Source organism: Fontibacter flavus (assembly GCF_042432905.1).
In the GTDB taxonomy this organism is placed as follows: Bacteria; Bacteroidota; Bacteroidia; order Cytophagales; family Cyclobacteriaceae; genus Fontibacter; species Fontibacter flavus.
In genome coordinates, this window is sequence record NZ_JBHLWI010000038.1 from 1 (window position 1) to 57,671 (window position 57,671).

Below are 57,671 nucleotides of genomic sequence, written 5' to 3' on the forward strand. Positions count from 1 at the left end.
ACAATTGCCAGTCTGATTTTTAAAAACTACCTTAGACATTGTTGTATTTTGTTCAACTCTAAAATAATAATTTTAGAGAAGATCAACAATAAAAAAAGGGTGTCTCGACTTTTCGGACACCCCCAAACTAATCTTGAACCAAATGAGATTATCTATCCTTAGCAGTTTTATCCTTAAAAAAAGTCAACCTCTTATCTCTCCACTTTTCAATCAGCTACAGCCCCAATTTATCACAGGCTTTAGTATGGAAAAATCCAGTTTATAGATCGCAATAATTATAATCCAAGACTTAGTCTTGGATTAGGGGATATAGGATTATTAACTTCATAAAAACTTAAATTGAATCATAATTACTTAATCAAATCTATAGAGAAGCCTATAACATCTTTTATCGTATTTAAAATGTTTTTTTTATATTTGGTAAATATAATATTTGAAAGGGTGAACAATGGAAAAAATATGCTAGAACAGGAAATTTACAACTCATTAGAAAACAAAAAAGGAGTTATATGGGAATTTACTTTAGCGATCAGGGTATACTATTACAAGTTATTTTCAGAACTTGAACCTAACTATTTTAATTTTTATAGTTTCACGACTCATAACATCGAATTGGAAGACATCCGATTACAAAATTTGGGAAATAGTACAGTCGATTTTGTCATAAATGGGACTATATATGATTCTTGTTCAGGTGAGACTATTTTCTCTAATAAATCTTTCCTTTTTAGTGCAAAGATAGGTTATGATATTCCAAGAAATGAAAAATTCGACTTTATAAGCTATAATGTATTGAAACTAGAAAAATAAGCCAGCTAGAAATGTCCACGCTCAGAGAAGATTTTATCAAAGATTTAGAAAAATTCAGAAATAAATTTCCATTTCCCTTTACATCGGAAAAGGAGAATGATGATTTTTTACTAACATATAAATATACCATTGAGCAGATTCAATTTTTTTGTGAGCAAGAACTTGATTATTTCCGGTTAAATACATTGAATGTAAAATCCATATTTGAAAACATTTATAGAAAGGTATCAAAAGTCATTGAAAATAAACTAAAGGATGATGATGAAACTGCAATCCATCATTTCAACGAACTCATGAAAAAATACAAAAAGAAAGATGAAGATCTATCCTCTAATGCTAATGAATATAATGGCAAGATGTCTTTTGATGAATTTCAATGTTTGGATTTGAAGGATTTTTTTCGAATTAGACCGGCTATTTGGGAAAATGAGAAAATAAAGCTTTTAACAAAGGAAGACCTTTTCCACATTAAATTTAATGAAAGGCGCAAATGCAAAAATTACAGATTCAGTATTTCTGGAATTCCAGCTTTGTACCTTGGGGACTCAATTGAACTTTGCGAAAAAGAGATTTTTTACGATAAGGATATTTCTCAATATTACGTCTCGCAATTTAGAAATCGTGATAATTTTAAAGTTATTACCATCGATTTTCCCGAATTGGCAATTTGGGGGTTAAAGAATGGTCATCCAGGTACAGTGGCTTTAAGGTTTTTTGCATATTTGCCATTTTAGGCAGCCTGTTTATTTAGAACAGCACCTCCTCATAATCATCTTTATAACCCTGAATACATAGTGCCTCAAATGTTAATGAGTTTTTTAAAGAAACATACCTATTTTGATGGCGTCAGATTTCCATCAACAAAATTCACTTACAATGAAAAAATCAAACCTGGATTTAATTATGCTTTTCCCGTGAAAGAACCAGATGGGGATGGTTTCTGTAAAAATTTAAAAAGAATATTTGATTGGACAGACCCAATACTTTCAGAGATTGGCTATGATAAAATGAAAAATACTTTGAGTGTTTCAGCAAGTAAAATTGGTAAGTCTCATAACTTTAGGAGAACAAGAGAAGAGTTTAGGTGTTCGGCAAAATGATTATCTATTATCTCGGAGAGAAGGCATATTTTAAAACACCCGAAGCTATTTTCCCCTTATTTTTCTTAGTTCTTTTTCCAGTGACAAGGTGGATATCCTTTTTTTGAGGATCAGATTTTCTTCTTTAATCCGTTTTACTTCAGTTTCTAGTTTGGAAAAATCTCCTTTTAAAAATTCTCTAATTATATAGACATATAATATAATAATAGAAATAATTCCGAGCACAGGATAAAAGTTTGATGCTGTGTATGAATTTTGATTTTTAAGTTCATTAATAAAAAAAACAACAATCAGGATGATGGCTAAATATAAGGTTGTAACAATTATTTGTGCAATGTTTTTCATAAGTTTTCTATTTCATTTAATGACTTTTTCAATCTTTCATTTTCAATTGTAAGCTCCAAAATTCTTTCTCGCTTTTCAAGAAGTCTAAACTCATCTATATTTTGGCTTTTATTGAAAAAAAATATAAAAAACATTATGCTATGTATAAAACCTATCAATCTAATCAGGATCACAATTGTTTCGTAGAAATGAAAGCGAAAACTTATTAGGTGATTTAAAAAGTACCCTATATTTTCCAACGATAATACCAAAAGACACAGTATTATCACATTAAATGAAAAAGCTAAAATTCTAATTGTTTTGGTTTTCATATTTATAAATTTATTGAAATTTATAGATTCGACAGGGAAAAAAATTAATCATTCCAAACTTATTTCTATAATCATCGAAATATTTTTAATATATGATTTTTTGATTTGATTCATGGTAAAAAAGTACGCTGATTGATTACTCCCCCAAATAACTCTTCAAATCCTTCTGCCGGAACAATAAATAACTCTTTCCTACCCTTCGTTATCCTGTCAAAACTTTTACAAACCCTTTCCCAATAAAGGGATTGACTTTATCTAGATAAACTTTCTGGATATTTAATTTTTAAGGCAGTTGAATCATTTTTGTAAGTATGATTATAATGATGTTGAAATATACAATTTATTGTAGTTATACATACAATACTGGCTTTCCGATTTAAACAATGATTCTGTATGACCCATTTTAAATAATGAATCCATGTGAAAGAAAGACTGACTTCTAGCTTTTCTACACCCGAAGCCTTGGATAATTCTTCCAACCATAACCATTTTAATCTATCCTCTCCGCATGAATAACAAAAACAGCCGGATGCCTTATACCCAGCGTTGTGCAAGCAATTGCTTCACTATCCAGTTTTTTTCTAATTCGGATCCGAAGTTTCATATTAGGTTCACCAAATTTATTCCTATCCAAGTTGAACCCTTCCCGTAAACTTTGATCCATAACATACTGGTTGCCAACTAAACTTTCAAGTCTAGCGATATCCTTTTCTTCAAATCTCAAAACATTTAACCTGCAATCCACACTCAAGCCTAATGTGGTCACCTCAAATTGCCCAGTAGGAAGATTGTGCTCTTCATCTTCCGGATCTGTGCAATTGGTGAAAAAAGCTAATATGCACAAAATTAGATAGTGCTTTTTCATGGATGTAAAGGTTTTTATTTGAGACGATGCAAACAGTCCTTTCGTTTCAAATAAGATATTGATTCTAAAATAAAAAAATCACTTCTTCCTTAATTCATTTTTGGACATTTTTCGTTATATTAGTGGACAAATTTCCATAGAAGACCATGTCTAAAAAAGCATCAAAAGTTAGCGAGCCCGAAGTGGCATCATACGGTAAAGCTACTTTCTCAGTAGATTCCATTCTTAATATGGAAATGGGCCACTTTGACGAGCCATTGAGCAGGGTAAAGACGTTCCGTGAGGGGCTTGGAAAAGATGCCTTCGAAAGCCTAAAAGCGATTGCTGGTTTAGATTACAACACCCTCGCTACAGCCTTGGGCATTTCATCCAAGACCATTCAGCGAAAGGAAGTATTTGACACTATCCAATCCGAAAAGATGTTTGAGCTGGCCGAGCTTTATGCCATGGGCATCTCCTATTTTGGACTGGAAGGCTTCAGGAATTGGATGGAGCGCCCCCTTTTTTCAATAGGTAACCGGAAGCCCTTAGACTTAATAGATGTGTCTGAGGGATTGGATATTCTAAAGTCAGAGATTATGCGTCTACAGCACGGGATAGCCATCTGAACTGCATGAAGGTCTATAGGATTGCCCTGACCCAATACTGCGACGACAGCGGTGAAGGAGCCAAACGCTTTGGAGGCAGATGGAACTTGCCTGGACACCCCGCACTCTATGCTGGAACAAGTATAGCCTCTTCCCTGCTTGAAAGATTGACCATAGATCCGGAGTTGTTTGCTTCTGACAGGTATGTCAAATATTCGGTAATGGAAATCAATTTGCCTGCAGAGCATATTTTCACCCCTTCCTTAGGCGAACTTCCTGCTGGCTGGAATTTGATACCTGCTACAAAATCATCGATGAATTATGGCACCGGACTATTGCGGTCCGGCCTACTGTCCTTTGCTGTGCCTTCAGTTGTGGATCCAAGTTCTTTTAACTATGTCATCAATCCTCTCTCTCCAAAATTCAACTTGATCAAATACAGGGTTTACCCTTTGCCTCTGGACAAAAGACTGATCAGAAGTGTATAAAATAATGCGAACTCAGTATAATTAGCCTATTTCTTATTTTTTCCTGCTTTCAAAAAAAATCACTCCACCAAATTCTTATACACCTTCCCATCCTTCATGATCAACACAAACTTTTCTGCGGGATTCGCAATCAGAGAAAGGTCGTTCAAAGGGTCACCGTCCACCAAAATCAAATCTGCCAAAGCCCCTTCTTCCACCACGCCCAATTTTCCGGGATAGGGACTTCTTAGACCCGAAAGCTGCAGCAATTCGGCATTGTCATGGGTGACCATTTTCAGGATTTCGGCATTGGTAAACCATTGCTGCAATCGGAGGATATAGGCATTCTGCTGTTCGTTCAATTCCGGTTCGAAAAGGAAATCCGTTCCCCAGGCAATCTTCAGTTTCATCTTTTTGGCTATTGGCCATAGTTTGGCCTGCCCTTCGATTACCGGTTTGCGCTTTTCTATCCTTTGCGGATCCATATCGGGAGTGCTCTCTACCAGGTTTTGGGTACTTAGCCAGATATTCTTTCTTTTCATCAACCGTAGTGTCTTTTCATCCAGCATCTGTCCGTGTTCCACACATTTGACACCTGCTTTGATGGCCCTTTGCACCGCTCTAGGGGTGTAAGCATGGACCATGACATAGGTCCCCCAATCTTCGGCAGCTTCCACTGCTGCGCGCATCTCATCAAAAGTATATTGGGTGACATCCACGGGATCATAGGCAGAAGAGGTTCCACCTCCGGCCATCAACTTGATCTGACTGGCCCCAAAACGCAGGTTTTCCCGCACCGCAGTCAAAACTTCATCCCTGCCATCCGCAATAATAGTGGCATTGAATCTTTCTGCCCTTGAGGGCTCTCCGAAAAATCTTCTGGACTGCTCTTCAGGCGTACGGAAATCCCCATGGCCTGCTGTCTGTGAAATGGTAGCTCCGGAAGGCCAAATCCTGGGGCCCTTTAGCTTACCTTGGTCAACCCCCATTTTAAGAGGAAAAATTGGCCCGCCTGCATCTCTAACCGATGTGAATCCACGCATCAACATACGTTCTGCATTGCCTCCTACTTTTTCCATGATTACACCCTCGGAAAGCATAGGTGACATCATCTCCCGCATGGTCAAGGCTCCAAAAGCCATATGCACGTGCACATCGATCAGGCCTGGCATAAGGGTCTTGCCATTTCCCTTAATTTTGATTACCTCTTCTATTGTCTGAATTGGTGCACTACTAATTGCTTTTATTTTATTTCCCTCTATCCAAACATTCATGGGGCTTGTCAAGGTGTTCGATTTCCCATCAAACACCTTCACATTCTCAAAAATAACAGAGCTTGTACTTTGACACTGAGCATCTAAATGATTAAATAAAATGCTGATAAATAATAGGATTGTAAAATAAAACTTTGACATATTACTTATAGGTAAAATAATTTATTTTACAAAACTAATGATTTGATCTAAATCCTCCACCCTTAAATAAGTTTTTTGTATACTTTGAAATGAGTGCTTAACTTGGATATTCATTCGATAATAAGATCCATGAAAAGAATTTTACTTTTACTCCTAAACACGCTCACTTTTTTCGTGACACTCTACTTAAATCACCTATATGGTTCTGGAGCAGGAGATCGGAAATCAGTAGGTGAAATCAGCAATCAATTCGATGTCTTGATCACGCCTGCAGGATACGCTTTTTCAATTTGGGGTCTGATCTATTTTTTACTGATAGGCTTTATTGTTTATCAATGGGTTCAGTTTTTTAAACATAAAAAGGAAGATTCTTTGGAAAAGACTTCTGTTTGGTTGGCTTTATCCAATATGCTGAATGCCCTATGGATTGTTGTCTGGACAGACGGACAACTTTTGTTATCTGTCTTTATCATTTTTTTACTATTGCTATCACTACTGAAACTTGGCAATAATCTGAATTTGGGTAAAGAACCTCAAATGCCTAGGATATTTGTTCAGTGGCCTCTAGGCGTTTATGTCGGCTGGATAATAGTCGCTTCGGTAGTCAACTTATCGGTGTGGCTATACACTACTGAAATTTTCTATCAGGCACAAGTAATATGGGCTTGCTTAGTTCTGTGCGTGGCGGCTGTGATCTATGCTACCTTTGCCTTAAAGGCTGGGATTTTAAGTGCAGTTTGGGTAGGGATTTGGGCTTTTGCAGCTATTGCTTTCAAACAATGGGGTAATGAAAGGGCTGTATCTATTGTAGCACTTGCGCTGATATTAATGCTGGTTTTTGTGATTTTTTTCAAGATGAAAAGCAATAAAAAGTATGCAAAATAGTGTGGTAAATAAAATTTGTTTGTATTAAGTATTTTGTTTAATTTCCAACGTTTATTCTGAGATAACTGCTTTAGACAACCAAATCGCCCCTAGTAATTGAGCAGTATTTCTATTTCTCTTTATACTTATGATTGGAATTTTAGGTGGTACCCGTTTAGCCCTTACTTTAGGACAGGCCCTTTCAGCCCGTGCTATAGATATTGCATATGGTGTAAGAAGTGGTTTTGTTCCGAACGAAATCGAGTGGAAAATCCTTAACATGTCTTCAAATAAGGTAAAGAGCTTTAAAGAGGTTATTGATATTTCCAGTGTTTTATTAATATGTTGTGAAAATGATTACCTAGAACAGGTGTTTGATGAGCTTTCAAATGCCGACATCAAAGAGAAAACGGTAATCGACTGTACCAATAGTGATGATCCTAAAATTTTTTCCTGCAATACAGATTTTATCAGAAGCATAGTGGATACCCCTAAAATCTTTAAGGCATTTAATAATCTAGGATTAGATTATCCAACATCTGATCCAATGGGTGTGGTAAAGGAGACTTATTACTGTGGTCCGGATATACCTGAAAAGCAAGTGGTCAAGCATTTGATTTCCATGATGGGCTTTAATGCTGTGGATGCTGGGGAAATTGAAAATGCCCCTCTTTTGGAGGCTATGTATCACTTGAGAAAAGAAATCAGTAGTAGAAGAAGTGCTAAAAGTGATTACCATTTTAAGTTGATTTCTGTCTAAAATTTTTGGCTCCGCATTTATTTAATAATCCCTTTTCTTTGTTATAGGATTTTTTAAGCTTGTATAAGCTATTTCTTTACCAGTATTATTTACTTTTACTCGATTGATTGACATTCCATGATTAAATTTTATGATCTCCAAAAAATCAACCAACAATATGCCGATGAGCTCAAACAAGCAGCCCAAGAGGTTATAGATTCTGGTTGGTACCTGTTTGGAGAAAAAGTCAAAAATTTTGAAAAATCTCTTCAAACCTACTTGTCGGCATCAAATGTCGTCACGGTTGGAAATGGTTTGGATGCGCTTAAGTTAATTTTTCAAGGATACATTGAGCAGGGGCAAATGCAAAGAGGGGACGAGGTTATCGTCCCAGCTAATACCTATATCGCTACTATTTTAAGTATCCTTGGGGCAGGTTTGATGCCGGTTTTCGCTGAACCATCGATTAATACTTACAATTTGGACTTGGATAATCTAGAATCCAAGATTTCCAAAAGAACCAAAGCAATCATCATTGTTCATTTATACGGCAGGGCATGTTGGTCCTCTGAAATGATGTCGTTAGCCGAAAAGTATGGACTGAAAGTTATTGAAGATAATGCCCAAGCAATTGGTGCAAGCTGGGGAGGAATTAAAACAGGAACGCTAGGTCATGCCTCAGCTTGTAGTTTTTACCCCAGTAAAAATTTAGGAGCATTAGGTGATGCCGGGGCAGTGCTCACTTCTGATTATCAGCTGGCAGCTATCATTCGGAAATTGGCTAATTATGGCAGTGATGAGAAGTATGTACATGATCTTAAAGGCAGCAATAGCAGAATGGATGAAATCCAGGCGGCTTTTCTGGATGTAAAACTGAAATATTTGGACAGCGAGAACCAAAAAAGAAGGGAGTTTGCAACACTTTATTTTGAAAACATTTCGCATCCATTAGTGGTTCTTCCCAGGATTTCTGATCCATTACAAAACCAGGAGCATGTTTGGCATTTATTCGTCATTCGGACAGCAAAAAGAGACGCCTTGAAAGAACATTTGCTGAAGAATGGTATCGAGAGTTTGATCCATTATCCTACACCTCCCTATAAGCAAAAAGCATTGAAAGAATACTCTTATCTACATTTTCCCATAACTGATAAAATTCACCAAGAAATACTGAGTCTTCCCCTTTCTCAGGTATCTACTTCAGAGGAAATTCATGAGATTTCTGAAGTAATCAATAAATTTGAGCAATAAATGGTTGAATTTTGCTTTAAATATTGTTAATTAGTGATAGATCAAGTGTTAAATCTTACTTTTAATTCGGTATTTATACCATTCGATTAATGGCAAAAAGGGTTTTTGATATTCTAATTTCTTCAATTGCTTTAATTGGGCTTTCTCCGGTCCTTTTTGTTACCGGTGTACTGGTTGCTATCAAATTGGGTCGTCCGGTTTTTTTCTTACAGACCAGGCCAGGGAAGGATGGAAAGCCATTTTACATCATCAAGTTCAGAAGTATGACAGAGGAGAAAGATGGGGAGGGCGTACTGCTTTCAGAAGAAATCAGGTTAAATGCTTTCGGTAAGTTGTTGCGTTCCACCAGCCTTGATGAATTACCTGAGTTGATCAATGTGTTGAAAGGAGACATGTCTCTTGTTGGTCCAAGACCCTTGTTGATGGAATATTTACCACTTTACAATGAAGAACAAAAACGTAGGATGAATGTCAAGCCAGGGATTACAGGATGGGCTCAGGTCAATGGCAGAAATGCCATTTCTTGGCCTGAAAAATTTGACCTGGATTTATGGTATGTAGAGAATCAATCTTTTTGGCTGGATCTTAAAATCCTGTTTTTGACCATTTATAAAGTGCTAAAAAGAGATGGTATTAGCCATGAGAATGATGTGGCCATGCCTAAATTTACCGGTAATAAACTTGTAGGCTAATATTACTGTCGGCCTTCCATAATCCTGAAAAACAGGATATGGGCCATTTTTCTGGCATGTTCCTTTGCATAATCAGCATGTTCACCTACAAAAAGTGTGTCAATAGTAGAAAACCATAGTTCTAACCAATTGCCAAAGTGAGCCTGTTCAATGCTGTGGTTAACTTTTCTGTCAACTTCTTTGTGAACCGGTACCGGACTAAACTTTCCTGCTCCAGGGCCGGTATTCAATAGAACCATTTCCCAGAAATCTGTCAATCTCTCAAGATGATGTTCCCAGTCATCGATTATTCCATTGAATATAGGTCCGAGATCTTCATGTTCCCTTACACGTGCATAAAAACTCCTGACGAGTAGGGAGACTTCCATTCTGCTTTGAATAGGGACTTTTGCTGAGATCATTTTTGTAAAATTGGTTCAAGTACATCAAGTTTTCCATCTATTTCTTCCGGAACAGGAAGATCAAGGATTTTGGCGATCAGAGGATAGATATGGATGTTTTGAAAAGGAGCAATTTTCAGTCCCTTTTTGATCATCGGTCCTTGTGCATAGAAAATCCCATGCATATCCCTATACCCTGGACTATAACCATGTTCACCATAAACATTGGTTTTGAACATAGCTGAGCGGTTTTGATATCCAACCATCCCCACAGATGTAGCCAGATAAAAACCCAGATCCGGCATGATCAAAATGTCCCCCAACCTGTTTTGGTATGTTTCGGTATTTCTGTAATAACCTTTATCCTGAACCCTTACGGCTTTGAAAGGACCTTCCAGAGCGTTCAGTTTGAGAAAAACTTCTTCAATCTCTAAGGGATTATCGAGATAGAGGTGAGCTAGAGCCCCATTGTTGATTACTTTGGCTGCAATACCTTCTGTAATATGGTCCAAGTTGAGAAGATTTTCTCTGGGAACATTGGTCATGCCATGGTCAGATACGATAAACAGGTTGATGTCAAGGTCAATACTCTTTAGGCCTTCAAACAAGGCCCCAAGTTCCTTGTCAAGTTTGTGGAGTTTTTTGGCCAATTCATCATCATTTTCCGGACCAAATCGATGGCCTATATCATCCATGTCAGAAAAGTACAAGGTAATCAGCCTTGGTCTTTCGTCTTCTGGAAGTTCCAACCATTCAAATACTTTCGATATTCTGGTTAGGTTGGATACGTTTGCGTCATAATTATGAAAATAACGTGGCTGAATACCCTGTACCAGTGCTTCTGTTCCCACAAAAAAATAGCTGGCAGCGATAAGTCCATGTTGTTGGGCCAATACCCAAATAGGAGTGCCCCCATACCAATAACCATCCTGAACGATTTCCCTGTTGTTGATCACATACACTTGATCCTTTTCCGGTTCATAGAAAGCATTGTCTACCAAGCCGTGATTTTCAGGCTTCATGCCGGTAGCAATGGTATAGTGGTTTGGGAATGTTTTGGTGGGAAAAGAAGGAATTAAGGCTTCGGCCGCAGTTCCTGAGGCAATCAGTTTGGATAAATTTTCGGGTTGAAATCTTTCAGTATAATCATACCGGTAACCGTCCAATGAAATTAAGATGACGTACTGCTCTTTTTCCTGTGCCATGCCAATTGTGCTCCATAGAGACAAGGCAAGGATTAGTAAATAGTTGGAAATCTTCATTGATAAATGATTTAGCCTTGGGCAAAGGTATTGTTGCTCTATGAAGGCTACAATTTTTTTTAAATTAAAGTTCTGGCATTATTAGTCTTGCAAATAAATCCAACTTAATCCAGGACAATGACAACCTAAAAACTACGACGACCTTTTAACCATTTTCTCTCTTTTAGCTTCAATTCTTTACTCTTCTCTTTATTTTCACCACAAACCTTATATTTGTATTCAAACCCAAATAAAAGTTTTATGAAAAAATCACTAATGAGCTTAGCCATTGCAGGTGCAGTGATGTATTCCTGTGGTTCAAGCGACCAACAATCAGAATCTATGAACCCATTCTTTGAGGCATACAATACGCCATTTGAAGTTCCACCATTTGACAAAATCAAAAATGAACACTTTGCACCTGCCTTGAGAGAAGGGATGAGGATTCAGCAGGAGGAAATTGATGTCATTGTCAACAATGCTGAAGCGCCTACTTTCCAGAATACCATTGAGGCAATGGAAAACTCAGGAGAATTGCTGAGCAAAGTAAGTACTGTATTCGGTAACCTCAACTCAGCTAATACCTCAGATGAACTGCAGGCAATCGCTAGAGATATGGCACCTGAATTATCCAAGCACAGCGACAACATTAGTTTGAATGAAAAGCTATTTGAAAAGGTGAAAGTCGTTTGGGACAACAAAGAGAATCTTGGACTGAGCCCTGAACAGCATAAATTATTGGAAAAAAGATACAAGGCTTTCGTGAGAAATGGTGCCAATTTGAATGAATCAGACAAAGAGAAATTGCGTGAGATCAACAGCAAACTATCTGTGTTGAGCATTCAGTTTGGACAAAATGTACTGGCTGAGACTAATGCTTATAAACTCTTCATCGATACAGAAGGTGATTTGGCAGGTTTACCACAGGAGCTCAGGGATGCAGCTTTTCAAGATGCAGAAATGGCAGGAGAAGAGGATAAATGGCTTTTTACTTTGCAAAATCCTTCTGTGATGCCTTTCCTTCAATATGCGGACAATAGGGAGCTGAGAAGACAAATCTGGGAGGCTTATCAGAGCAGGGGAAACAAAGGAGATGATAAGGACAACAAATCCATCCTCATCGAGATGGCCAACCTCAGAAGAGAGAAAGCCCAATTGCTCGGATACAAAACGCATGCCGACTATGTGCTGGAAGAATCCATGGCCAAAAATGCAGAGGGTGTTTATAATCTCTTGAATCAACTTTGGTCGCCTGCACTGGCAAAAGCGAAGGTGGAACTGGAAGAAATGCAGGAAATAGTAAAAGCGGAAGGCCATGACTTTAAAATTGAACCATGGGATTGGAGGTATTACGAGGAAAAACTGCGTAAGAAAAAATTTGACCTGGATGAGCAGGAAGTGAAACCTTACTTTTCTTTGGAAAAGGTGCAGGATGGCGTCTTTATGGTCGTGAACAAACTTTGGGGGCTAACTTTCTCTGAAATCAAAGATATCCCAACTTACCACCCGGAAGCCAGGGCTTATGAGGTGAAAGAAGCTGATGGTACCCATGTGGGTGTGCTTTACATGGATTTTCATCCAAGAGCTTCCAAAAGGGGAGGCGCATGGATGACTTCTTACAGGCCTCAACAAACTGTTGACGGACAAAGAAAAGCACCGGTGATTTCCATTGTATGTAATTTTTCTAAGCCAACCGGTGACAATCCAGCATTATTGACCTTCGATGAAGTGACTACTTTCTTCCATGAGTTTGGACATGCATTGCATGGATTACTCTCTAATGTTCAGTACAAGAGTTTGGCAGGTACATCCGTTCCTAGAGATTTCGTTGAGTTGCCATCTCAGATTATGGAAAACTGGGCCACTGATCCAGCGGTATTGAAGCAATATGCGATCCATTACAAGACAGGTGAAGTGATTCCTGATGCATTGATTGAAAAATTGAATAATAGCGGAACTTTCGGACAGGGTTTCGGTACAACTGAGTATCTGGCTTCTTCCTTATTGGATTTGGATTACCATACCCAACAAGCTCCCATTACCGTCAATGCTGATGAATTTGAAAAAGCTTCTATGGATAAAATCGGTTTGATAGGAGAGATTATCCCTCGTTATAGAAGTACTTACTTCTCTCACATTTTCTCTGGAGGATATTCCTCTGGGTATTACAGCTACATCTGGTCTGGCGTTTTAGATACTGATGCCTTTCAGGCCTTTAAAGAAACTGAGCTTTTCAATCAGGAGAAAGCACAGGCCTTCAGAAAGGAAATCTTGGAAAGAGGAGGCACAGATGAGCCAATGACCATGTATGTGAATTTCCGTGGAGCTGAACCGAAGATCGATGCCCTGTTGAAAAAGAGAGGCTTGGATCAGGTCAAAGTGGATAGGACGAAGTAAGAAACTCAATATTTAATGTAAAATGCCCCAATGCTAAAATTCCTTAGAGTTGGGGCATTTTAAATTTCAGGACACATCAAAATTCAAAAATTGATTTTTCTTCGATCAATTCCTCATGATTCATGGCGTGAAGAAGCATACCAATTAAAGTTGAGGCGTGATTAAGCTCCTCTATTTTGTAATCACCTTTTTTATCTTTGAATCCTATAACAACTAAAGCAGTTTCTGTTCTACTTTTGACGACAGGGCAGATAATGGCTGTCTTTAGTTTAGCTTGTTGCATGATTTGTTTGAAATCCTTCTTTTTGGGGTTATCAATATGTATGACCTGAAGTTTGAATTTTGCCATTTCTTCGTTTTTATCATCCGTATTATTCCAAACCACCAATTGATTCCAGGCAGACATGTTTATTTGTTGATTATTCAGGGGAAACTCAAATGAGGGAATAAGACTACTACCGGTTCTATGGAATATTTTTATCCCATCAGCTCCAAGAGCATTAATAATAAAAACCATCCCTTTTTCAAGTAATTCCAAATCATCTTGAGATTGTTCGATGAGATTGAGTAGTAAATTGGTAGATTCTAGAAGTATACTTTTGTGTGTGATTTTATTTTCCAATAAAACAGCATGTGAAATGTTTTCAAAATTGATATGATATTTTCCCATTCCCTGACCAGTTTTGGCAGGCAATAAGGTGATGTTGAAAATCATTGGTTCTGATTTCTGACCAGAATACACAAGTTTTATTTTTTCTGGAGAGTTTGAAATAGTACTTTCTATAGACTTCTTAATGAATTGGTGGTAGCTTTTATCCCATAGTTGGAAAAAGTTTAATGATTTTTTATCAAAACCGTTTCTATTGAAAATTTCATTAAAAGCACTGTTTGATTCAATAATTTTACCATCCTTTTGAATGGTCAATTTTGGTTCGGATGCATTTGTGAAAAATGATTCTTTGATTTCAAACAACTCCCTGGATTTATCTCTTAGAAGCTCATACTTGTTTTCATATTCCTTTTGGTTCAATTCTTCAAGGACAATTTTATGTAAAATATAAATTACCTTGTTGTCTTCATCAAGAATAGGTTCATTGATTATTTTGATTTTGGAATTCTGATCCTTTTGAATCAGAAAATCCCACCTCTTATAGTTATTGATCGACTCATCTTCTAAGATGTCCTTTTCAACCCGGGAAATTACCCTTTCTATGGATTTTAAAAGAGCGGTTTTACTGATATAGAGAATTTTTTTCTGCTTGAATAATTGATTGATTGAATATCTCAATTGTTTTTTAGGTTCAATATCGAAGTCCGCTAAACTCTTAAGGTAACTATTGGAAGCAAACACCAGTCTGAATCCTTTTTTCTTGATTTTGAATATAGAATATGTTCCGAAGTTATTTTGGAAAATTATATTTTCCACTCTTCTTGTGAGCATGAATTTTTTGTGGTTTGGAAAGATGAAGTATAGATTTCATCGTAAAAATATGTGGGGGAAATTCAAGCTTAAGTAGATTGTAACAAGAAGTAAATGAACTGGTTATTTGTCTCTTGAGATATAAAAATTTTTTGATATACAGATTTTTAAAGGGTTTTTCTTTAATGTCCAAATTTAAGTTGATGCAATGCTGAATTTTGTTTTTCAGCTTAAATATCAAAGCTCTTATACCATTTCTTGCATTACATGGTAAATTAATATATGTAATTTATGTTAGCAGTGGATTAAATTATTTTAAGCTTTTCTTGGACCTAATTGCCTTAATTTTTATTTGATTAGGTATGGGAATTTTATGTTAAAGACAGACCCTTTTCCCTCCTTACTTTTAAAGGTGAGTTCTCCTCCAAGTTTATTGACAAAGTCTCTTACGATATTTAGGCCTAAACCGGTACCTTTAATGTTTGAGACATTTTGAGCCCTAAAAAAGGAGTCAAAGATATGTTTTTGATCATCAAGAGGAATGCCGATGCCATAGTCAGTTACTTTGATATTATAATGTGCTTTTAAGTGTTGTATTTGCAATTTTGGTTTCTTTTGCCTTTCCGGAGAGTATTTAATGGAATTTTCCAGGATATTTTTGACTATATGGGTTAACCAAGTTGGATCAGTCATGATTTTAATATCCACTTCTGGAATTTGAACATCAATCTCTTTTTCATTGTCTTTAGTGAAATAATCATCTACAAGTCCTAATATAAATTTATTTAGGTATGCCATTTCAAGCTTGGCAGGTATGGGTTCCAGTGCATTTTTTTCCAGCAATAATATATCTGAAATGATACTCGTCAATCTTTTTACCTGAGTATTGATTCTGGTCAAATAGGTGTTTGTCTTTTCCGTAATGCCGGTTTCTCTTAAGCTAGAAAGCGTTAAGCCGATCAATTCAGTACTACTGTTAATAGTGGCAAGAGGAGTTCGGAATTCATGTGAGATCATGGAAATGAACCTTGATTTCAAGCGGTTAAGATCTTTTTCCTTTTCCAAAGCCACTTTTAATTCCGCCAATATCATTTCCCGTTCTGTTACATCCCTGGATGCTGCCACTATACCGAACGGTTTGCCATTTTCATCCAATAAATCCCGACTAAGAATTTCAAGAAATATGTCTTTACCTTCTGTTTTATGTTGATGGTGGATCACTCTTTTTTGTACACCACCTATATTTTCGGTATCAATACTTATTTCTTTGAATATTTCATGAGGTTTTTTACCAATTACTTCCTCTGGTTTATAGCCAAGGACTTTTTCAATAGATGGAGAGACATATCTGAATCTGAGGTCAAAATCATGAATAGCGATAATATCTCCTGAGTTCTCGGAGATCAGACGATACATTGCATCGGACTCTTTTCTACGCCTATTGATGCGAATTGCTTTTATGAAATTTGCATACCCAGAGATTATTGGCTCAAGGAATTTGACGTCCTCCATGGTATAATAAGTTTCCTTATTGGCAAACCCCATTAAACCCAGAAATTCAGTTCCCTTGAATATTGGAATGCCCATGTAGCGATACAAAGGAGGGTGCCCATGAGGGGTTCCGCCACTTCTTGGATCATTTTTGCAATCATTGGAAATTACAATTTCTCCTGTTTTTAAACTTGCCCCGAATAGGGTGTTGAGATTTCTGAATTCAATTCCTACTTTGAAATTTGACTCAAAATATGCCTGAGTTTCATCTGACCAAGCTATATTGGTTATGGTGTGTGATTTAAGATAAGGGCTGCCTTTTTCATCGTAAAGGACTTCTCCGGTAAAACCGAATTTCGATCCGGTAATTTTGAGGAGATTTTCTAAAAGTGTGTTCATTGGTGAGGTGAAATCCTCTTGCTCAAAAAAGCTCAGTTGGGTTTCGTTGACAGCTTGTAATAGTTTGTTCAGCTTGCTGGCCTTATCTTCAGCGGATTTTCTGGAATGTATATTCGACAAAGTGCCAAAAAAACTTTCAGGATTACCTGCTTTGTCAGGGTTGATACTTCCCTGTAATTTGACCCAAATGCTAGTTCCATCTTTTACGGAAAGCATCAGGTCTTTTTCAAATTTTCCTCCAGGATTTTCAAAATCATTTATGGAAATATTCCCCTGGTTTGATAGGTGATCATGATCAAAGTAATTAAATAACTTGGTGCCAAGAGATTCCTGAATACTGTACTTGGAAAGGTTTTCCCATGTTTTATTCAAAAAGGTAAAATTCCCATCTCTATCAGTTCTAAATACAACATCGTTAATATTATTCAAAAGGAAGCTATAATTCTGATGTGTTCTGATAAGTTTTTGTTTTCTTTTATTCGCCAGGAGTTTGGTCCCCAATGTGGATGCAAAAGCATGAAGTGCTGTAGCTTGATCTTCACTGAAAAACACCTCTGATTGACAATTATCAAAGCCGATATATCCCCAAAAAATTCTGCCTGAAAAAATTGGTACAAAAAGGTAAGAGAGTATTCCCTGTTCAGCCATGCTTTCATAAAAAACATGGTTTTTTGTGTTGGACACCAAGTCGTTGATGAAATGGTTTTTACGTAATGCTTCTTCGATTTCAGGAAATATGGACCATGGGAGTGATTGTAGGAATTCGAATTCAATCTGTGGGCTTACATTTTCAGCGCACCATTCAAACTTATATGACATACAAAACTCACCTTCTTCGTTGAAGTGGTTTTTGAAAATGTAAATTCTATCTACTTTTGAAGCCTCACCTAGATACTTAAGTATTTTGGGGATTGATTTACTTAATTTTTCTCCCGCTTCTAACTCAAAGTAAGACCGTCCCAAGGCATACAGAATTTTTTCACTTCTATTCATAGTATGTTATATTAGGTTGTAAAATAAGGTCTTTCGTTTCTAACAAGAGTTGACTTCATTTACAAAATACTACATATTATTTTGAAATCGAATCCATGAATGGGATTCAAAAGTATATTTCGCCCATGAAAAATATTCTGATAGTTGAAGATGAGATTGAACTGGCTCAAAATATCCAGGATTTATTGGAACATCTTGGTTTTAGGGTGATTGGCATCTTTGATAATGCTAAAGAAGTACTGGGTTATTTGAAAACTCAAAAGCCAGACCTCATTTTAATGGATATCCAGATAAAAGGGGATATGGATGGGATAGAACTTTGCCAGCAAGTTAAATTGAAGTATGATGTACCCGTAGTTTATCTTACTGCATTCTCAGATATTTCTTATCTTGACCGCATAGCAGCCAATAAATACGAAGGATATTTATTGAAACCCTTTACTGTGGACGAGTTAAGATCAGCCGTGCATTTGGCGTTGAGTGGAAAAAGCAAACTCAAATCAAAATCTGAAAAAAGTATCATTTCAATAAAAGATAAGGGCTTCACTGTTCCTTTATCCATCAATGATATTTTGTTTTTTCAGGCAGATGGCTTGTACACCAAGATTCAGACAAAGACTAAGTCCTATGTGGTCAGAGATATTCTCAAGGATCTGATAGAGCCTCTGCCTGCTGCAAAATTTGTCAGGGTCCATAAGTCCTATGTGGTCAACTACTCCGAAATAGGCTCTTTCAATTCAAAGGAATTACATATACAGGACTATGTTATCCCAATTCGTAGAGGAATGTATAAGGATATCAAAAAGTTGCTGGGAGGCTAATTTCAATCTATTGGACATTAAACCCGGGATAAAACAGGAAGAATATTCAGTGAAATAATTAGTAATGAAACTTTCTTCATACTGTTATTCACCCTCTTCAAACATCAACCCGTAAAGCCTCTCAATTTTTGATTGAAGTTCTCCTATGGTGACAAGTCCATTTGCCCTGAAAAACTCGCGTCCATCGAAATACACCATGATGCCTGGCACTGCCAACATCCGGAGTTGGGCAGCAAGTGCTATATTTTGCTCAGCTTCCAATACCAGCATTTCCATCTTTGGAAAAGAAGTTTCAATTAAGGCTTTCACCTTAGGGTACAGCATCTTGCAGACCCCGCACTTATCTTGGTAGAAATAGACCATCAAGGCTGGTTTTTCTTGAAGGATTTCTTCAAATTCCCTCAATGTGATCTGTTTATTTAATTCCATTGGATAGTATAGTTGAGGATAAAGTTGACATGAATCATATTGACTTTATTGTAAATCCATTGCGGCCTCATTTCTCCTGATTTGAGGTTGGTTTTGCTCATGAGGATCAGGTGAAAATCCAGGCCTTTGCCCCAGTTTTGAGGCGTATATTTACCAGCAAGATTCATTTGGGCATACGAAGGGAAACCGTATTTGTTTACTTCAATATTGCTGCCCGGATCAGGTAATAAGTGTATGCCTGCATAACCATAGAACTGAAGTCCACTTTCTTTCCAGTCTCTTTGGTAATAGGTGGAAAATGCATCTACAAAGTTGTATCCCTCGTTCCTTTCTCTTGGAATGAAGGTGAAAAAGGGATCCCTTCCCCATTCTCTTGGATTCAGGAATCTCCCCCTTCCATCCATTCTTGTGTAATTAAAGTAGAGAAGAGACCTTTCATTTTTGATGCCAATTCTCCCTCCGACCACATAGTTCAGGTCATTTGGATTTTTAAATCTCTTTTCCGGATCAGGATTTCCGCCCTCACCGATGCCGTTTTGGACAATAAACTGTAATCCCGTAACAAGCTTATTATTGCTGTCTTTTAATTCCCAATCTTTATTTAATTGTGAGAGAATGGTATTGGAAATATTATCGACGTACGTGTTGTTAAGCTGTAACTGTAGGCCGGAATTAAAGCGGTGCCTCCAATCCAATACGCCAAAGAAGTCACTAGATGTGTTGCCTAAATATTTGGAAGGTTGCCCAAATTCACTTTGCCCTACCGGGTAAATTCCAATGCTTTCTCCAATATCAAACCATTCCGAAGTAGAGCGGGGACTAATCCGTCCTATGATGTCCGCGGAAAACTGATTTTTGGAATCAGGTTGGAACTGTAATCTCAATCCTTCTACATAAGTAGGGGACAGTCTGCCATCCTGTGGGTTGATAAAGGGGGTATTGATGTCCATTTTGCCAAGAACAGCCTGGAATTTATTCGACCTATAGCGGATTTGTAATTCTTCAATTTTACCGAATAGGTCATCTGAAGGATTGCGGACATCAAAAAGCCCTACTTCATACCTGTTAAAGTTACCGGTAATGGGATCTCTTTCCAGTAGATTTGAGCTCATTACTCTGCCGAAGACAGTGTATTTTCCAACGATGGAGAATCCTTTGAATTCTTTGGTTTGCAGTTGTAAATAGGCACTTTGGCCTAATGCGTAATCATTTTTGAAGTCTTCCCAGTAATTAGTTGACATCCAAAAAGACCTCAGGCCAATTTTCCCTTTGATGGGAGAATCGGCCTGGGTGTTTTCGGGTTCAGTTTTGTCTTGTGAGTTACTGGTATTGAAGATTACTAAAAATGCTCCGATAATGGTCAGTAATCTCATTTTGTTGTGTTATTTCTGGCTTCCCTGATAGGCTTGAAAGGACCAAATTTGTGCTGCTCCTCTGTAAACTCATCAGAGAAAGGACCAAATGGGTGGTCGATTGGTTTTTTACTGATATCCGGCCAGTCTTTGGTAATATCTTTTTTAGGTCTTGGTATGGAGTTGATGTATGCAGCTACATCCCATGCTTCTTCATCACTTAGCAGTGGTCTCTCAAATGTTGCCCCCAATGGCATGTTGGTTTTGACGTATCCTGCAAATCTTGACATTCTAAACAGACCGGCTCCATCATTGTAGCTGTGATCTCCCCAAAGTGGAGGGTAGATATAACCGGTGTTATCTTGCTTTTTCATGCCCTGTCCATCTTCCATATGGCAGCTTTGACATTGTTGGGCATAGACAGTTTTTCCTTTGATTGGATCAGCTGCTCTGTCCAGGAAAGGCACTTCATAGATACCGGCTCCTTTTGGCGTTTCTCCTTTTGGAACATCTTTTCCAAGCCATTCCATGTAGGCTACCATAGCGATCATTTCTTTGCTGTTATTGGCAAGCGCCTGACCGTTCAAACTTCTTTCAAAGCAGTCATTGATTCTTTTGGGAATGTCCTCAGATTGTCCTGATCTGGCCCGCACTTTTGGATAAGTGGAAGCTACTGCGCCGTAGTTATTGCCCAAAGGTGCTGTTCCGGCGTTCAAGTGACAGTTCTGACAATTCATGCCGTTGGAAATTTTCTTTACTTTTCCATTTGGTCCCAAATATTCCGAAGTATTGGCGATCAATTCCCTGCCATATTTGATATCTTCTGCATTAGGTTCCTGATCGACCGTATTCCATGCAGGTGCTACCCACATACCTTCTTTTGGAACTACCCCTCTATAAACCTCAGCTACAACAGTACTGACTGCGGGGACTGAAGAGGCGGATTGATCTACCCCGGGGAGTGATCCACCACTGAACACCACAATGACTATACCGATCAAAAGGGCTGTCAATAAGGTGATTGAAAGTAATAGGCCGACCATCAAAGTCAGCAGTTTCACAAATGGTTGAAATATATCTTTCATATGGATATTGTAGGACAAAACAAATATCTATAAAACCACATATGCGAAGATGTGATTTAAATCACATTCGGTATGAAAATCTATTTCTTATAGATTTGTGTTCTATAATTTTATCAAATTGACAATTTAAACCAAACTTTCAACTTTATTTAACTCTTATTTTGTGGAGATCAGGGGAGGAATGATGGCGAACCGGGCCGACTGTGGCTTTGTGGGTTGATAGGATTTTGCCATCTTGATTTTTGGCTACTTATTCATCAATGCCTGCCCCGAAAATCGGTGGGAAAAGTAGCTTTTTGAATTAAATTAATTTAAAGCCAAGCATTTAAAACTAGACTGAATGATTGTTAACTGCTTAGAAAAAAAAGGTTGTATGCTTAATCTTTATTTAAAAGCTTAACAGAAAATACCTGTCTGCCCTTACAAATTCCTACAATATAAGTATTTTCATTTGAGCGATTAAACATCAATTCTATTTCCTCTCCCAAAGTCGCCTCCGAAACATAATTGATCAATAGGTCTGAAAAAGGAAGTTCCTTTTCAAAACAAAAATCTTCTACCCAACGAATATAGCTGACATTATTTACATGGTTATTCATGTCCAAATCGGAATAACGGACCCTTATAAAAGTGCCAGTTTCGTTCAATTCCCCAACAACAATTTTTTCAGGATTCAATGTCTCATCAGGGTTGGGATTAAATAATTCAGAGGGTAATGCCTGAGCAGGACGAAGTGGCCTCTTGCTTTTAATATCCAACAAAAGCCATGCAGACATTGCTTCTGCCAGGATATTGCCATGAACATCTTCTACCAGGAATTCCCTCAAGGCAAAGAGTTTATGAATCCCTCTTCCGGCAGTTTTGATGATGATTTTATCTCCCCAAGAAGGCATTTGGTGAACTTTGATCTCGAATCTAGACAATACCCACATCAGCCCCAGTTCGAAAAGTTTTTGACCGAAATCCCTGCTGTCCGCGTGCTTCCAGGCCACTTCCTGCATCATGTCAGCCAAGGCTGACCAGCGTAGTTTTCCGGATGGATCTATTTGGAAAGAAAAAACTTCTATGGTTTTTTCAAATTGAAATGGCAGTCTGTCTGTTTTGGTCATGGTTTGATTTTCATGTCAGCTGTTTGAAAGACATCCGTTCTGAAGGATGTCAAGGCAGCGATACCTAATCCAGAAATGGCGATCAGTGTGAAAGATACTTTCAAATTTAAGATTTCTGCGATATATCCAATCAATGGAGGGCCAATAAGAAAACCAAAAAAGGATATTGTGGAAACCATGGCCAAGGAAACTCCCGGAGAATAAAGTTTGGATCGACCAGCTACACTGTAAGAAATCGGAATGATGGAAGCTACACCCAGCCCGACCAATAAAAACCCAAAAGTTGCTGAAGTAGGAGTGGGGAAAGATACTGCCAGGATCAAGCCTAAAAAAATTAGAATGCCACTGATCCTGAGGATAACGATTCTTCCAAAGCGGTTATTCAATCTATCAGATATAAATCTTGCCGAAGCCATTGCGCCCATAAACGTCACATAACCTAATGCAACCAATTCGGGACTGATTTCCACTACTTTTTTGAAATATACCCCGCTCCAGTCAAACATACAGCCCTCACACAACATGCCCAGAAAGGCAATCAAACCTATCCTTAACAATAAGTCATCAGGTTTTCTGAGGACGAGCCCATTTCCACCCTCCGTGCGTTCCTCATTGACCAGAAATCTCTGGGAAAGCAAGATTACCATCAAAACAATGATGGCAATAAACAAATAATGAAATTTAGGCAAAATGTCCAGATAAATCATGGCTGCACCAATTCCTGCACCTGTAAATCCTGCCAAACTCCATAATCCATGAAAAGAGGCCAATATACTTCTTCCGTAACTATCCTCCAGTGCAAGTGCTTGGGTGTTGAGAGAAATATTCATCAAATTTCCAATCATGCCATAGGTCACAATTACCGGAATAAGCATCCATAAAGAATTGCTAAATCCGATCAGGGGCAGAAATATCATATATCCCAAACCACCTAAGATGATCACTTTCCTGCTTCCAAATTTATGCACTGCCCAGCCTGCAAGGGGAAGCGCCGTCAGTGAACCAATTGGCAGACCCAATAAAAGTGTGCCCAATTGAGCTTCAGAAAGAGAAAATTTCATCTGAATGTCCGGAATCCTGGAAGCCCATGAGGCAAAACATAGACCAGCAAGGAAAAACAAACTTCCCAAGGCTAACCTTCTCTTTTGCAGTAAATTCATAAAAATGAAGCGGTTTTAGGTTTGATGCTACAAATCTAACAGCTTAATACCTAACTTTTGGATCTAATCGGGTTGATTTTAGATTTTCTTAAAAAAATGCTCATAAATAGATACGACATGAACATATTTCAACCATTCATGTTTGTATTAAAAAAGATAGACTATGGAATTTGTCATTGCCGGGTCTGTGGTTCTTGTTGCCATATTATTGATCCGAACTGTCATCAGAAAAGTATTCGGAAACTAAAAAGCCACTTCTTTCGAGGTGGCTTTTTAAGATCATGGTTTTAATATTGATTAATTCGGAAGTTTGTCTGAAAACTTACCATAAACCCATGTGCCTGCTACTGCAGAAATAAAGGTTACGATAATTACAGTGAAACCACTACCGATCTGAGCGAATAGTGGTCCCGGGCATGCACCTGTCAAAGCCCAGCCCAAACCAAAGATAAACCCACCGATGATCTGTCCTTTACGGAATTCCTTCTTAGGAATATTGATGGTTTCTCCAGCAATTGATTTGATATTGAATCTCTTGATGATCTGAATGGATACCATTCCGACCAATACAGCTGAACCGATCACACCATACATGAAGAAGGATTGTAACCTGAACATTTCCTGGATTCTAAACCAAGAGATAATTTCCGCTTTTACGAATACGATACCAAATAGGATACCCACAATAAGGTACTTCAATAATCCTTCTTTTTTTGCCTGAGCACTACCTGTGCTTGCTATATTTTTTTCTGCTACTTTCATTTCACTGAATTGTTTAGAATCCTACAAGAGACATTAAAGGGCCTAGGAATACATGTGTCATCAAGAAGCCACCGACCATAAAGAAAATGGTGGCAACTACTGATGGCCACTGAAGGGAACTGATACCCATAATGGCGTGACCGGAAGTACATCCACCTGCATATCTGGTACCGAAACCTACCAAGAAGCCACCGATCACAAAGAACAATAGGCCTTTAGCGGTGAACAGATTCTCCCATGAGAAAATCTCTGCTGGTAATAATTTGGAATAATCTGTGATTCCCAAAGCAGCCAAATCCTGTTGTGTAGCTTCAGCAACAACAATGGTATCAGGATTTGCCAAGAATGTAGTAGCGATAAAACCGCCAATCAGAATCCCTAATACGAATATCATGTTCCAAATTTCTTTTTTCCAATCATACTTAAAGAAAGGAATGTTAGCTGGAACACACATGGCACAGGTGTGTCTCAGTGAAGATGAAATACCAAAGGTTTTGTTGCCAATAATCAGAAGAACTGGCACTGTCAAACCGATAAGCGGTCCGGCTACCCACCATGGCCATGGCTGGGTGATCCAATCGATAAATTGTTCCATTTGTTTTTGTTTGTTTTATTTTTTGTTTTTTTTCAATTGATGTTGAGTTCTTTACCTTTTTTCTTATGCTTTAATTGCACAAATCCTCATATCAAAACCTATAATCCATTACTAAGTTTATATTCCACATTTCCACCCTGTTGATCCTCAACCGGTCTGTCAACATTGAACGGTCCTGAGGAGCTTTATTCACAACCAAGAATTGTAAATTGACTCCGTCAAAATAATCCTTGAATTTATAATTCAACATTCCAGTGAAGTGGTAATAAGAAGGAATGCCATATTTATTGGTCCTAAATGAATCCATATTGGTATGGTTGACTTTGCCGGCACCTAATTGAGCAAACAAACCTTTAACCGGAGTAATCAGGTCATACTTCAGCACTATAGCGTTCATGTCTCCACTTCCCTCATATCTTTCTCGCGCAAGACTGGCATAGAGAATTTCCCTTCCCCATTCCCTGGGAAATAGAAACCTTCCTTTGTCATTAATTCCCAGGAAATTGATCGACACATTGTGCCTTCCTGAGAATACACCAAGTTTTGCTCCAATTCCGGAAGTCTTTTCTCCCGGAACTATAAATGCTCTTTGGGTGTCAGGATTTCCCCCATCGTTTACAGCGAACTGATGAAAGCCCTGAATGCCTGTATGTATTCTAGTCTGACCAACATTCAGTATGTAATCTGACTGCAGAAAGCTCATATTAAACACATTTTCTGTATAATAATTCCATCCTTGCAAAGTCAAACCACTTTTGTGATACTGAACTCCGGTCATCGCGATTCCTTTTGATTCAATCCTTCCTTTGTAGTCTGAGGGTTCACCATATAGATTTCTTCCGAAAGGATATACTCCAAAGGAATCTTCTACAGAATACCAATCTACTGTGCCTCGGATCATTACAGAATTGATCCACATAGCAGAGATTTTTGTGTTCAGGCCTGAGTAGACAGCCGATAAACCGCTGAATACGTTTGGTCTCATTCTATTGTCCTGCTCGTTTAGCAAAGGACTGTTTACTTTTTGTCTGCCTAATGTCAATTTGAACCTGTTTTTCCTATAAGAAACATAGAGCTCTTCCAGACGGTCTAGCCTGTTGGTATTGCTCAGGTCATTCATGTCATAAAGCAACAGTTCGTATCTGTTTCCTGCTCCGGTAATCGGATCTGCAACTCTCACATTGTGCTCAAACACCTGAAAACTGAAGAATCCGTTAAATCTGGCTTGGAAACCCTTCCACTCGGGAGTGGTATATCCTATGCCCGCTCCTGATGCCAGTGTTGCGTAGTTTAACAAATCCCCTTTATTGATGGTAGACATAAAGAAGGATTTGATATGGAAGTCCACCTCTCCGCTTTTAAGCGTTTTGGCCAAACTTACCGTGTCTACTTGGACTGAATCAAGACTATCTGCTTCTTCAACTTGCCCCAATGACGGAAAAGCGAAGCCTGAAAACATGATTAATATCAGCAAACGCAGCATATTCAAAATTGGTGATTCTTTTTGGCGAAATAAGTGATATTTATCACCTAAGCTTTGGTTTAATTAAAAATGGCAAGACTTTAAGTCTTGCCATTTGAGTTTTTGGGTAATTTAACGACTTTTTCTAAGTCTGGATTATAGCAAGGTAGTTGGGCACACGTAGTCACTCACCTTGAACAATCCCGAATCTTTGATAGCGTCAAAGCCACCTTTGATGTCGATCAGGTTTTCGAATCCTCTAGCTCTTAAGATTGAGTTGAAAACCATGGATCTATAACCACCGGCACAGTGAACATAATAGGTTTTGTCTTTATCAATCTTTGCCATGCTGTCATTGATGTAATCCAAAGGAGCATTCTCAGCGTCAATAACATGCTCGCTCAAGTGCTCTGAATTTTTTCTGACGTCAAGGATGTTGACTTGACCTTCTTTTTCGATGATGTTGGCCAACTCTTCGGTAGTGATAGAGGTAATGGTGTCTACTTCTCTTCCGTCTGCTTTCCAAGCTTCAAATCCGCCTTTCAAGTAACCGATTGAATAGTCATATCCAACCCTTGCCAATCTGGTGATGACTTCCTCTTCTCTGCCTTCTTCAGCTACAATTAGGATTTCTTGCTTCAGATCAGGAATCAAAGCACCTACCCAAACTGCAAAACTTCCGTCGATACCGATGTTAATAGAGTTAGGGATGAATCCCTTAGCAAATACTTGAGCATCTCTAGTGTCCAAAACCACTGCGCCTGTTTCATTGGCGGCTGCTTCAAATGCAGCTGGACTCAATGGATTGAAACCTCTGTTCAACACCTCATCGATAGAATCATATCCTTGGATGTTCATCATCACGTTCTGAGGGAAGTATGCTGGAGGAGGGGTCAAACCTGTAGTGACTTCTTTGATGAATTCTTCTTTGGTCATCTCTTGAAGCGCATAGTTGGTCTTCTTCTGATTTCCCAAAGTATCGGTAGTTTCTTTGCTCATGTTTTTACCGCAAGCACTACCTGCGCCATGTGCAGGATAGACAATGATGTCATCTGCCAAAGGCATGATTTTGTTTCTCAATGATTCGTATAGGTGACCTGCAAGTTTTTCTTGTGTCAGATCAGCTACTACTTTCTGTGCAAGGTCAGGACGGCCTACATCTCCGATAAATAAAGTGTCACCAGTAAATAAAGCTTCTTCTTTTCCTTCTTCGTTGATCAAAAGGAAACAGCTACTTTCCATAGTATGACCTGGAGTATGAATCACTTTGATTTTAACATTTCCAAGTTCGAAAATTTGGTTGTCTTCAGCGATAACTGCATCAAATCCCATTTTCATCCCAGTAGGACCGAATACAATTGGAGCACCTGTTTTAGCGGATAAATCTTTGTGGCCGGATACGAAGTCAGCATGGAAGTGTGTTTCAAATACATATTTGATTTTTGCACCATTGTTTTCAGCCTTTTCAATGTATGGCTGAACTTCTCTCAAAGGGTCAATGATGGCTGCTTCTCCATTGGACTCGATGTAATATGCTCCTTGAGCCAAACATCCGGTGTAGATTTGTTCGATAATCATATTCTTTATTTTGTTTTTTCGGTTAATGATGATGTAAAATTATATTGGTTGTATGGACTGTAAAATGACTTTTGTCACATTTACAATTTATACATTTTCGGTGATGTTGTCAGTGATTACTTTTACCAATTGATGTGCAGGTACGACTCCGGATTGCCTCCAGACGATCTGTCCATTTTGGAAAAGGATAAGTGTAGGGACGCCACGTACTTGGAATTTACTTGCCGCCATTGGGTTTTTATCTACATCCACTTTGATGATTTTGATTTTATCACCCAGTTGACGTGAGGTATCCTCTAAGATAGGCTGCATCATTTGGCAAGGGCCGCACCAAGTGGCAAAAAAATCTACCAATACAGGCGTTTCACCTGCTATCAATTCGCTAAATGTTTTAGGTTGTGCACTCATGGTCTTATTGTTTAATTTTTTTGATGATACAAAGCTAGGGTCAAAATTGACCTATTACAGTAATTTTTATCACAAATCCTTAAATGCTGTTAAAATCTGATCTCATTAAGATTAATTGATTATTTTCGCCCTTCACAACTATTTAAATAACAATGCTAGATTATAAAAAGGTCAATAACCTAACAGGATGGTTGGTTTTTATTGTTTCTACGTTAGTCTATGTCCTTACGGTCGAAGAAACAGCCAGTTTTTGGGATCCGGGAGAATTTATTGCGGTTTCCTATAAACTGCAGGTGCCACATCCGCCTGGGGCGCCGTTTTTCTTGTTGATTTATAGAATGTTCGGCTTTTTTGCTTTCGGAGATGGACTTGCTGTTGCCTATTGGATGAATGTGGGCAGTGCCTTGTTTTCTGGCTTTACCATACTTTTCCTCTTTTGGTCAATTACACTTTTTGGAAGAAAGTTATTCCAGATTAAAAAAGGTAATGAGAGTAAAGGTCAGACCATTAGCCTGATTGGAGCAGGGATTGTAGGTGCCATGGCTTATGCTTTCACAGATAGTTTTTGGTTTTCCGCAGTTGAGGCTGAAGTTTATGCCATGTCCTCCTTCTTTACTGCTATTGTAATCTGGGCCTTTCTGAAGTGGGATGTCATAGAGGATCCTAAAGAAGAAAATAAATGGATGATTTTTATAGCTTACCTGGTTGGGCTTTCTATTGGTGTCCACTTGCTCAACTTGGTGACATTGCCGGCATTGGCCTTGATATACTATTTCAAAAAGTACCCCAACCCAAACCTAAAAGGTGCCTTTATCGCCTTATTATTGGGAGGAGTAGCGTTGATTGTCATCAATAACCTCATTATTCCCGGATTACCAAGCTTGGCAGGATCTATAGAAATCTTTTTTGTCAATAGCATAGGGCTGCCTTTTGGTTCCGGTATTGTGGTGTTCTCCGCTGTATTCCTGGGTTCTTTGATATATGGTATTCTGTATTCGATCAAAAAACAAAAGGTCATTTTGAACACCGTTCTTCTGTCCTTGACTTTTATATTAATAGGCTATGGTTCTTATGCTTTGATTGTCATCAGGGCAAATCAGGATCCCGTGATCAATGAAAATGCTCCAAAGGACATCATCAGTTATGTTTCCTATTTGAAGCGGGAGCAGTATGGTTATAGGCCTTTACTGCATGGACAGTATTTTGATGCAGAACTTACTGATCAAAAAGAAGGTGCGCCGATTTATCTAAAAGGAAAGGATAAATATGAGGTGGTGGATTACGCTACGGTCAATGTTTACGACCCTTCCAGGACCACCATTTTGCCTAGAATTTATTCCACTCAAGAAAGGCACAAACAAATTTACCGTTCCAAGTTAGGACTTCGGGAAGGTCAAAAGCCAACTTTTGGGGATAACCTCTATTTTATGTTTTCCCATCAATTAGGGCATATGTACTGGAGGTATTTTATGTGGAATTTTTCAGGTAGGGAAAGCGACCTGTCAGATGCCCCTTGGTTGGGTATCGCGGACTTTTTCTCAGATAAATTTCCGGATTATATCAAGCAGAATAAGGCCCACAATAACTACCTGATGTTACCTTTGATTCTGGGCTTAATTGGATTGTTTTTTCAGGCCAAGCATGATCCAAAATCATTTTACATTAACACCATGCTATTCCTGATGATGGGTGTAGTGCTGGTTTTGTACCTGAATTCTCCACCTGTAGAACCAAGAGAGAGGGATTACATCTATGTAGGTTCATTCTATGCATTCGCGATATGGATTGGAATAGGAGTAATGGCATTGGCACATTGGATTGCAAAACTAAATAAAAACCTAGCTGTGGCAGGGATTATAGCAACCTTGATTACCTTTCCTGTACCTGTTTTGCTTGCTTCCCAAAACTGGGATGACCACAACAGACAAGGCAGGTATTTCTCTGTAGATTCTGCCAGAAACTTCCTTGCTTCATGTGCTCCAAATGCGATATTATTTACAGGAGGGGACAATGATACCTTCCCGCTATGGTATGTGCAGGAAGTGGAAGGTTTCAGAACTGACGTCAGGGTAGTGGTATTGAGTTATTTCGATACAGATTGGTATGTTGAGCAAATGACCAGACCTGTCAATGAATCAGCGGCATTACCGTTTTCCCTTGAAAATAAAAATTACCGAAAGGGAACAAATGATGTCCTTTACGTCATGGACAGGCAAAATCTTGAAGCTATTTCAGTAACGGAATACCTGAAGTTATTGAAAAATGAAAGTGATTTACTCAAGTTAAGTTCCGGAGGAAAGACAACTTTCAATATGGTGCCTTCCCGCAACTTGATTTTGGATGTGGATATCGAAAAGGTCTATAATCAAGGCTTGATTCCTGAGGGAATGGAAGGCTTGATGACGGATCAAATAAACCTCAGGGTGAAAGGCAATTACCTGACTAAAGGAAATCTGATGCTGATTGACCTGATCGCTACCAATAACTGGGAGAGACCAATCTATTTCAACAACACTTCTTTGGCGACCATCAGTTTGGATATTGAAGACTATGTGGTGATGGAAGGACTAACGTATAGATTGCTTCCTGTTCGCAAACCTCAAGGGATGAGATCGGAATTGGTCAATACTGACCTGGCATTCAAAAATGTGATGGAGAACTTTGCTTTTCGAGGCATGGATAACCCTGATAATTATTTCGATGATGAATTCAGGAGGTTTACTTCTAATCACAGATCTGCCATCAATGCCATCGCGATTGGGTTGCTGGATGAAGACGATTTGGAAAGAGCTGCAGAAGTCCTGAAATATAGCCTGGAAGCCATGCCTGACAAAGCAGTCCCTTATGACTTGGCAAGCGGTCAAATGGTGCCATTGCTTTTCGAAGTAGGAGAAGATGATCTGGCCTTGGATATTGTGGAAAAAATCGCTCATAAGTCAACTCAGATGTTGGATTTCTATGATAAGGAAGGCAGGGAATTTGACAGAGAAGCTATGATTTCCATAGAAATGCTCAAATACTTTATTCCACTTTTGGAGGAAAGAGGATATACTGAACTTGCTTCACAAATGAAAAAAGACCTGGAAAAAATTCTAGGGCCGGTGTCCTCTGGAAGTATGTTGGATAGAATGTGAGAGAAGAGAGATATGAGAAGCGAGAGGCTAGAAACTAGAGTCTAGAAGCAAGAAACAAGAAGCGAGAGACAAGAAACGAGAGGCTAGAAACTTGAAACTAGATTTTTTGAATCTACCTGCCTAAGGTAGGTGCGAGAAAAGAGGAATGCCGGAAGTAGCATTCCGGGAATGGACCACTGGGGTTGTTGAAACCTTGGTGGTCTTTTTTTTTTTAGAAGCAAGAGACAAGAAGCAAGAAAGAAATGTTTGGAAGCAGAAGGGTATGAGAGGAGTGCAACTAGGATATAAGCAAAAGGTCTGGCCAAAAGAGTAACCTTGTTATTTCCCGGATTTAAAGGTGATTATGAATAGTCAGCAGTTGCATGGGCGCTGTCTACAAGCATGTCTTTTCCATAGTATATACAGCAATGAATGTCAAAAAATATTGCTAAATAATGATGTTAGTCATATTTTGTTTTAATTGATTTTGCTAAATTTATATTCTGAAAATATTAATGTTATCGGTATATATTTGTTATTTTTTATGGTTAAAACAAATTTTATAGGTAAATTTTCTTGGTTTTTTGATGGTGTCATCGATATGTGGCCTGCCGTGGTTATGGTTTGTGGTGCATTCGCACTTCGCAATTGGCTCAAAAAGCATAAGATGGATTCCTGGCTTCTGGAACATTACCAACGTATAGCAGGTGTTTTGGTGTTTGTTGTATTTTTTTTATGGCTTAAATTTCAAAGAGCCAATGAAATTACCGCCCTGATCAAATCGCAGTTTCCGCTGAGCCTTCGTGATGTTGGATCAATACTTGTAGGTAGTGTTGTTTTGGGTTTCGTCATTTATAAGCTGGCAGCGAAGGCATCTGGCAATCGGCCTCAAGTAGAGTATTCCAAACTGACAAGCTCCCGCCTTTTTTCTTTTGGGGTGGTTTGGGTCATCTACCTTTTGTTCTACGAATTTTATTTCAGGGGAGTACTGTTATTTATGACTTTTAAGGATGCCCCATTGGTTGGTGTAATTGCATTTAATATAATCCTATATGCTGGAGTACATATTGTCAAAAACTTCCAGCAGGTTTTACTGTCGATTCCTTTCGGATTGTTGTTGGTTGGGATGACCTATTATACCGGCCAAATCTGGTTTGCATTGGTCATTCATTTGGTGCTTGCACTTGGCTTTGAAGTTACTGCTTTGTTATCACAACGAATAACACCTGTTAAAGTATGAAAGTATTCGTCACCGGAGGAACTGGCTACATTGGTAGCCGACTCATCCAACGGCTATTGGAAAAAGTAGATGTTGTCAGGGCGCTTTATCGCAATGAACATCCTGCTATTGATCATCCCTCCTTAGAATGGGTTAAGGGAGAGTTGGATGAGGAGGAAAAAATTGTCCGCTTGTTAGAAGGTTGCCATCAAGTGTACCATATGGCAGGTTTGGCGCGAATGTGGCACCCCCAAAAAAACGCCTTCTTTGACACCAATGTAGCATCAACAGATCGGATTTTAAAAGCTGCAGAGCGTGTTGGTATTAGCCGAATTGTTTTTACTTCCACTGCATCTGTAATCAGTTATTCCATCAAAACACCTATTCAAGAAGAAGATCCATTAATAGAGCCATTTGATGATGAATATTCTGCATCCAAATTTGTTGCGGAGCAGATGGTTCTGAAAGCGTCAAAACCTGGATTTGAAACGGTGGTTGTTAATCCTCCAAGGGTATATGGTCCTAGCATGATAGGTAATAATCCTGTAAATAATCTTGTCAAAGGTTTTTTGAAAAGGCGTTTTTATTTTGTGCCTGGTGATGGTTCATATGAAGCTAACTATGCCTTTATTGATGATGTGGTGAATGGGCATATCTTGGCAATGGAAAAAGGGAGACCTGGTCAGCGCTATATCTTAGGAGGAGAAAATCATAGTTATAATAGTTTCTATCAGGTTCTTGAAAAAGAATTGCATCTCAAGAGAAATGCTGTAGGAATGCCTAGGGGACTTATGAGTACCGTTGCTGCAGTCTCTGAAACGATGAGTGAATTATTTGGTAAGGCGCCATTTATAACTGGGCCTATGGTCAATAAACTGTATTCTAATCGCCTACTTTCAGTAAATAAAGCTGCGAATGAGTTAGGGTATATAGTGACTCCTTTGGCGGAAGGCCTTCGTAAAACCATTCAGTTCATCAATCACTCTAATGGACCTGGCCATGGAAAATAAAACTTATGCCCTAATCACCGGTGCCTGTGGAGGGCTGGGTATATCATTTGCGCTGGAATGTGCCGAAAGGGGGTACCATCTTATTCTGGTAGATCTTCCCTCTTCCCATCCTGAAAAGTTGGAGAAATTTCTAAGTGAAAATTATCCGGTCCAGGTCAAGTCATTTGTTGCTGACCTCACCCAACACGAAGACATTGAATTGCTGGTGAAAAATGTAAAAGAGAAAGGCTTGGAAGTTAGCTTACTTGTCAATAATGCTGGAATTGGCCAAAATGAATTCTTTGAGGATACGGATAGCAGCTATATGAGAAAGATGATCGAGGTCAATTGCATGTCGTACATATCACTGACTAGTGCTCTTCTCCCTGAACTGAAGAAGCAAAAGAAGTCACATATTATCAATGTCAGTAGTCTTGGTGGATTTTATACATTGCCCAGGAAGACCTGCTATGCTGCAACAAAAGGATTTGTTAGGCAATTTTCTATGGCTTTGAACATGGAAGTCAACAAATATGGTGTTTATGTCAGCGTGCTTTGTCCAGGTCCTATGACCACTAACATCAACAATTATATACTTCATCGCCAATTGAACTGGTTTTCGCAGAAGATGATGGTACATCCCAGGAAGGTAGCCCAATTAACAATAGATAAAGCTCTCAAAGGACAGGAGATTATCATCCCAGGGAGATTGAACCGTGTCCTGCATAGTGTTTCTTCTACCATACCTTCAGGAATCAGTAAAAAGTTGATCATGAACTCCATGAAGCAACTGGAAAAGAAAGAACAAAAAAACTCTGTTTGACAATGAAGGGAAATAAGGGATTTAAAGTCTTTAATCGTTGCCAGAAAGGTTGTTGACCAAGTTTTTCAATTTTTCCCCAATACGAAAAACAGATCCAAACCTTTCTCCACAGCATCTTCCAAGATATAGTCTTCATGGGTAATGTCTGTGACTACTGCGCCTTCTTGCTTATGTAGTTTGTTGCGGTTCATCCTGTTAAGGATTTCATAGGGCCATCTCAGGACAAATGCAGGTAGTCTGTATTGAAGGTTCAGGATGTCAAAGCGCATGATTTTTTGGACAGACTTCCTATTGGCTTCATGATAGGCCCAAACTTTTTCATTACCTCCTATACCCAAAGGCTGCACAGAATCAAAAATACTTTTGCATAAAGCTGTCAATTGGGTGCCGGTATATTCCCTGATATGCCACGGGTTTCGGGATAGGGTGTGCCTGATGTTTGGAGTGGAGATGATGGCCCTTCCTCCCGGTTTCAAAACCCGATAGATTTCTTCCAAAAAGAGCCGGTCATTTCTGATGTGCTCAATGACCTGAAAGCTCACTACGGTATCAAAACTATCGTCTTTTAGATCCTTGAAAGGAGGGATGACTGCCTGCTGAAATGAAGCATCCGGATATTTCGATTTCAGGTTGTCAATCACTTCTTGGATTTTGTCTATACCCATGTAGGATTCTACATTTTCCATCAAGACTTCCACACCTCTTCCCTCGCCACAGCCTACTTCCAAAAGTTTTCCTTTGACAAATGGTTTGGCCGCAATATAGGCTTTAAGGAGTCGTTGATGTATGGGGTTGTCGCTGACCAACTTATCTGAAGCAATTTCCGTTGTATAGGTAGCCATCTAAAATTTCATTAATTTGGGCAAAATTAAGCTTAATTTTTAAAAGCAGATGAATAGAAATAAAATCAATCGTAAAACATCCATTTTCCTGGGGCTTTTCATTCTTATGATTTCCTTTCCGAAGATAGTGTTTTCCCAGCAGACATTGGAAACTATCAATCAGGCCCTACGCTATTCCAGATATTCCAGATTGGCATTAAAAATCATTCCAGTGCAGGAAGGGGATAGGACCTTTGTTTTACAGATGCCCGTAGAGAAAATTGAAGAAAATATTGATTTTAATACTTATGAGTTTTCTTATACGGTCCTTTCCAGTTACCAGGAACCTATAAATGCGCAGAACCTTATCTCTTTAAATCAATCAGACCTTAAGTTTGAAACAGATTTTCATTATTATTTCGAAAAAAGAGTGACAATTCCTGATACTCAGGAGATGGCTGTGGCTTTATTGCAGGTCAAAGATACCAGGCAAGGTGATATGTATTATTACCATATAGACCTGATCAGTCCATACGTTTTTGGCCATCCTGATTTTTGGGCTTACTATGGAGATAATATTCCTTTTGATCAATCATTTGTCCTGAGAGATGAGCAGTTGGAGTTTAAAGGAAAAGGAGGTGTAAGTCTTTATAATTTCCATTATCCAACTGCATACGATGCTCCTTTACCTCCGATGGAAATCCGTCCAGCGCCTGTTCCGAGGGAGGTGGAAGTGAATTATGAAGGTGATTTTCTCCTCAATACTTCAAAATCATTTACCAAGGATGGCTATTATTTTATTCAGTCTGATACAAATTCCACACAGGGTATGTTGGTCAAGACTGTTCACGAAGCATTTCCAAAGGTGAAAGATTACGATGAGATGGTCGATATGGTGGTGTATATATCTACCCGACGTGAACATGAAACTTTGCTTGCCGCAGGGGATAAAAAAATTGCCTTGGACCAGTATTGGTATGGCATGCTGAAGGATGAAGAGGCAGCAAGATCAGTAATTAGGGAATATTTTAAGCAAATTGAGTTTGCCAATATTCTGTTCACAGACTTTAAAGAAGGCTGGAAAACAGACAGGGGAATGGTATACACCGTAATGGGCCCTCCTAATGAAGTCCTCTTCAGACCCAATGGGGAAATTTGGTCATATCTGTCGGAAGGTTCTAATTCAAAAATTACCTTTACCTTTGCACGCGTCAAAAATATTTTGACTCCTAATTATTATATACTTAACCGTTCAAGGGCACTTCAGCCGGAATGGTTCAAAAGCATCACAACATGGAGAAACGGACAGATGGCTTTCTGATCAACAAAGGAGAGCACGATAAGGATTTTATTTTTGGAACAAGAGCAGTCATGGAGGCTATTCATGCAGGTAAGGATATAGACAAAATTCTTGTTGACAAAGATGTTAATAATGAGTTGGTCAAAGAATTACTTGCTATAGCCAAGCAGGAAAAGATTCCTGTGGTACGCGTTCCTGAGGCCAAACTCAACCGTATCACGAGGAAAAACCATCAAGGTGTGGTGGCTCATATGTCTGCCATCCAATATGCTTCATTGGATCATGTCATCGAAGAATGTTTTTCTAAAGGGATTGCGCCATTGATTTTGGTGTTGGATAGGATTACGGATGTAAGGAATTTCGGTGCTATTGCCAGAACTGCGGAATGTGCCGGTGTGCATGCCATTGTTATTCCAGAAAAGGGAAGCGCTCAGATCAATTCTGATGCAGTGAAGACCTCAGCCGGCGCCCTCAATCACTTGCCTATAGCAAGGGTGAAAAACCTGTATTACACGGTTAAAGATTTGAAAAAGATGGGTTTGAATGTGGTGGCCGTGACAGAAAAGACGGACAGAATGATGTATGGTGCTGATTTTACACTTCCAACCGCCCTGATAATGGGATCTGAAGAGGACGGGATATCGGATGAATTGATGGGACAGGCTGATGAATATGTCAAAATTCCTATGGTCGGAAATATTGGGAGTTTGAACGTGTCCGTGTCTGCCGGTGTGGTGATTTATGAAGCCATCAGGCAGAGAAATTAGATGTTAGAAGCGAGATACTAGATTTTAGATACTTGACTCAAGATTTATGGTATTAGATTTAAGATACTAGACAAAAGACTCAAGACTTAAGACACTCGAATCCAAGTGATACTTTTAACATCGAGCAAGACGAATATTGGTTTTGTAGGAGAGAAGTGAAGTTAAAATATTATTAAAGATTAGATGAACCTTACCGTTGGCGAAGGTTTAGACATTTGTGTGAAATATTTCAAATCATGGTTGGTTTAACCAACCATGATTTGTTTTGATTTAGTTTCTTGAAATAAAAAGTGACAGGGAAATTCAAGGCCCATCATTATCAATCATCAGCTCTGGATAATTTTTCATGGATAAGACCAGGAAAGCTTTTTACATGTAAGTCCCGTTGTGGGAAAGGGATTTCGATGTTATTTTCTTTGAATGAATTGAAGATGCCCCGCATCACCTGATCCCTGATCACAATCCAAATATCCACATCATTCACCCAGAACAATACCCTGAAATTGACAGAATTGTCTGCAAATGTCTGTAAATAAACTCTTGGAATGGGATTTGTAAGAATTTCATCTCTTTCCAGTTGTTTCTTAATCAATTCGGTCACCAAATCCATGTCAGAGTTGTAGCTAACGCCTATGATGAGTTCTACCCTTCGTTGTTTGTCGGACAAGGTCCAGTTGGTCAGTTGTTGGGCAAGGAGATCCCCGTTGGGGATGATAACTTCTGCCCCGTCCCAGTTTTTGATTTTACTGGCGCGGATTCCGATTTCTTTGACTACCCCCTCCACAGGCCCTACCTGAACTGTATCTCCAATTTGGATTGGCTTTTCAAAAGCTAAAATGATACCTGAAACCAGGTTGTTGACGATAGTTTGTAAACCAAAACTGATTCCCAGAGAGAAAGCACCTAAGATGATGGCGATTTTATCCAACGGAATGCCGGAAGCAGCAGCAGCGATCAAAAATCCAACAATCAGGATAGATAACCGGATGATGAGAATAGAAGAGCCTAATTTTTTTGATCGGATAGGTTCATTTTGTTGATCTCGTAGTGAAGTGAGGTAGGCAATGCTATTGGCTAAAAAAGTAGCGAAATATAGGATAAGAATAAAGATGACAATTTGGGCAAAGGTAAATGAGGCATTTAGTATTTTTCTTTCCTTAGATAAAAATGAACCTGTTTCATTGATGACAGTATCCAATACTCCTAAACTTTCCAGGAAATAGTAACCCCAAATGGCAACGGCCAAGACAGTAGCCAGCTGGTTGATCCTTTTTTGGATGTCATAAAAGTCTATTACCGAAGTGATACCGCTTTCTTGTTTCCTGCTGACCTCGATCATCAAATAGATTACTTCTTTAATGATGGCAACGAAAATGAGCAAGGGAATGCCCTGCATCAGGCTTAAGGTACCTGTGATGCCGATCATTTTTGCAAAAGAAAATCTGCCTATGATATTGGCTAAGATTGAAACGGAGCAGAAGGCAATGTATATTTTGGCTACAGGTAAGATGTACTTGGGCAAATTATCCTCCCCTTCTTTTTGGAGGTTAATCAGCCTTTTTCCCATATATATGCCAAATAGGCTAAAAACAAGTAGATGCCATCTTTCCTGGTAGGCCACTTCATAATACAGGTTGCTTGCAATACTGATTAAAAATAGGCAAAAAAGTAGATACCAAATGTTCATTGCTTTTCTCCCCACCCTTTTTCTTACCAATATTCCTGATATTCCGACCATTAAGGTCAGGACCAATGCGAAGAATGAAATTGGAGGGTTCGGGTAAAAAAACGGCGCAATAGCCAATACAAGTAAGGTTGATGATAAAAAGGGGTATTTTGGAAGATAAACCAACCTTTTTAATATCAGGTCCGCAAATTCTCTTTTGGAAATGATTTTTTTCAAATTATTGCTTATCCAATAAAAAAGTAAAAAAATGATAAATCCAAGGAAAAAGGTAATTCCTAAATGATTGGAAATGTAATTCTTGGTGATATTGAGATTGAATCTGAGCGAATCCCTGAAAACTAAAATCAACCTCTCTGTAGCTGGGAAATCCCTAGGTTCCCAAATGAAATTGTTCTCTTTTTGAAATAAAGAGCGCTCCAATTCCTTTTTCTGGACGATAATCCTTTCTTCAAGATCATTTATATTGATGATGGTATTGGAAGTTCTGGATTGATAAGATGCAGCAATTAACCTTTCCTGGTTGAGAATACTGTCCGTTTTATTGAGGTTGTTTTTCAACTTAGATATGGTAAGTTGGTATTCTGGAAGAAGGGTGGTGTCCTTCAGATTGGTTCTCATCAAGTCATGTTGCTTGATTGAATCTAAAGTTAACTTGACGGAAAAAAGCTGATCTACTCTTTCATTGATGATTTTGTCTCCTTCTTGAATTTGGTTTTGCGTTGATTTCAACCAATTCTCCATAGCGTTGAGATACCTTAAATTCATTTTTGATCCTTGGTTCTCCAATCGGCTTCCTGCTAAGGTCATGAATCTTTCGGCCATAGGTATGATCCTTTCCAGCTCAGCAGTATCTAGGGAATTATTGACGATATTGTTGATACGGTTGATTTGGAATGTGAATTCCTGAGCCTTTTTGATGTTGTTTTCCAGGACTCCTCTCTCTAAAATGGACTCTTCTTGTTGAATCTCTTTGTCCGTCACCTCCAATAAACTGTCTATCAGGGCGGGTACAGCTGGGATATTTTGAGCAAATCCTGCAAATACAGGAATAGCCAAACTGAAAAAAATAAGGATTAAGGTCTTCTTAATACGCACGGCTTTTTCTTTTAAATGTAAACAGAAATATCATTTCAAACCAAAGTAGTTGGATCCTCCTTTTGATTTTTTGTAAAAGCCTTAAAAACACAAAAATATCATGACTTTCTGACATAATTCTATTGATTTTAACTTTGTTTTCGGTCAAAATGGCTTAAAAATCAGACTGGCATATTTTTTCAGAATATGCAATTTGAATAAACATCAAATAACAAAACCATGAAACTTGTAAAATATAATCAGTTCGAACCTACTTATCCATCAACCTTCAGTTCCTTGCTGGATAGGTTCTTCAATGATTCCTTAGCTCAATCCGTAAGGCAATTTACTCCAGCTGTGGATGTTGCTGAAGATGAGCAGCAATATGAAATCCATGTATCTGTTCCTGGAATGAAAAAGTCAGATTTTAACCTCGATTTGACCGATGGTAGGCTGACCATTTCTGGAGAAAGAAAGTTGGAAGAAAAAACCGAAAAGAAAAATTACCATTCCATTGAGACCCATTATGGCACTTTTAGTAGGTCATTCTATGTGCCAGATGATGTGAAAGTGGAGCGTATTGAAGCTGTTTATGAAGATGGTTTATTGAAAGTAGTCCTTCCTAAAGAGGAAAGGAAAGTCAGTAAAGCTAAAATTGAAGTAAAATAAAGGGAAGTGGGGAAACCCACTTACTTTTTTTTTGTTATAAGAAGTGAAGATGTTTTAAGATCGTTTGGTTCCTGTTAAACCTTGTTAAATAAATACAGTCACTTAAAAAACATGCTTGGTTTTTGTAAACGGATCATCTTAAATTACGTGTACTAAACCAGAACATTAAACACAAAAGAAATGAATAGAAGGCAATTTTTCCTCGGAATTATCTTAGCATCACTGATCGGGGGAGTGGTTGCTCTTGCAGGGGCAAGCTACCTTTCTAAGCAGAATTCCGCTAACAATTTCACGGACAAGCAAGATGCAAGCTTGGTCAATTGGCTGTCAGACGACAAGTTTACTGTTCCCGATGGGATCAACTTCGTGGCTTCTGCAGCCATGGTCACCCCTGCTGTAGTGCATGTCAAAAGTACTATTACAGTAACCCAGAGTCAACGTGGTACTGATCCTTTTGAAGAATTTTTTGGTTTTAGGAATCCGGATAGAGGGGGAGCTCCCAGGCAAGGACAAAGTTCAGGTTCTGGTGTAATCATCTCTGCGGACGGGTATATCGTGACCAATAACCATGTGATTGAAAATGCTTCGCGAATCGATATTTCCCTTGAAGATAATACCAGGTATTCCGCACGAGTGATCGGAACAGATCCGACTACTGATTTGGCTTTATTGAAGATTGAAGCTAACGGCCTGCCATATGTAAAATTTGGAAATTCTGATAAAGTAAAAGTTGGAGAGTGGGTTTTGGCTGTGGGTAACCCATTTGACCTGACTTCTACCGTGACTGCAGGAATAATCAGTGCCAAAGCCAGAAATATTGGAATCCTGAGAGATATGGAAAATAACCTTCAGATCGAATCCTTTCTACAGACGGATGCTGTGGTCAATCCAGGGAATTCAGGAGGTGCACTGGTCAATCTTGCTGGAGAATTGATTGGTATCAATACGGCAATTGCCTCAAGAACGGGCACCTTTAATGGTTATGCATTTGCAGTTCCAACTTCCATTGTGAAAAAGGTCATGGATGACTTGCTAGAGTTTGGAGCTGTTCAAAGAGGGCTTCTTGGTGTTCAGATCAGGGATGTAAGCCCAGAGCTTGAGGAATACCTAGGTGAAAAAATCGGTATAAACCGCGGAGTTTACATCATGGAAGTTAATGAAGGCAGTGGTGGAGCTCAGGCTGGCTTGAAGAAAGGTGATGTAATTATCGGAATAGATGGGGTTGAAACTTTCAATGTGGCTAAACTTCAGGAGATGGTTGCCAGAAAGAGACCTGGAGACCAAGTGGAGGTCAAATATTTGAGAAATGGTAAAGAGATGAGTTCTAAAGCTACTCTGAGAAATATCTCCGGAGACACCAAAATCATCAGAAAAGAATTGCCTAAGCGAATAACCTTCAGCGGTGTCGCCTTTGAAGATGTGAAGGATGATGTCAAGAATAGGCTGAAGTTGGAAGGAGGAGCCACCATCATCTCCATTGAGAATGAGGCTTGGAGGAAATCCGGAGCTAAAGTTGGCTTTATCATCACTTCAGTGATTGGTTCAGATGGAAGGTACAGAATCTCCAATGCAGAGGATATGTCCAGTATCCTCAAAAGCAGCCAAGGTGAAGAAGTGGTTATCCTAGGTGTTTATCCAAATGGACAAGAGTATTATTTTGAAGTAAAAGTTGAGTAGATTTAAATAGTGTTAAGTTGATAGTGATTGATTTGAAAGGCAGGTCCATGTTGGGTCTGCCTTTTTTTATTTTCTGATAAAATACGTCATCTTTAGAATTGCTCCGGCAGTGCCATCCATGGTAGGTTCATTGGTGCTTAAATCATCAGCATCATGATGTTAAGCTTTGTGTAAAGGCTATAGAAACTTGTTCACTTAACCAAGAATAGTTATCCCACTTTTTTACACTCAGGAATTCCAGTCTTTCTATCTTCCTATAATTTGAATATCTTGGATGAATTCTCAATCAGCACATGAACCCAATTAAAATTTCTACAGCCCAATTTGAAAATAGAAGTGGTGACAAAGCCTACAACCTTTCTGTCATAGATAAACTGGCAGCTCAGGCAGCGGCAGAAGGATCGCAGGTCATTACCTTCCATGAATGTTCCATTACAGGCTATACTTTTGCCAGGAAACTTTCCAAAGAGGAATTATTGGCAATATCAGAAAGGATTCCAGAAGGAGAAAGTGTACAGGAATTGATCGCCATTGCCAAAAAACACAATATCGTGATTTTGGCAGGATTGTTTGAGAAGGATGAGTCTGACCGGATTTATAAAGGCTATGTCTGTGTAAACAGTGAAGGCCTCATTGCCAAATACCGAAAATTACATCCCTTTATCAATCCCAATATCTTACCGGGTAATGCGTATTGTGTTTTTGATCTTTTTGGTTGGAAATGTGGGATTCTAATTTGCTATGACAACAACATCATTGAAAATGTAAGGGCCACCAAATTGCTAGGAACTGACATTATCTTCATGCCACATGTGACCATGTGCACACCTTCGACGAGACCTGGTGCAGGCTTTGTTGATCCCAAGCTCTGGGAAAACAGACATCAGGACCCCACCTCACTTAGGTTGGAGTTTGATGGTATGAAGGGAAGAGATTGGCTGATGAAATGGTTGCCCGCACGTGCTTATGACAATGCCATCTATGCGATATTCTCCAATCCTATCGGTATGGACGATGACCAGTTGAAAAATGGTTGTTCCATGATCATTGATCCCTTTGGAGATGTCTTAGCGGAGTGCAGAAGTTTTGAGGACTCCTTTGTTACTGCAACACTCTATCCCCAGAAATTGAATGATGAAGGAGGGAGCAGGTATATCAAAGCAAGACGTCCAGAATTATATAAAGACATTATTGGCCAAAGCCATCAAGCCGAACAAAAGGTCGCCTGGTTGAAGTCCTGATTTGTTAATTTGAAGAACCTCAGTTTAACCCATGAACAACATGAAAAATCTTCTACTTTTCACCATAGGATTGCTCCTGATCATCAATCCTGGATGGACACAGACAGCGTCCATCAAAAAATCTCCGCCCCTATCAGAAGCTGCCCCGCAAAGTGTAGGCATTTCTCCCGAGCGATTGAAAAAGCTCGATGCCATGCTGGAAGAAGCGCTACAAAACGATGAAATCCCAGGTTTGGTGGCCTTGGTGGCCAGAAACGGGAAGATTGTCTATCATGCAGCCAAAGGTAAAGCAGATGCCGAGGACGGAAAAGCCATGTCCAAAGATGCCATCTTCAGGATTGCCTCCCAGACCAAAGCCATTACGTCTACGGCTGTGATGATGCTGTGGGAAGAAGGGAAAATCAGATTGGATGATCCTATTTCAAAATGGATTCCAGAGTTCAAAAGTCCACAGGTACTTCAGGATTTCAGGTATGCGGATACTACTTATACCACCCGGCCAGCCAATAAAGAAATCACCATCCGCCACCTGCTTACCCATACATCAGGATTGGGGTATGGGGTAATTGATGGAGATGAGCGGATGAAGATGATTTACCAAAAGGCAGGTATAGTGGATCTATACACCACAGAGCATATCAGCATTGCCGAAAACATCAAAAAATTGGCTATCCTTCCGCTACACCATAACCCAGGTGAGAAGTACACCTATTCCGAAGGATTGGATGTGTTGGGGTATTTGATAGAAATCGTCTCAGGAATGCCATTTGACCAATTTCTCAGGAAAAGACTTTTTGATCCCCTAGGGATGAATGATACCTGGTTTTACCTTCCCGATGCCAAAGCCAGTAGATTGGTCAAAGTTCAGCGCAAAGTGGATGGCCAATGGGAAAATTTTCCGGTCACTTTCTATGATCCTCAATATCCCATCACGGGAGCTAAAAGCTTCTTTTCAGGAGGAGCCGGTCTTTCCAGTACAGCAAAAGATTATGCTACCTTTTTACAAATGTACCTGAATGGTGGGGAACTCAATGGTGTCAGAATCCTGAGCCGTAAAACGATCGAAACGATGATGGAAAATCAGATTGGAGACCTATGGTCCGGTGCAAAGCATTATGGACTGGCCTTTGGGGTAGTGACCCCAGACGGCGTGGCTGAAGGAGGTATTGGCAGTGAAGGTACTTTTGACTGGGGCGGTTATTTCAATACGCAGTACTTTGCCGATCCACAGGAAAAAATCATTGGTATCCTCTTGAAGCAGACCAGCCAAACTTCCGGTGATCAGACAGGCTGGAAATTCAGGCAGATGGTCTTTACCCTTTTGGATGATTAGGTCTTAAAAATTTCTCCATGATGACATAGTCCATTCCAGATTTACAAAAAGTTTGGCCGGTACTCACCATTCCAAACTTTTTGTAAAAATCTGATTTTTCAACCCTAGCATTGCACCATACTCTGTCAATGTCTTTGTTGGCCAGCTCTGAGAAAAGATGACGAAGTAGATGGTTGCCGTAACCTTTCCCTTGTTCTTCTGATAGCGTTGCAAATTTCCGGAACTGTGCTTCTTGACCATTGATAAAAACTGATACAACAGAGGTCAGTCTTCCTTGATCAAAGAGGCCATAATGTGTGCCCAGCTTGTCTTCGGGAATTTTCACAAAATCCATTGGTTGATCAGGCCACATTACCTGGTGACGAATAGGGATGATATCGTCTATGTTGAGGGTTTTGATTTCGATATGATCTGCAGAATCCATGGATGCTAATTTGGGAAGAAAAGAGAGAGTAACAGGAAAAAAAACGATGGGCAAAGTAAACATCCCACTCCGGTGTAGAAAGTTGCTGTCACCGCCCCATAAGGAACCAGTTTGGGATCAGTGGCAGCTAGACCGGCAGCAACCCCACTCGAAGTCCCCATCAACCCTCCATAAGCCATGGCTGATTCAGGGCTGTGGAGACCAATTTTTTTGGCGGCAATAGGCGTAAAGATGGTCACTACAATGGTTTTGACCACTCCGGCAGCTATGCTCAGGGCGATCACATCTGAAGAAGCTCCCACAGCGGCACCGGTAACGGGTCCGACGATGTAAGTACAAGCGCCGGCTCCAATGGTACAAAGGCTTGCAGCATCTCGGTATCCCCAAATATATGCCAGTAATACCCCAATGAAGAAGAATAGGAATATGCCTAAAAGTAATGAAATCATACCTAGCATACCTGCTCTTTTGACTAAATAAAAACTCGCCCCCATAGCAGTGGCCACAATAGCAAAATCCCTAAACATGGCCCCTCCAAGGAATCCAATACCCTTGAACAACTGTAAATCTGCCAGCCCTTTTTCACCTCCAGAAAAAAAACCGCCCAAGTAACCGAGAACTAAACCCAGAAATATGGCAATAGCAGAACCGGGGATCCTGGAGTTTAAAATTTTTTTTGAAAATAGATCTGAAAACAAAGTGATGAGGCCAATAACGAGAAACCCGAAAATGAGGCCGTTTTTATCAATGATGCTGATGAGAATTTCCATCTGTTTCGGGGTTGAATTTTTTGATGATCAGGGGAAATGTTAATAGGCAGACCACAACCGGTATTGCTCCTGCTGCAATGGCCAATGTTCCTGAAGAAACTGCTGATTTGACATTTAAGCTTGCAGCCATGGCAATGACTACCGGAATATAAAGCTTGTTCCAAAAATCTATCCCTGCCTCCATTTCCATAGACATTAGGCTGTTTTTGACCAACCATTCCTTCAGGAGCATCAATATCATCATCGCAAAGCCCACGCCGCCTACATTAGCATCAATCCCAATTATACTTCCCAAGAATTCACCCATCCATTGACCTAATAGATAAGCCAAGGCCAAAACTGCTATTCCGTAAATGTTCATCTTTGTGTCAGAATAATTTTTTCAGTTCATTTTTAGTAACCTTTCCCATGGTGTTTCTGGGAAGGTCTTCAAGAAAAATATATTTTCTAGGTGTTTTATAGGAGGGCATCCTTTCCCGTATCCAATTGTTGATCCTTTTCTCCTCCAAAGTTGCTTCTGCTATAATGGCAGCTCCTACGATTTCCCCCCATTCTTCATTCGGAACTCCTACTACGCTGCAGTCTTTGATGCCTGGATATTTCCTTAAGACTTCTTCAATTTCCAAAGCAGAAATTTTATAACCACCGGATTTGATAATGTCCACAGAGTCTCGGCCAAGGATTTTAAAATAACCGTCTTCCATCACCGCAATGTCGCCGGTTTTGAACCAACCGTCTTTGGTAAAGGCTTTTTGAGTTGCTTCTTTTTTACCCCAATATTCTTTAAAAACATTTGGTCCTTTGACCTGAATTTCTCCTGCATGGTCAAGAGGTAAGGGTTGGTCTTCTTCATTGCATATCCGTATCTGAACACCTTTCAGGGCCTGCCCTATGTGACCTGCTCGTCTTTCTCCTGCGTAGGGATTGCTGATGGCCATGCCTATTTCGGTCATACCGTATCTTTCAAGTAGGTAGTGCCCGGAAATCTGATGCCATTTCTGCATCACGGATACGGGTAGTGCTGCTGAGCCGGATACCATCAACCGGAAGGTTTTCATTCTTTCATTCAGCTCAAATTGTTCTGATCTGGGCAATGAATCATAGTAGGCTATGAGTTTGAAATAAATGGTAGGCACTGCCATGAAGACATTTACTTTTCCTACAATAAAAATATCAAATACTGCTTTGGCGTCGAAATGAGCAAGAAACTCCACCGTGGCTCCCGACCAAAGGGCACAGGAATTGACATTGATGATGCCATGCACGTGGTGAAGTGGAAGTATGGAAAGAGTGTAATCGCCGCATGTCCATTGCCAGGCATCAACCAAAGTGCTGATCTGGGCTTCAATATTTGCATGGGTGGTCAAGACGCCTTTGGGCAAACTGGTAGTGCCGCTAGTATACAGGATCATAGCTCCTCTTTCCCTTTCAATATCAGGTAATGGACTTTCTTTTACATGTTGAAATTCTGCTAGGCTGATAAATTTAATATTCGGATTCCCTGTATAAGGAGAAAGGATTTCTTCAAATTCAGGGGAAGCGATAATGATTGATGCCTGGGTGTCTTCAATGACATATTGCAAAGAAGGAAAAGGGTAGGTGATGCAAAGAGGAACAGCAATACCACCAGCCCTCCAGATTCCCCATTGTATGGCCAGGTAATCAAAGGAAGGAGCAACCATGAAAGCTACCCGTTCTTGATCTAGGTCTTTTTTACCTGCCAGGAGGGATCGTGCAATCAACGCACTTCGGTCCAATAAATCTTGGTAAGTATGGTGATGATTTTCCTCAACAACAGCTGTTTTTTCAGGAAATGAATGGGCGTTTTGGATCAATTGTAACATAAAGTTGTATAGGAGGAGATTTATGGGCAATATAATTCCAAAAAGCATCAGGTGAACAGCCATTGGTCAATTTCAGTGAATTATTCTTAACTTATGGTATGGAAAAATTGAGTGAAAATGCCCTTAGAATTCTACAGGAACGTTATTTGTTAAAGGGTAAAGATGGTTCTTTTCAGGAATCACCAGAGGAAATGTTTAGGAGGGTGGCCCATGCTATAGCCAAAGCAGAGACCAAATGGGGTGGAGAAGAAGAAAGTAAATCTTGGGAGGCAAGTTTTTTCGAAATGATGAGCAACCTGTATTTCCTACCCAATTCACCAACACTGATGAATGCGGGGACAGGGAGAGGGCAATTGAGTGCTTGTTTTGTGTTACCGGTTGAGGACAGCTTGGAAGGGATTTTTGAAACCTTAAAACAGGCTGCTCTTGTCCATCAAAATGGTGGAGGTACCGGATTCAATTTTTCACGTCTTAGACCTGCGGGAGATAGACTGAATACTTATGGAGGTTTTGCCTCAGGGCCAATTTCCTTTATCAAGTTGTATGATTTTGCCACTGAGCAGGTGAAGCAGGGAGGTAGGCGTAGAGGTGCCAATATGGGGATTTTAAATGTCAACCATCCTGATATTCTCGAATTCATCAAGTTGAGGGTAAATGGGAAGCCATTACAAAACTTCAATCTTTCCGTGGGGATTACAGATGATTTTATGGAAGCTGTCCTATTGGATAAAGAATGGGATTTAATGCATCCTAATTCCGGGAGAGCCATCAGAACTGTAGGAGCCAGGTTGATTTGGGAAGAGATTCTGAATAATGCCTGGGAATCAGGTAATCCTGGTTTAATTTTTTTGGATACCATTAATCGTTCCAATCCTATTATTCAGTTGGGTAAGATTCAAGCCACCAACCCTTGTGGGGAAGTACCCTTAATGGATTATGAGTCCTGCAATCTGGGGTCAATCAATTTATCCAAATTTGTCAAAGAGAAGGAATTGGATTGGGGTTTGCTCAGTGAGACAGTCCATAAGGCAGTTAGGTTTTTGGATAATGTCATTGAAGTAAATAATTACCCCAGCAGCAATATTGAACAAGCTACAAAAGGAAACAGGAAAATTGGCCTTGGCGTAATGGGCTGGGCAGAAATGCTGATTCAGTTGGAGACTCCTTACGATTCAGAAGAGGCGGAGGATATGGCAAAAAACATAATGAAATTTATTCAGGAAGAAAGTTTTTTGGCATCATCAAAACTAGCCGAAGAAAGGGGCAATTTTGACAATTGGAACAAAAGTGTTTATTACCCTGACCAAAAGATGAGGAATGCTACTCGGACGAGTATTGCCCCAACCGGAACTATTTCCATTCTGGCCAATACATCTTCTTCCATAGAGCCTTTGTTTGGTCTCGCATTCCAGAGAAGGAAGGTCCTCAATGGTCAAAACCTGACCAGTATCAATGATTTTTTTATAAAAAAATTAAAAGAGAAAGGGTTATTTTTCCAAGAAATCCTTGACCTCATAAGTATTGATGGCTCCTGTTTAAAAATCAAAGAGTTGCCAGATAAGTTCAAGTCAGTTTTTAAAACTGCACTGGAAATTGATCCCAAATGGCACCTCAAACATCAGATAGCCTTTCAGCAGTTTACAGAAAATGCTGTATCCAAAACCGTCAATCTTCCCAGTTCAGCAGGGCTTGAGGACATTTCCGAAATTTACAAACTGGCCTGGGAATGGAAAGCCAAAGGTATTACTGTTTTTAGAAACGATACCGGAAGAGAGCAGGTGCTGTATAAAGGGATCAAGGAAATATGTAATGTCTAAGATTTCCTTTTTTGAATCCTGACATAATCTTCTTTAATTCAAAAGCTGATTGCCGTTTTCATTTGTGACCCAATCTCCCATTTCTAAACCAAACCTAACCTAGATAATTCCATGCTGGCCTTTTTAGGATTGTTGACCATTGTATTGCTGCTTTTGTTGGTGATTACCAAAAAGGCTTCTCCTATAGTTGCCCTGATACTGATCCCCATATTTACAGGGATATTGGCAGGATTTCGTGGTGAACTGGCTGAAATGATTGGAGAGGGTTTGAAAAGTATAGCCCCAACAGGGATCATGTTTGTTTTTGCCATTTTATTTTTTGGTGTCTTGATGGATGCAGGGACTTTTAAGCCCATTATTTCCCGTTTGCTGAGATTTGCTGGGAATGACCCTGTAAAAATTGCAGTTGCTACGGCTGTATTGGCCATGTTGGTTCATTTAGACGGTTCTGGAGCGGTTACCTTTTTGGTGGTGATACCGGCCATGGTCCCTATTTATGACCAAATGGGTATGAGAAGGATTACGCTGGCGAGTATTGTGGCATTATCGGCCGGAACGATGAATATTTTACCTTGGGGAGGTCCCACTATTAGGGCAGCTACAGCCCTGAATGTTCCTGTGACTGATTTGTTCAATCCCATTATTCTACCCGTTTTAGGGGGGTTAGTAGCAGTGATTTTGATTTCAGTATATTTTGGAAAAAAAGAGAAGATCTATCTAAAGCCCCAGACTTTAGTGGTTCAGGGTGAAGGTTCTTCAGGAGGAAAGGAACAGGAAGACCTGATGCGCCCAAAACTTTTTTATGTGAATATCTTCTTGATTATTTCAGCCATTTTGGCTTTGATCGCCGGTTGGGCACCGCCTTATGTGATTTTTATGGTTGCCTTTGTCATCGCGATCAGCATCAATTATCCCAAGGTGGAAGACCAGAAAAAAAGGATTGATGCCCATGCCAAAGAGGCCATGCTCATGGCTTCAATTCTGTTTGCTGCTGGTTGTTTTACAGGGATACTCAAAGGGACTGGGATGATTGATGCCATGGCATTGACTGTGGAGCAGATTTTACCTGAACAGGTTGGCAGGCAACTACCGTTATTGACAGGTTTGGTTTCCATGCCCGCCAGTTTACTATTTGATCCTGATTCATTTTATTTTGGAATATTGCCACTGTTGGCATCTACCGCGGAAACATTTCAGGTTTCCGGTATTGAAGTGGGGCAGGCAGCTATTATGGGGCAGATGACCACTGGTTTTGCGGTTAGCCCCTTAACAGGTTCTACCTTTTTGTTGATTGGTCTTGCGGGAGTAGACTTGGGTGAGCATCAGATGAAAACCATTCCCTGGGCATTATTGGTAACCCTGATAATTTTGATTTTGTCGATTTTGACAGGAGTGATATCCATTTAACAGACAGGAAATGAAAGCAAAGATAAGAATTGGATGTGGCGCAGGTTTTTCTGGTGATAGAATAGAACCTGCTCTGATATTGACCGACAGAGGTAATTTGGATTATCTGGTGTTGGAATGCTTGGCAGAAAGGACAATTGCCTTAGCCCAGAAGAGGAAGCAACAGGATCCGGATATGGGTTATGATCCTTTATTGGAAAGGAGAATGGATGGACTTTTACCATTATTGGTGAAACATAAAACCCGTTTGATCACCAATATGGGGGCAGCCAATCCATTAGCAGCTGGCAAAAAAATCCTGGAAATTGCACAAAAGAAAAATATTCAGATCAAGGTAGCTGTTGTGTTGGGAGACGATGTTTTTACTCAGCTTCAAGGAGATGAATTCAGTATGGAAGGAGATAAGCCGCTCAATAGCTATGGGAAACTGATTTCAGCCAATGCTTATTTAGGAATTGATGCGATTATCCCAGCATTGGAAACAGATGCACAGGTGATCATCACGGGTAGGGTGGCAGATCCTTCTTTATTCCTTGCTCCAATGGTATATGAATTGGGATGGGATCGTCAAAATTTTGAATTGCTTGGGAAGGGGACTGTTTTAGGGCATTTATTGGAATGTGCAGGACAAATTACAGGAGGGTATTTTGCAGATCCGGTTACCAAACCTGTGCAGGGCATGGAAAAACTGGGCCATCCTTTTGTAGATGTGTTTCAGGATGGATCGGGAATCATCAGTAAAGTGGAAGGTACAGGAGGGCAAGTGAGTATCATGACAGCCAAGGAACAACTTTTATATGAGGTGATAGATCCCGGAAATTACATTACTCCTGATGTCAATGCGGATTTCAGTACAGTGGTATTTGAGCAAATGGGGATAGATAAAGTGAGAGTCAGTGGTGGTAATGGGATAAACCGACCGAAAAAGTTGAAAGTGAGTGTAGGGTACCATGCAGGTTATATGGGAGAAGGGGAGATATCCTACGCAGGAGCCCATGCGAAGGAAAGAGCCATGCTGGCCGGAGAGATAATTGAGAAGAGGATAAAGCATTTGTTTGATGAATTCAGGGTCGATTATATAGGACTAAGTGCTCTTCATGGTCTAGGTTTATCTGCAAGCAGTTCCCCTTATGAAATCAGGTTACGAGCAGTTGGTAAAACATTCGAAAAACACAAAGCTTCCTGGGTGGGAGAAGAGGTGGAAGCGCTCTATACCAATGGACCAGCCGGTGGTGGAGGGGCAAGGAAAAATGTTCAGGAAGTGGTTGGTGTAGTGTCTACATTGTTGGATAGGGATGTAATACAGGCGGAAATCAAATTGTTTGGTTCATGAAAAAATTGGCACAAATCGCACATAGCAGAGCAGGGGATAAAGGAAACACCCTGATGCTTTCCCTGATTCCTTTTGAGGAAAAAGATTATCCTTTGCTGCTGCAAGAGGTAACCGCTGAGCGGGTAAAGAAACACTTGGGGTTTCAGGTCCAAGGAGAGGTGATCAGGTATGAACTCCCATTACTGAATGCACTGGTATTCACCTGTCAAGATGCCCTGACAAGTGGGGTGACCACTTCATTGGCTTTGGATGCACATGGGAAATCTTTGAGTTATGCTTTATTGGAAATGGAAATTGATGCTGGCTAGCAATTATAAGCTTAATTTTTGGGGATTTCATCTTTTTAAATTTTGATAAAAAAATAGACAATGTTCAACTTGTTGAAAAACAGGTTGTTCATGAATTGAAAGTGGCTGATCTTTTTTCGTTACACTGCTAATTTACCTTTAATTTTACATTTTGTAAGCCCTCCAATACCCCGTTAAGAGACAGGATTTTTACCTTTTATAGTCGTCTGGGTCAAATCATTTATTTTTCTTATGAATCTCATTTAAAAATTTTATTTAGAAATATTCTAAATAAAATTGGTTCGGATCAGTTGGCAACCTAAGTTTGTGCCGTTAATTTAAACTAAGTCTAAATAAGGATAATAAACGAAATATGAGATTAATTTCTTTAGTTTTTCTTCTGTTTGTCATCAGTTCAACAGGAACTGTTGCCCAAAAAAATATTCTGAAAGGTAACATCGTGGACGAAAATCAACAGCCTGTAATCGGTGCTTCAGTTTATCTGGAAGGTACGGTAAGAGGTGTTCAGAGTGATGTCAATGGCAATTATATTTTGAAAGATTTCCCTCATGGTGATTATGTGTTGCGTGTCAGTATGCTGGGATACAAGGACGCTTCCTTTCCTTTCAGTATAGGTGATAAAGAGTCCAAAGAATTTAACCTGGTTCTGGGTGAGGAATTGATGCTGTTGGATGCATTTGAATTTTCTGTAAGCAGGGGGATTATGGGACAGGAGAAAATGCCGGAGGTTGATAATTTTAGGATCAATGCTGCCAGAAAGAATGAGGTGATCCGGGTAGGGGAAATCAATGCAAACCTTGCCATGAACAACAGCCGTCAGATTTTTGGACGTACACCTGGTATTTCCATATGGGAAAATGATGGCTCGGGCATACAGTTAGGGGTAGCATCGAGGGGACTAAGCCCTAACCGTTCCTGGGAGTTCAATGTCAGGATGAACGGGTATGATGTGACTCCTGATCCCATGGGCTACCCTGAAGCTTATTTCACTCCGCCAATGGAAGTGGTGGAGCAGATTGAAATTGTCAGAGGGGCTTCTTCTTTGCAATATGGCCCCCAGTTTGGAGGATTGATGAATTTTGTAATGAGAAAGCCTGATAAATCCAAAAAATTTACCTTTGAAAGTTTGAATACAGTGGGTAATAATGGTCTTTTCAGTACCTTTAATTATTTGGGCGGTACCGAAGGAAAGTGGAATTATACGGCTTATTATCAGAAAAGAGTGGGGAATGGTTGGAGAGAAAATGGTTACTTCAATACAGACCATGCTCATGTGGAAGTGAATTATGCAGCGAGCAACCGTCTTAAATTAGGGGTTGAAATGACTTATATGACGACGGAAAGCCAGCAACCGGGAGGACTTACAGATGAACAGTTTAATAGGGACGCCAAACAAAGCACAAGGAGCAGAAACTGGTTCAGTACGCCTTGGTTTATCCCGGCAATTACCGCTGAATATATCCTTTCGGATAACACCAAGCTGAGTTGGAAAACATTCGGAACTTTTGCAGAAAGGAATTCAGTGGGATTTGTAAGGCCAATTACACAGGAAGATGATTTGGGCAACCGTCAATTGGACAGGGATTTTTATACCACATATGGCAGTGAATTGAGGATGATCACCAATTACAGCCTATTTGGGAAAGAACAGACTTTAGCCTCAGGTGTACGTTATTTCAATGGGTTTATAGACCGAAAGCAAAATGGACAAGGGAATTCAGGTACCCGAATGAATTTTGATTTGATTGAAGGAGGAGTGTACAATAGAGATCTGGATTTCAGCAATATCAATTATGCCGCATTTGCGGAAAATATTTTCAGGTTTTCAGATAAGTTTCTAGCCACAGCCGGCCTTAGATTGGAAAGTATCTATTCAAATATGGAAGGTAGATTCAATATTCAAAATGGACAAGAAGTTTTACTCAGTCCACAGACAAGGACCAGAAACTTCCTGCTCCTTGGTCTAGGCTCTGAATACCGCCTGACTTCCACTACTGAGTTTTATGCCAATTTCTCCCAGGCATACAGACCTGTTTTGATTTCAGACCTAACTCCTCCGGCCACGACAGATGTGATCGACGAAAACCTGAAGGATTCCAGAGGATATAATTTTGATTTTGGATACAGAGGTGCAATTGGATCTTATCTGAAGTTTGACGTGAGTTACTTCTATCTTAATTATGCAGACAGAATCGGAACTATTGCACAGATGGGGCCTGGTGGTGATATCTTTCAATTCAGAACTAATCTTGGAAATTCAGTCAGTCAGGGTTTTGAAGGCTATGTAGAGTTTGACCCCATTACTGCCTTCCTGAAAAGCTCTAGAATTGGCTATGTCCACATATTTGCTTCTTTGGCCTTGGTAGATGCCCGCTATGGTGATTTTGCGACTACAACAGTAAGCAATGGAGTCATCACTGAAGGGAATATCAAAGGCAACCGGGTAGAGAATGCCCCACGCAAAATCAACAGATACGGCCTTACTTACCAGTATAAAAACTTCTCTGCCACCTGGCAGTTGAGTGATATCGGTGAAGCATATGCGGATGCCTCTAATACCGTTGAACCAAATGCAGCCGCTACAGTGGGGTTGATTCCAGCCTACCAGGTGCAGGACCTGTCAGGCAGCGCCACATTTGCCCAAAGGTACATCTTAAAAGCCGGTATCAATAACCTGACCAATGAAATGTATTTTACACGCAGAGCAGGAGGTTATCCAGGTCCTGGGATCATGCCGGCAGATGGTAGAACCTTCTATTTAACCGTAGGATTGAAGCTGTAAAGCAGGGCTCGGTTTACCCAAATGGCCATGGTCATGTGCATGACTTTCGATAAAAAAAATGTGTAAAAAATAACGGATAATATGTGGTTAAATTCTTGTTTTTGAATACATTAAGTTGTATATTTGATTATATCAAGTGAGAGATAAAAGGTCGGATGTAAAAGTCCGGACTAGGGTTGAAAAACTGTAATGGAAGTGTGAAGGGGCTGGAAACCTTGAGTGGAAAGTCTGAGAAGGGTAATACCGCAGAAGCATTGAAATTAAGCTCTGGAATTGAAAAGTTTGAAGGGTGAAGTTTAGAAAATCTAAGGTCATGAACCTGGGTAACTGGGGGAAAAGCCATAATAACTGTAGCTTGGCGTGGTTTGAGGGTTAAGGCTTTCAAGTCATGAAGCGGGAATCAATCGAATAGGTTGTTCCCGCTTTTGTTTTTAAACGGTGTCATCTAGTTTTCATTCTTATTAGGCTACGTTTGTTTGTTATTCATCATTTCAATTTTTGACAAAAAAAAGAGGCCTCTTGACGACCTCTTTTTTGGGTTTGTTTTGGGTGTTAAACAACTTCATTATTGAGTAATATGGCATCCAGATCCTCTCCTGGTAAGGAAATGATTACTTCTTTTTCTTCATCCCACTCTATTTTTCTCCCGAGTTTGTAGGACAGACCACCCATATGAGCCGTAATGGCTTCTTCAAAACCTTCTTGGATGCCACAACTTGGCTCTCCACCATTTCGGACACAGCTTAACCATTCGCGTATATGTAGGAAGGTGGAATCTACCCTTTTCCCATCTCTATAGGTCCAAAGCAAACCTTTGTTGGCAAAATATTTGGCTGTGGCAGAAGTAACCGCATCCACACCATTAGCACTCGGGTCATATTGGTAAATCGGTACACTTGGATCAATTCTGCCTTCTGCTATAAGGTCTTTATATTTAGTAGATCTTGGATCTGCATAAATGGTTAGGACATTTCCCAGTTCCATGGAGGCATCATGTCCCATCAACACCGTTCCTCTTTCAAATTGATTGCCCAAGGTAGCACTGTAGACAAGGGTCATTCCTTTTTCTTTTCCAGCTTCCTGACTGGTGCCTGTGCTGAAATCAGGGAAATCCATATTGATCTGCATGACATCGGGAACATTTCTGCCATCTCTATGGGTATAGATTCCTCCTGATGCTGTTACATATTTCGGGATTCCCATCTTCAATACGCAGTTGATCCGGTCGTAATCGTGGGTCAAAAGATCACCTGAAAGTCCGGAACCATATGCCCACCATTTTCTCCACCTGAAGAAATGCTCGGCATTGAAGGGAATCTGTGGGGCTGTGCCCAAAAAAGCATTCCAATCTATGGTTTCAGGTGAAGCTTCAGGATGGATTTCATATTGCCATGCGCCATTGTCATCATTTCTGTTGGTAGTGGTCATCACGAGAGAAATATGCCCCAAGGTATTTTTCGCTATGGCATCTTGGGCGGTCAGGAAACTCAATGTTTGACGGTGTTGGTGGCCAACAGCAAACACAATTCCTGGATTTTTCCGTACTGCGTCTCTCAGTTGGTACGTTTCTTCTATCGTATGGGTCATAGGTTTTTCCACATAGACATGCACCCCGGCTTCTATGGCTGCAATGGCCATGGGGGCGTGCCAATGGTCCGGGGTAGCAATGATTATCGCATCTACCTCTCCACTGTTGATCAGTTCTGTGTAACTGCCGTAGCGTTTGCAGGTATTTCCGTTGCTGT

At 39.7% G+C, this 57,671-nt stretch carries 49 protein-coding genes (1 of these 49 running past the window's edge); 25 read left to right on the plus strand and 24 right to left on the minus strand.

Annotation, left to right across the window (positions count from 1 at the left end; all coding sequences use genetic code 11):
* The first annotated feature begins 995 nt into the window (after nucleotides 1–995).
* Both ACFFIP_RS13675 and ACFFIP_RS13680 read left to right on the plus strand, forming a co-directional pair.
* Nucleotides 996–1,544 (plus strand): RES family NAD+ phosphorylase, encoded by a 549-nt coding sequence (locus tag ACFFIP_RS13675; protein ID WP_382388229.1) that lies wholly within the window; start codon nucleotides 996–998, stop codon nucleotides 1,542–1,544.
* A 75-nt stretch (nucleotides 1,545–1,619) separates the two neighbouring features.
* Complete coding sequence (locus ACFFIP_RS13680) at nucleotides 1,620–1,910, plus strand: hypothetical protein (protein WP_382388231.1); 291 nt, start codon at nucleotides 1,620–1,622, stop codon at nucleotides 1,908–1,910.
* Between the two features lie 45 nt (nucleotides 1,911–1,955).
* Here ACFFIP_RS13680 and ACFFIP_RS13685 read toward each other — a convergent pair whose 3' ends face one another.
* Both ACFFIP_RS13685 and ACFFIP_RS13690 read right to left on the minus strand, forming a co-directional pair.
* Nucleotides 1,956–2,255 (minus strand): hypothetical protein, encoded by a 300-nt coding sequence (locus tag ACFFIP_RS13685; protein ID WP_382388233.1) that lies wholly within the window; start codon nucleotides 2,253–2,255, stop codon nucleotides 1,956–1,958.
* A gap of 801 nt (nucleotides 2,256–3,056) precedes the next feature.
* Nucleotides 3,057–3,431, minus strand: coding sequence for a hypothetical protein (locus ACFFIP_RS13690; RefSeq protein ID WP_382388235.1), 375 nt, complete (start codon nucleotides 3,429–3,431; stop codon nucleotides 3,057–3,059).
* A 146-nt stretch (nucleotides 3,432–3,577) separates the two neighbouring features.
* On the opposite strand from ACFFIP_RS13690, the gene ACFFIP_RS13695 reads away from it, so the two are divergent.
* Both ACFFIP_RS13695 and ACFFIP_RS13700 read left to right on the plus strand, forming a co-directional pair.
* On the plus strand, nucleotides 3,578–4,039 hold the full coding sequence (locus ACFFIP_RS13695; RefSeq protein WP_382388237.1) for an Xre family toxin-antitoxin system antitoxin: 462 nt from the start codon (nucleotides 3,578–3,580) through the stop codon (nucleotides 4,037–4,039).
* A 5-nt stretch (nucleotides 4,040–4,044) separates the two neighbouring features.
* Complete coding sequence (locus ACFFIP_RS13700) at nucleotides 4,045–4,506, plus strand: RES family NAD+ phosphorylase (RefSeq protein WP_382388239.1); 462 nt, start codon at nucleotides 4,045–4,047, stop codon at nucleotides 4,504–4,506.
* Nucleotides 4,507–4,565: 59 nt separating this feature from the next.
* Here ACFFIP_RS13700 and ACFFIP_RS13705 read toward each other — a convergent pair whose 3' ends face one another.
* Nucleotides 4,566–5,900 carry an amidohydrolase family protein gene (locus ACFFIP_RS13705; RefSeq protein ID WP_382388241.1) on the minus strand — a complete coding sequence of 445 codons (1,335 nt, stop codon included), beginning with the start codon at nucleotides 5,898–5,900 and terminating at the stop codon, nucleotides 4,566–4,568.
* A 129-nt stretch (nucleotides 5,901–6,029) separates the two neighbouring features.
* Between ACFFIP_RS13705 and ACFFIP_RS13710 the strand changes: the two genes are divergently transcribed.
* From ACFFIP_RS13710 to ACFFIP_RS13725, 4 genes are all read left to right on the plus strand, one after another.
* Complete coding sequence (locus ACFFIP_RS13710) at nucleotides 6,030–6,785, plus strand: TspO-related membrane protein (protein WP_382388243.1); 756 nt, start codon at nucleotides 6,030–6,032, stop codon at nucleotides 6,783–6,785.
* 127 nt (nucleotides 6,786–6,912) lie between these two features.
* Complete coding sequence (locus tag ACFFIP_RS13715; protein WP_382388244.1) at nucleotides 6,913–7,524, plus strand: NAD(P)-binding domain-containing protein; 612 nt, start codon at nucleotides 6,913–6,915, stop codon at nucleotides 7,522–7,524.
* Between the two features lie 117 nt (nucleotides 7,525–7,641).
* Nucleotides 7,642–8,754 carry a DegT/DnrJ/EryC1/StrS family aminotransferase gene (locus ACFFIP_RS13720; RefSeq protein ID WP_382388245.1) on the plus strand — a complete coding sequence of 371 codons (1,113 nt, stop codon included), beginning with the start codon at nucleotides 7,642–7,644 and terminating at the stop codon, nucleotides 8,752–8,754.
* A gap of 89 nt (nucleotides 8,755–8,843) precedes the next feature.
* Complete coding sequence (locus tag ACFFIP_RS13725) at nucleotides 8,844–9,446, plus strand: sugar transferase (RefSeq protein WP_382388246.1); 603 nt, start codon at nucleotides 8,844–8,846, stop codon at nucleotides 9,444–9,446.
* A gap of 2 nt (nucleotides 9,447–9,448) precedes the next feature.
* On the opposite strand, the gene ACFFIP_RS13730 is transcribed toward ACFFIP_RS13725, so the two are convergent.
* Together ACFFIP_RS13730 and ACFFIP_RS13735 are read right to left on the minus strand one after the other, a co-directional pair.
* Nucleotides 9,449–9,847, minus strand: coding sequence for a group III truncated hemoglobin (locus ACFFIP_RS13730; RefSeq protein ID WP_382388248.1), 399 nt, complete (start codon nucleotides 9,845–9,847; stop codon nucleotides 9,449–9,451).
* Complete coding sequence (locus ACFFIP_RS13735) at nucleotides 9,844–11,088, minus strand: alkaline phosphatase family protein (protein ID WP_382388249.1); 1,245 nt, start codon at nucleotides 11,086–11,088, stop codon at nucleotides 9,844–9,846. Before ACFFIP_RS13735 ends, ACFFIP_RS13730 begins: the two co-directional genes overlap by 4 nt.
* Before the next feature lie 240 nt (nucleotides 11,089–11,328).
* Between ACFFIP_RS13735 and ACFFIP_RS13740 the strand changes: the two genes are divergently transcribed.
* Nucleotides 11,329–13,464 (plus strand): M3 family metallopeptidase, encoded by a 2,136-nt coding sequence (locus tag ACFFIP_RS13740; RefSeq protein WP_382388251.1) that lies wholly within the window; start codon nucleotides 11,329–11,331, stop codon nucleotides 13,462–13,464.
* 76 nt (nucleotides 13,465–13,540) lie between these two features.
* On the opposite strand, the gene ACFFIP_RS13745 is transcribed toward ACFFIP_RS13740, so the two are convergent.
* Entirely contained in the window at nucleotides 13,541–14,437 is an 897-nt protein-coding gene (locus ACFFIP_RS13745) for a hypothetical protein (protein WP_382388253.1), read from the minus strand.
* A 795-nt stretch (nucleotides 14,438–15,232) separates the two neighbouring features.
* Nucleotides 15,233–17,767 (minus strand): PAS domain S-box protein, encoded by a 2,535-nt coding sequence (locus ACFFIP_RS13750; RefSeq protein ID WP_382388255.1) that lies wholly within the window; start codon nucleotides 17,765–17,767, stop codon nucleotides 15,233–15,235.
* A gap of 125 nt (nucleotides 17,768–17,892) precedes the next feature.
* Here ACFFIP_RS13750 and ACFFIP_RS13755 point away from each other — a divergent pair, with 125 nt between their 5' ends.
* Nucleotides 17,893–18,588 carry a LytR/AlgR family response regulator transcription factor gene (locus ACFFIP_RS13755; RefSeq protein WP_382388257.1) on the plus strand — a complete coding sequence of 232 codons (696 nt, stop codon included), beginning with the start codon at nucleotides 17,893–17,895 and terminating at the stop codon, nucleotides 18,586–18,588.
* Between the two features lie 84 nt (nucleotides 18,589–18,672).
* Here ACFFIP_RS13755 and ACFFIP_RS13760 read toward each other — a convergent pair whose 3' ends face one another.
* From ACFFIP_RS13760 to trxA, 10 genes are all read right to left on the minus strand, one after another.
* Nucleotides 18,673–19,017 carry a thioredoxin family protein gene (locus tag ACFFIP_RS13760; protein ID WP_382388258.1) on the minus strand — a complete coding sequence of 115 codons (345 nt, stop codon included), beginning with the start codon at nucleotides 19,015–19,017 and terminating at the stop codon, nucleotides 18,673–18,675.
* The gene (locus ACFFIP_RS13765) at nucleotides 19,008–20,390 is read right to left on the minus strand and encodes a hypothetical protein (RefSeq protein ID WP_382388259.1); all 1,383 of its coding nucleotides are present in this window, start codon (nucleotides 20,388–20,390) and stop codon (nucleotides 19,008–19,010) included. Before ACFFIP_RS13765 ends, ACFFIP_RS13760 begins: the two co-directional genes overlap by 10 nt.
* On the minus strand, nucleotides 20,387–21,454 hold the full coding sequence (locus ACFFIP_RS13770; protein ID WP_382388260.1) for a c-type cytochrome: 1,068 nt from the start codon (nucleotides 21,452–21,454) through the stop codon (nucleotides 20,387–20,389). The genes ACFFIP_RS13765 and ACFFIP_RS13770 overlap by 4 nt, the downstream gene beginning before the upstream one ends.
* Nucleotides 21,455–21,831: 377 nt before the next feature.
* Nucleotides 21,832–22,563, minus strand: coding sequence for an acyl-[acyl-carrier-protein] thioesterase (locus ACFFIP_RS13775; protein ID WP_382388262.1), 732 nt, complete (start codon nucleotides 22,561–22,563; stop codon nucleotides 21,832–21,834).
* Nucleotides 22,560–23,723 (minus strand): MFS transporter, encoded by a 1,164-nt coding sequence (locus ACFFIP_RS13780; RefSeq protein ID WP_382388263.1) that lies wholly within the window; start codon nucleotides 23,721–23,723, stop codon nucleotides 22,560–22,562. Before ACFFIP_RS13780 ends, ACFFIP_RS13775 begins: the two co-directional genes overlap by 4 nt.
* 297 nt (nucleotides 23,724–24,020) lie before the next feature.
* Nucleotides 24,021–24,485 carry a DUF6691 family protein gene (locus ACFFIP_RS13785; protein ID WP_382388264.1) on the minus strand — a complete coding sequence of 155 codons (465 nt, stop codon included), beginning with the start codon at nucleotides 24,483–24,485 and terminating at the stop codon, nucleotides 24,021–24,023.
* A gap of 13 nt (nucleotides 24,486–24,498) precedes the next feature.
* Nucleotides 24,499–25,080 (minus strand): YeeE/YedE family protein, encoded by a 582-nt coding sequence (locus tag ACFFIP_RS13790; RefSeq protein WP_382388265.1) that lies wholly within the window; start codon nucleotides 25,078–25,080, stop codon nucleotides 24,499–24,501.
* Nucleotides 25,081–25,171: 91 nt separating this feature from the next.
* Nucleotides 25,172–26,539: a hypothetical protein gene (locus ACFFIP_RS13795; RefSeq protein ID WP_382388266.1), complete on the minus strand. Its 1,368-nt coding sequence runs from the start codon at nucleotides 26,537–26,539 to the stop codon at nucleotides 25,172–25,174.
* Between the two features lie 159 nt (nucleotides 26,540–26,698).
* On the minus strand, nucleotides 26,699–28,120 hold the full coding sequence (locus ACFFIP_RS13800) for an MBL fold metallo-hydrolase (protein WP_382388267.1): 1,422 nt from the start codon (nucleotides 28,118–28,120) through the stop codon (nucleotides 26,699–26,701).
* A gap of 87 nt (nucleotides 28,121–28,207) precedes the next feature.
* Nucleotides 28,208–28,528, minus strand: coding sequence for a thioredoxin (gene trxA, locus ACFFIP_RS13805; RefSeq protein WP_382388268.1), 321 nt, complete (start codon nucleotides 28,526–28,528; stop codon nucleotides 28,208–28,210).
* Nucleotides 28,529–28,680: 152 nt separating this feature from the next.
* Between trxA and ACFFIP_RS13810 the strand changes: the two genes are divergently transcribed.
* The 4 genes from ACFFIP_RS13810 to ACFFIP_RS13825 all read left to right on the plus strand — a co-directional run bounded on the left by ACFFIP_RS13810 (nucleotide 28,681) and on the right by ACFFIP_RS13825 (nucleotide 34,672).
* Nucleotides 28,681–31,662, plus strand: coding sequence for a glycosyltransferase family 117 protein (locus ACFFIP_RS13810; protein ID WP_382388269.1), 2,982 nt, complete (start codon nucleotides 28,681–28,683; stop codon nucleotides 31,660–31,662).
* Between the two features lie 523 nt (nucleotides 31,663–32,185).
* A complete protein-coding gene (locus ACFFIP_RS13815; protein WP_382388270.1) occupies nucleotides 32,186–32,881 on the plus strand; it encodes a CPBP family intramembrane glutamic endopeptidase in 696 nt (231 codons plus the stop codon).
* Nucleotides 32,878–33,870, plus strand: a complete 993-nt coding sequence (locus ACFFIP_RS13820) for an NAD-dependent epimerase/dehydratase family protein (RefSeq protein WP_382388271.1) — start codon at nucleotides 32,878–32,880, stop codon at nucleotides 33,868–33,870. Before ACFFIP_RS13815 ends, ACFFIP_RS13820 begins: the two co-directional genes overlap by 4 nt.
* Nucleotides 33,860–34,672, plus strand: coding sequence for an SDR family NAD(P)-dependent oxidoreductase (locus ACFFIP_RS13825; protein WP_382388272.1), 813 nt, complete (start codon nucleotides 33,860–33,862; stop codon nucleotides 34,670–34,672). Before ACFFIP_RS13820 ends, ACFFIP_RS13825 begins: the two co-directional genes overlap by 11 nt.
* A gap of 65 nt (nucleotides 34,673–34,737) precedes the next feature.
* Here ACFFIP_RS13825 and ACFFIP_RS13830 read toward each other — a convergent pair whose 3' ends face one another.
* Nucleotides 34,738–35,514 carry a class I SAM-dependent methyltransferase gene (locus ACFFIP_RS13830; RefSeq protein ID WP_382388273.1) on the minus strand — a complete coding sequence of 259 codons (777 nt, stop codon included), beginning with the start codon at nucleotides 35,512–35,514 and terminating at the stop codon, nucleotides 34,738–34,740.
* A gap of 49 nt (nucleotides 35,515–35,563) precedes the next feature.
* Between ACFFIP_RS13830 and ACFFIP_RS13835 the strand changes: the two genes are divergently transcribed.
* Nucleotides 35,564–36,814 carry a GWxTD domain-containing protein gene (locus ACFFIP_RS13835; RefSeq protein WP_382388274.1) on the plus strand — a complete coding sequence of 417 codons (1,251 nt, stop codon included), beginning with the start codon at nucleotides 35,564–35,566 and terminating at the stop codon, nucleotides 36,812–36,814.
* Complete coding sequence (gene rlmB, locus ACFFIP_RS13840) at nucleotides 36,787–37,560, plus strand: 23S rRNA (guanosine(2251)-2'-O)-methyltransferase RlmB (RefSeq protein ID WP_382388275.1); 774 nt, start codon at nucleotides 36,787–36,789, stop codon at nucleotides 37,558–37,560. The genes ACFFIP_RS13835 and rlmB overlap by 28 nt, the downstream gene beginning before the upstream one ends.
* A 319-nt stretch (nucleotides 37,561–37,879) precedes the next feature.
* Here rlmB and ACFFIP_RS13845 read toward each other — a convergent pair whose 3' ends face one another.
* Nucleotides 37,880–40,342: a mechanosensitive ion channel family protein gene (locus ACFFIP_RS13845; RefSeq protein WP_382388276.1), complete on the minus strand. Its 2,463-nt coding sequence runs from the start codon at nucleotides 40,340–40,342 to the stop codon at nucleotides 37,880–37,882.
* Between the two features lie 219 nt (nucleotides 40,343–40,561).
* On the opposite strand from ACFFIP_RS13845, the gene ACFFIP_RS13850 reads away from it, so the two are divergent.
* The 4 genes from ACFFIP_RS13850 to ACFFIP_RS13865 all read left to right on the plus strand — a co-directional run bounded on the left by ACFFIP_RS13850 (nucleotide 40,562) and on the right by ACFFIP_RS13865 (nucleotide 45,241).
* On the plus strand, nucleotides 40,562–40,990 hold the full coding sequence (locus tag ACFFIP_RS13850) for an Hsp20/alpha crystallin family protein (protein WP_382388277.1): 429 nt from the start codon (nucleotides 40,562–40,564) through the stop codon (nucleotides 40,988–40,990).
* Nucleotides 40,991–41,170: 180 nt separating this feature from the next.
* Nucleotides 41,171–42,667, plus strand: a complete 1,497-nt coding sequence (locus tag ACFFIP_RS13855) for a trypsin-like peptidase domain-containing protein (RefSeq protein ID WP_382388278.1) — start codon at nucleotides 41,171–41,173, stop codon at nucleotides 42,665–42,667.
* 293 nt (nucleotides 42,668–42,960) lie between these two features.
* On the plus strand, nucleotides 42,961–43,908 hold the full coding sequence (locus ACFFIP_RS13860) for a nitrilase family protein (RefSeq protein ID WP_382388279.1): 948 nt from the start codon (nucleotides 42,961–42,963) through the stop codon (nucleotides 43,906–43,908).
* A gap of 40 nt (nucleotides 43,909–43,948) precedes the next feature.
* Entirely contained in the window at nucleotides 43,949–45,241 is a 1,293-nt protein-coding gene (locus ACFFIP_RS13865; RefSeq protein WP_382388280.1) for a serine hydrolase domain-containing protein, read from the plus strand.
* On the opposite strand, the gene ACFFIP_RS13870 is transcribed toward ACFFIP_RS13865, so the two are convergent.
* The 4 genes from ACFFIP_RS13870 to ACFFIP_RS13885 are packed head-to-tail and all read right to left on the minus strand — an operon-like array spanning nucleotide 45,222 to nucleotide 48,279.
* Nucleotides 45,222–45,665, minus strand: coding sequence for a GNAT family N-acetyltransferase (locus tag ACFFIP_RS13870; protein WP_382388281.1), 444 nt, complete (start codon nucleotides 45,663–45,665; stop codon nucleotides 45,222–45,224). The genes ACFFIP_RS13865 and ACFFIP_RS13870 overlap by 20 nt on opposite strands.
* Nucleotides 45,666–45,670: 5 nt before the next feature.
* Complete coding sequence (madM, locus tag ACFFIP_RS13875) at nucleotides 45,671–46,435, minus strand: malonate transporter subunit MadM (protein ID WP_382388282.1); 765 nt, start codon at nucleotides 46,433–46,435, stop codon at nucleotides 45,671–45,673.
* Nucleotides 46,410–46,796, minus strand: coding sequence for a malonate transporter subunit MadL (gene madL, locus ACFFIP_RS13880; protein ID WP_382388284.1), 387 nt, complete (start codon nucleotides 46,794–46,796; stop codon nucleotides 46,410–46,412). The genes madM and madL overlap by 26 nt, the downstream gene beginning before the upstream one ends.
* Nucleotides 46,797–46,803: 7 nt before the next feature.
* Nucleotides 46,804–48,279 (minus strand): acyl-CoA synthetase, encoded by a 1,476-nt coding sequence (locus ACFFIP_RS13885; protein ID WP_382388285.1) that lies wholly within the window; start codon nucleotides 48,277–48,279, stop codon nucleotides 46,804–46,806.
* A gap of 98 nt (nucleotides 48,280–48,377) precedes the next feature.
* Here ACFFIP_RS13885 and ACFFIP_RS13890 point away from each other — a divergent pair, with 98 nt between their 5' ends.
* From ACFFIP_RS13890 to ACFFIP_RS13910, 5 genes are all read left to right on the plus strand, one after another.
* The gene (locus ACFFIP_RS13890; protein WP_382388286.1) at nucleotides 48,378–50,096 is read left to right on the plus strand and encodes an adenosylcobalamin-dependent ribonucleoside-diphosphate reductase; all 1,719 of its coding nucleotides are present in this window, start codon (nucleotides 48,378–48,380) and stop codon (nucleotides 50,094–50,096) included.
* Between the two features lie 111 nt (nucleotides 50,097–50,207).
* On the plus strand, nucleotides 50,208–51,503 hold the full coding sequence (locus tag ACFFIP_RS13895) for a CitMHS family transporter (RefSeq protein WP_382388287.1): 1,296 nt from the start codon (nucleotides 50,208–50,210) through the stop codon (nucleotides 51,501–51,503).
* Nucleotides 51,504–51,513: 10 nt separating this feature from the next.
* The gene (locus ACFFIP_RS13900) at nucleotides 51,514–52,836 is read left to right on the plus strand and encodes an acyclic terpene utilization AtuA family protein (protein WP_382388288.1); all 1,323 of its coding nucleotides are present in this window, start codon (nucleotides 51,514–51,516) and stop codon (nucleotides 52,834–52,836) included.
* Nucleotides 52,833–53,144, plus strand: coding sequence for an AtuA-related protein (locus ACFFIP_RS13905; RefSeq protein ID WP_382388289.1), 312 nt, complete (start codon nucleotides 52,833–52,835; stop codon nucleotides 53,142–53,144). Before ACFFIP_RS13900 ends, ACFFIP_RS13905 begins: the two co-directional genes overlap by 4 nt.
* A gap of 352 nt (nucleotides 53,145–53,496) precedes the next feature.
* On the plus strand, nucleotides 53,497–55,926 hold the full coding sequence (locus tag ACFFIP_RS13910; RefSeq protein ID WP_382388290.1) for a TonB-dependent receptor domain-containing protein: 2,430 nt from the start codon (nucleotides 53,497–53,499) through the stop codon (nucleotides 55,924–55,926).
* A 552-nt stretch (nucleotides 55,927–56,478) separates the two neighbouring features.
* On the opposite strand, the gene ACFFIP_RS13915 is transcribed toward ACFFIP_RS13910, so the two are convergent.
* A protein-coding gene (locus ACFFIP_RS13915) for a Gfo/Idh/MocA family protein (protein WP_382388291.1) crosses the window boundary here: on the minus strand, nucleotides 56,479–57,671 show its 3' portion. The gene runs 427 nt beyond the window's last position; 1,193 of the gene's 1,620 nt are visible here — the last part of the coding sequence; the start codon falls outside the window, past its right edge — the gene reads right to left on this strand; the stop codon is at nucleotides 56,479–56,481.

What these genes read in the sequence shown, in the direction of transcription:
- ACFFIP_RS13905 (WP_382388289.1), top strand. Translation starts at nt 52,833, where the DNA reads ATGAAAAAATTGGCACAAATCGCACATAGCAGAGCAGGGGATAAAGGA.
- ACFFIP_RS13780 (WP_382388263.1), bottom strand. Translation starts at nt 23,723, where the DNA reads ATGAATTTACTGCAAAAGAGAAGGTTAGCCTTGGGAAGTTTGTTTTTC.
- ACFFIP_RS13855 (WP_382388278.1), top strand. Translation starts at nt 41,171, where the DNA reads ATGAATAGAAGGCAATTTTTCCTCGGAATTATCTTAGCATCACTGATC.
- ACFFIP_RS13740 (WP_382388251.1), top strand. Translation starts at nt 11,329, where the DNA reads ATGAAAAAATCACTAATGAGCTTAGCCATTGCAGGTGCAGTGATGTAT.
- ACFFIP_RS13795 (WP_382388266.1), bottom strand. Translation starts at nt 26,539, where the DNA reads ATGTTTTCAGGCTTCGCTTTTCCGTCATTGGGGCAAGTTGAAGAAGCA.
- ACFFIP_RS13850 (WP_382388277.1), top strand. Translation starts at nt 40,562, where the DNA reads ATGAAACTTGTAAAATATAATCAGTTCGAACCTACTTATCCATCAACC.
- ACFFIP_RS13860 (WP_382388279.1), top strand. Translation starts at nt 42,961, where the DNA reads ATGAACCCAATTAAAATTTCTACAGCCCAATTTGAAAATAGAAGTGGT.
- ACFFIP_RS13895 (WP_382388287.1), top strand. Translation starts at nt 50,208, where the DNA reads ATGCTGGCCTTTTTAGGATTGTTGACCATTGTATTGCTGCTTTTGTTG.
- ACFFIP_RS13820 (WP_382388271.1), top strand. Translation starts at nt 32,878, where the DNA reads ATGAAAGTATTCGTCACCGGAGGAACTGGCTACATTGGTAGCCGACTC.
- ACFFIP_RS13695 (WP_382388237.1), top strand. Translation starts at nt 3,578, where the DNA reads ATGTCTAAAAAAGCATCAAAAGTTAGCGAGCCCGAAGTGGCATCATAC.
- ACFFIP_RS13710 (WP_382388243.1), top strand. Translation starts at nt 6,030, where the DNA reads ATGAAAAGAATTTTACTTTTACTCCTAAACACGCTCACTTTTTTCGTG.
- ACFFIP_RS13730 (WP_382388248.1), bottom strand. Translation starts at nt 9,847, where the DNA reads ATGATCTCAGCAAAAGTCCCTATTCAAAGCAGAATGGAAGTCTCCCTA.
- ACFFIP_RS13815 (WP_382388270.1), top strand. Translation starts at nt 32,186, where the DNA reads ATGGTTAAAACAAATTTTATAGGTAAATTTTCTTGGTTTTTTGATGGT.
- ACFFIP_RS13705 (WP_382388241.1), bottom strand. Translation starts at nt 5,900, where the DNA reads ATGTCAAAGTTTTATTTTACAATCCTATTATTTATCAGCATTTTATTT.
- ACFFIP_RS13890 (WP_382388286.1), top strand. Translation starts at nt 48,378, where the DNA reads ATGGAAAAATTGAGTGAAAATGCCCTTAGAATTCTACAGGAACGTTAT.
- ACFFIP_RS13910 (WP_382388290.1), top strand. Translation starts at nt 53,497, where the DNA reads ATGAGATTAATTTCTTTAGTTTTTCTTCTGTTTGTCATCAGTTCAACA.
- ACFFIP_RS13900 (WP_382388288.1), top strand. Translation starts at nt 51,514, where the DNA reads ATGAAAGCAAAGATAAGAATTGGATGTGGCGCAGGTTTTTCTGGTGAT.
- ACFFIP_RS13735 (WP_382388249.1), bottom strand. Translation starts at nt 11,088, where the DNA reads ATGAAGATTTCCAACTATTTACTAATCCTTGCCTTGTCTCTATGGAGC.
- ACFFIP_RS13885 (WP_382388285.1), bottom strand. Translation starts at nt 48,279, where the DNA reads ATGTTACAATTGATCCAAAACGCCCATTCATTTCCTGAAAAAACAGCT.
- ACFFIP_RS13870 (WP_382388281.1), bottom strand. Translation starts at nt 45,665, where the DNA reads ATGGATTCTGCAGATCATATCGAAATCAAAACCCTCAACATAGACGAT.
- ACFFIP_RS13750 (WP_382388255.1), bottom strand. Translation starts at nt 17,767, where the DNA reads ATGAATAGAAGTGAAAAAATTCTGTATGCCTTGGGACGGTCTTACTTT.
- ACFFIP_RS13770 (WP_382388260.1), bottom strand. Translation starts at nt 21,454, where the DNA reads ATGAAAGATATATTTCAACCATTTGTGAAACTGCTGACTTTGATGGTC.
- ACFFIP_RS13830 (WP_382388273.1), bottom strand. Translation starts at nt 35,514, where the DNA reads ATGGCTACCTATACAACGGAAATTGCTTCAGATAAGTTGGTCAGCGAC.
- ACFFIP_RS13685 (WP_382388233.1), bottom strand. Translation starts at nt 2,255, where the DNA reads ATGAAAAACATTGCACAAATAATTGTTACAACCTTATATTTAGCCATC.
- ACFFIP_RS13785 (WP_382388264.1), bottom strand. Translation starts at nt 24,485, where the DNA reads ATGAAAGTAGCAGAAAAAAATATAGCAAGCACAGGTAGTGCTCAGGCA.
- trxA (WP_382388268.1), bottom strand. Translation starts at nt 28,528, where the DNA reads ATGAGTGCACAACCTAAAACATTTAGCGAATTGATAGCAGGTGAAACG.
- ACFFIP_RS13800 (WP_382388267.1), bottom strand. Translation starts at nt 28,120, where the DNA reads ATGATTATCGAACAAATCTACACCGGATGTTTGGCTCAAGGAGCATAT.
- ACFFIP_RS13790 (WP_382388265.1), bottom strand. Translation starts at nt 25,080, where the DNA reads ATGGAACAATTTATCGATTGGATCACCCAGCCATGGCCATGGTGGGTA.
- ACFFIP_RS13680 (WP_382388231.1), top strand. Translation starts at nt 1,620, where the DNA reads ATGAGTTTTTTAAAGAAACATACCTATTTTGATGGCGTCAGATTTCCA.
- ACFFIP_RS13755 (WP_382388257.1), top strand. Translation starts at nt 17,893, where the DNA reads ATGAAAAATATTCTGATAGTTGAAGATGAGATTGAACTGGCTCAAAAT.
- ACFFIP_RS13725 (WP_382388246.1), top strand. Translation starts at nt 8,844, where the DNA reads ATGGCAAAAAGGGTTTTTGATATTCTAATTTCTTCAATTGCTTTAATT.
- ACFFIP_RS13760 (WP_382388258.1), bottom strand. Translation starts at nt 19,017, where the DNA reads ATGGAATTAAATAAACAGATCACATTGAGGGAATTTGAAGAAATCCTT.
- ACFFIP_RS13775 (WP_382388262.1), bottom strand. Translation starts at nt 22,563, where the DNA reads ATGACCAAAACAGACAGACTGCCATTTCAATTTGAAAAAACCATAGAA.
- madM (WP_382388282.1), bottom strand. Translation starts at nt 46,435, where the DNA reads ATGGAAATTCTCATCAGCATCATTGATAAAAACGGCCTCATTTTCGGG.
- madL (WP_382388284.1), bottom strand. Translation starts at nt 46,796, where the DNA reads ATGAACATTTACGGAATAGCAGTTTTGGCCTTGGCTTATCTATTAGGT.
- ACFFIP_RS13810 (WP_382388269.1), top strand. Translation starts at nt 28,681, where the DNA reads ATGCTAGATTATAAAAAGGTCAATAACCTAACAGGATGGTTGGTTTTT.
- ACFFIP_RS13765 (WP_382388259.1), bottom strand. Translation starts at nt 20,390, where the DNA reads ATGAGATTACTGACCATTATCGGAGCATTTTTAGTAATCTTCAATACC.
- rlmB (WP_382388275.1), top strand. Translation starts at nt 36,787, where the DNA reads ATGGAGAAACGGACAGATGGCTTTCTGATCAACAAAGGAGAGCACGAT.
- ACFFIP_RS13720 (WP_382388245.1), top strand. Translation starts at nt 7,642, where the DNA reads ATGATTAAATTTTATGATCTCCAAAAAATCAACCAACAATATGCCGAT.
- ACFFIP_RS13700 (WP_382388239.1), top strand. Translation starts at nt 4,045, where the DNA reads ATGAAGGTCTATAGGATTGCCCTGACCCAATACTGCGACGACAGCGGT.
- ACFFIP_RS13865 (WP_382388280.1), top strand. Translation starts at nt 43,949, where the DNA reads ATGAAAAATCTTCTACTTTTCACCATAGGATTGCTCCTGATCATCAAT.
- ACFFIP_RS13690 (WP_382388235.1), bottom strand. Translation starts at nt 3,431, where the DNA reads ATGAAAAAGCACTATCTAATTTTGTGCATATTAGCTTTTTTCACCAAT.
- ACFFIP_RS13825 (WP_382388272.1), top strand. Translation starts at nt 33,860, where the DNA reads ATGGAAAATAAAACTTATGCCCTAATCACCGGTGCCTGTGGAGGGCTG.
- ACFFIP_RS13715 (WP_382388244.1), top strand. Translation starts at nt 6,913, where the DNA reads ATGATTGGAATTTTAGGTGGTACCCGTTTAGCCCTTACTTTAGGACAG.
- ACFFIP_RS13835 (WP_382388274.1), top strand. Translation starts at nt 35,564, where the DNA reads ATGAATAGAAATAAAATCAATCGTAAAACATCCATTTTCCTGGGGCTT.